The 57,671-nt window shown below is 71.8% G+C and carries 46 protein-coding genes and 1 riboswitch (2 of these 47 only partly in view); of the genes, 26 read left to right on the plus strand and 20 right to left on the minus strand.

The features are described from left to right. The 5 genes from FHS23_RS09285 to FHS23_RS09305 form a co-directional block, all read left to right on the plus strand. Positions 1–1,044: the 3' portion of a formate--tetrahydrofolate ligase gene (locus FHS23_RS09285; protein WP_183653694.1), read on the plus strand. Its footprint begins 648 nt before the window's first position; the window shows 1,044 of its 1,692 coding nt (coding positions 649–1,692); its start codon lies off the left edge, out of view; it ends in the stop codon at positions 1,042–1,044. Positions 1,045–1,058: 14 nt separating this feature from the next. Further along, the gene (locus FHS23_RS09290) at positions 1,059–3,575 is read left to right on the plus strand and encodes a GcvT family protein (protein WP_183651728.1); all 2,517 of its coding nucleotides are present in this window, start codon (positions 1,059–1,061) and stop codon (positions 3,573–3,575) included. A gap of 46 nt (positions 3,576–3,621) precedes the next feature. Further along, complete coding sequence (locus tag FHS23_RS09295) at positions 3,622–4,377, plus strand: electron transfer flavoprotein subunit beta/FixA family protein (protein WP_183651731.1); 756 nt, start codon at positions 3,622–3,624, stop codon at positions 4,375–4,377. Between the two features lie 5 nt (positions 4,378–4,382). Further along, a complete protein-coding gene (locus FHS23_RS09300; RefSeq protein WP_183651734.1) occupies positions 4,383–5,399 on the plus strand; it encodes an electron transfer flavoprotein subunit alpha/FixB family protein in 1,017 nt (338 codons plus the stop codon). Positions 5,400–5,896: 497 nt separating this feature from the next. Next, positions 5,897–8,242, plus strand: a complete 2,346-nt coding sequence (locus FHS23_RS09305) for an MMPL family transporter (RefSeq protein WP_183651737.1) — start codon at positions 5,897–5,899, stop codon at positions 8,240–8,242. A gap of 81 nt (positions 8,243–8,323) precedes the next feature. On the opposite strand, the gene FHS23_RS09310 is transcribed toward FHS23_RS09305, so the two are convergent. The 3 genes from FHS23_RS09310 to FHS23_RS09320 all read right to left on the minus strand — a co-directional run bounded on the left by FHS23_RS09310 (position 8,324) and on the right by FHS23_RS09320 (position 11,874). Continuing rightward, positions 8,324–8,914, minus strand: coding sequence for a TetR/AcrR family transcriptional regulator (locus tag FHS23_RS09310; protein WP_183651740.1), 591 nt, complete (start codon positions 8,912–8,914; stop codon positions 8,324–8,326). A gap of 104 nt (positions 8,915–9,018) precedes the next feature. Then, positions 9,019–9,513 (minus strand): (2Fe-2S)-binding protein, encoded by a 495-nt coding sequence (locus tag FHS23_RS09315; RefSeq protein ID WP_183651743.1) that lies wholly within the window; start codon positions 9,511–9,513, stop codon positions 9,019–9,021. A 57-nt stretch (positions 9,514–9,570) separates the two neighbouring features. Further along, positions 9,571–11,874: a molybdopterin cofactor-binding domain-containing protein gene (locus FHS23_RS09320; protein ID WP_343053782.1), complete on the minus strand. Its 2,304-nt coding sequence runs from the start codon at positions 11,872–11,874 to the stop codon at positions 9,571–9,573. 215 nt (positions 11,875–12,089) lie between these two features. Here FHS23_RS09320 and FHS23_RS09325 point away from each other — a divergent pair, with 215 nt between their 5' ends. The 3 genes from FHS23_RS09325 (at position 12,090) to metE (ending at position 16,585) form a co-directional block, all read left to right on the plus strand. Further along, positions 12,090–12,731 carry a TetR/AcrR family transcriptional regulator gene (locus FHS23_RS09325; protein WP_343053783.1) on the plus strand — a complete coding sequence of 214 codons (642 nt, stop codon included), beginning with the start codon at positions 12,090–12,092 and terminating at the stop codon, positions 12,729–12,731. A 98-nt stretch (positions 12,732–12,829) separates the two neighbouring features. Then, complete coding sequence (locus FHS23_RS09330; RefSeq protein WP_183651749.1) at positions 12,830–14,002, plus strand: acyl-CoA dehydrogenase family protein; 1,173 nt, start codon at positions 12,830–12,832, stop codon at positions 14,000–14,002. Positions 14,003–14,127: 125 nt separating this feature from the next. Further along, positions 14,128–14,353: riboswitch (cobalamin riboswitch) on the plus strand. A 129-nt stretch (positions 14,354–14,482) separates the two neighbouring features. Then, positions 14,483–16,585 carry a 5-methyltetrahydropteroyltriglutamate--homocysteine S-methyltransferase gene (metE, locus tag FHS23_RS09335; protein ID WP_183651752.1) on the plus strand — a complete coding sequence of 701 codons (2,103 nt, stop codon included), beginning with the start codon at positions 14,483–14,485 and terminating at the stop codon, positions 16,583–16,585. Between the two features lie 273 nt (positions 16,586–16,858). Here metE and FHS23_RS23715 read toward each other — a convergent pair whose 3' ends face one another. Beyond that, complete coding sequence (locus FHS23_RS23715; protein WP_183651755.1) at positions 16,859–18,265, minus strand: GH25 family lysozyme; 1,407 nt, start codon at positions 18,263–18,265, stop codon at positions 16,859–16,861. Between the two features lie 363 nt (positions 18,266–18,628). Here FHS23_RS23715 and FHS23_RS09345 point away from each other — a divergent pair, with 363 nt between their 5' ends. Further along, the gene (locus FHS23_RS09345) at positions 18,629–19,687 is read left to right on the plus strand and encodes an NAD-dependent epimerase/dehydratase family protein (RefSeq protein WP_183651758.1); all 1,059 of its coding nucleotides are present in this window, start codon (positions 18,629–18,631) and stop codon (positions 19,685–19,687) included. Positions 19,688–19,716: 29 nt separating this feature from the next. Here FHS23_RS09345 and FHS23_RS09350 read toward each other — a convergent pair whose 3' ends face one another. From FHS23_RS09350 to FHS23_RS09360, 3 genes are read right to left on the minus strand one after another with little or no spacing between them, the layout of a single operon-like run. Next, positions 19,717–20,763: a sensor histidine kinase gene (locus tag FHS23_RS09350; protein WP_183651761.1), complete on the minus strand. Its 1,047-nt coding sequence runs from the start codon at positions 20,761–20,763 to the stop codon at positions 19,717–19,719. After that, positions 20,760–21,515, minus strand: coding sequence for a response regulator transcription factor (locus FHS23_RS09355; protein WP_183651764.1), 756 nt, complete (start codon positions 21,513–21,515; stop codon positions 20,760–20,762). The genes FHS23_RS09350 and FHS23_RS09355 overlap by 4 nt, the downstream gene beginning before the upstream one ends. 34 nt (positions 21,516–21,549) lie before the next feature. Continuing rightward, positions 21,550–22,920: a 6TM ABC transporter family protein gene (locus tag FHS23_RS09360; RefSeq protein ID WP_183651767.1), complete on the minus strand. Its 1,371-nt coding sequence runs from the start codon at positions 22,918–22,920 to the stop codon at positions 21,550–21,552. 249 nt (positions 22,921–23,169) lie between these two features. On the opposite strand from FHS23_RS09360, the gene FHS23_RS09365 reads away from it, so the two are divergent. From FHS23_RS09365 to FHS23_RS09390, 6 genes are all read left to right on the plus strand, one after another. Beyond that, positions 23,170–23,805, plus strand: a complete 636-nt coding sequence (locus FHS23_RS09365; RefSeq protein ID WP_183653701.1) for a glycosyltransferase — start codon at positions 23,170–23,172, stop codon at positions 23,803–23,805. Further along, complete coding sequence (locus FHS23_RS09370) at positions 23,802–24,488, plus strand: DUF2064 domain-containing protein (RefSeq protein WP_183651770.1); 687 nt, start codon at positions 23,802–23,804, stop codon at positions 24,486–24,488. Before FHS23_RS09365 ends, FHS23_RS09370 begins: the two co-directional genes overlap by 4 nt. Positions 24,489–24,935: 447 nt before the next feature. Then, entirely contained in the window at positions 24,936–25,898 is a 963-nt protein-coding gene (locus tag FHS23_RS09375) for an MBL fold metallo-hydrolase (protein ID WP_183651773.1), read from the plus strand. 20 nt (positions 25,899–25,918) lie between these two features. Next, entirely contained in the window at positions 25,919–27,556 is a 1,638-nt protein-coding gene (locus FHS23_RS09380) for an FAD-dependent monooxygenase (RefSeq protein ID WP_183651776.1), read from the plus strand. 190 nt (positions 27,557–27,746) lie between these two features. Continuing rightward, the gene (locus tag FHS23_RS09385; protein ID WP_183651779.1) at positions 27,747–29,132 is read left to right on the plus strand and encodes an MFS transporter; all 1,386 of its coding nucleotides are present in this window, start codon (positions 27,747–27,749) and stop codon (positions 29,130–29,132) included. Positions 29,133–29,349: 217 nt separating this feature from the next. Then, positions 29,350–31,146 carry a lactate permease LctP family transporter gene (locus FHS23_RS09390; RefSeq protein ID WP_183651782.1) on the plus strand — a complete coding sequence of 599 codons (1,797 nt, stop codon included), beginning with the start codon at positions 29,350–29,352 and terminating at the stop codon, positions 31,144–31,146. A 239-nt stretch (positions 31,147–31,385) separates the two neighbouring features. On the opposite strand, the gene FHS23_RS09395 is transcribed toward FHS23_RS09390, so the two are convergent. After that, positions 31,386–32,462, minus strand: a complete 1,077-nt coding sequence (locus FHS23_RS09395; RefSeq protein ID WP_221219312.1) for an MBL fold metallo-hydrolase — start codon at positions 32,460–32,462, stop codon at positions 31,386–31,388. 244 nt (positions 32,463–32,706) lie between these two features. Between FHS23_RS09395 and FHS23_RS09400 the strand changes: the two genes are divergently transcribed. After that, positions 32,707–33,447 carry a helix-turn-helix domain-containing protein gene (locus FHS23_RS09400; RefSeq protein WP_183651788.1) on the plus strand — a complete coding sequence of 247 codons (741 nt, stop codon included), beginning with the start codon at positions 32,707–32,709 and terminating at the stop codon, positions 33,445–33,447. An 89-nt stretch (positions 33,448–33,536) separates the two neighbouring features. Here FHS23_RS09400 and FHS23_RS09405 read toward each other — a convergent pair whose 3' ends face one another. Both FHS23_RS09405 and FHS23_RS09410 read right to left on the minus strand, forming a co-directional pair. Continuing rightward, on the minus strand, positions 33,537–34,808 hold the full coding sequence (locus FHS23_RS09405; protein WP_183651793.1) for a YeeE/YedE thiosulfate transporter family protein: 1,272 nt from the start codon (positions 34,806–34,808) through the stop codon (positions 33,537–33,539). A gap of 264 nt (positions 34,809–35,072) precedes the next feature. Next, on the minus strand, positions 35,073–37,421 hold the full coding sequence (locus tag FHS23_RS09410) for a molybdopterin-dependent oxidoreductase (RefSeq protein ID WP_343053785.1): 2,349 nt from the start codon (positions 37,419–37,421) through the stop codon (positions 35,073–35,075). 194 nt (positions 37,422–37,615) lie between these two features. Here FHS23_RS09410 and FHS23_RS09415 point away from each other — a divergent pair, with 194 nt between their 5' ends. Genes FHS23_RS09415 through FHS23_RS09425 form a run of 3 tightly spaced genes read left to right on the plus strand, consistent with a single transcriptional unit; the run spans position 37,616 to position 40,429 of the window. Beyond that, on the plus strand, positions 37,616–38,506 hold the full coding sequence (locus tag FHS23_RS09415; protein WP_183651798.1) for a universal stress protein: 891 nt from the start codon (positions 37,616–37,618) through the stop codon (positions 38,504–38,506). Positions 38,507–38,510: 4 nt separating this feature from the next. Further along, a complete protein-coding gene (locus tag FHS23_RS09420) occupies positions 38,511–39,494 on the plus strand; it encodes an Acg family FMN-binding oxidoreductase (protein WP_183651801.1) in 984 nt (327 codons plus the stop codon). A gap of 38 nt (positions 39,495–39,532) precedes the next feature. Continuing rightward, complete coding sequence (locus FHS23_RS09425) at positions 39,533–40,429, plus strand: universal stress protein (protein ID WP_183651804.1); 897 nt, start codon at positions 39,533–39,535, stop codon at positions 40,427–40,429. A 63-nt stretch (positions 40,430–40,492) separates the two neighbouring features. On the opposite strand, the gene FHS23_RS09430 is transcribed toward FHS23_RS09425, so the two are convergent. Further along, positions 40,493–40,750 carry a hypothetical protein gene (locus FHS23_RS09430; RefSeq protein WP_183651807.1) on the minus strand — a complete coding sequence of 86 codons (258 nt, stop codon included), beginning with the start codon at positions 40,748–40,750 and terminating at the stop codon, positions 40,493–40,495. A gap of 379 nt (positions 40,751–41,129) precedes the next feature. Between FHS23_RS09430 and FHS23_RS09435 the strand changes: the two genes are divergently transcribed. From FHS23_RS09435 to FHS23_RS09445, 3 genes are all read left to right on the plus strand, one after another. Beyond that, positions 41,130–42,059 carry an AEC family transporter gene (locus FHS23_RS09435; RefSeq protein ID WP_183651810.1) on the plus strand — a complete coding sequence of 310 codons (930 nt, stop codon included), beginning with the start codon at positions 41,130–41,132 and terminating at the stop codon, positions 42,057–42,059. 110 nt (positions 42,060–42,169) lie between these two features. Further along, complete coding sequence (locus FHS23_RS09440) at positions 42,170–42,493, plus strand: STAS domain-containing protein (protein WP_183651813.1); 324 nt, start codon at positions 42,170–42,172, stop codon at positions 42,491–42,493. A gap of 26 nt (positions 42,494–42,519) precedes the next feature. After that, complete coding sequence (locus FHS23_RS09445; RefSeq protein ID WP_183651816.1) at positions 42,520–43,140, plus strand: L-threonylcarbamoyladenylate synthase; 621 nt, start codon at positions 42,520–42,522, stop codon at positions 43,138–43,140. A 27-nt stretch (positions 43,141–43,167) separates the two neighbouring features. On the opposite strand, the gene FHS23_RS09450 is transcribed toward FHS23_RS09445, so the two are convergent. Both FHS23_RS09450 and FHS23_RS09455 read right to left on the minus strand, forming a co-directional pair. Next, positions 43,168–44,343, minus strand: coding sequence for an oxidoreductase (locus tag FHS23_RS09450; RefSeq protein ID WP_183651818.1), 1,176 nt, complete (start codon positions 44,341–44,343; stop codon positions 43,168–43,170). A 20-nt stretch (positions 44,344–44,363) separates the two neighbouring features. Next, positions 44,364–44,996, minus strand: coding sequence for a TetR/AcrR family transcriptional regulator (locus FHS23_RS09455; RefSeq protein WP_183651823.1), 633 nt, complete (start codon positions 44,994–44,996; stop codon positions 44,364–44,366). A gap of 151 nt (positions 44,997–45,147) precedes the next feature. Here FHS23_RS09455 and FHS23_RS09460 point away from each other — a divergent pair, with 151 nt between their 5' ends. Continuing rightward, a complete protein-coding gene (locus FHS23_RS09460; RefSeq protein ID WP_183651826.1) occupies positions 45,148–45,420 on the plus strand; it encodes a DUF2277 domain-containing protein in 273 nt (90 codons plus the stop codon). 29 nt (positions 45,421–45,449) lie between these two features. On the opposite strand, the gene FHS23_RS09465 is transcribed toward FHS23_RS09460, so the two are convergent. From FHS23_RS09465 to FHS23_RS09475, 3 genes are all read right to left on the minus strand, one after another. After that, positions 45,450–46,811 (minus strand): MFS transporter, encoded by a 1,362-nt coding sequence (locus FHS23_RS09465; protein WP_183651831.1) that lies wholly within the window; start codon positions 46,809–46,811, stop codon positions 45,450–45,452. A gap of 50 nt (positions 46,812–46,861) precedes the next feature. Further along, on the minus strand, positions 46,862–49,180 hold the full coding sequence (locus FHS23_RS09470; RefSeq protein ID WP_183651844.1) for a cytochrome P450/oxidoreductase: 2,319 nt from the start codon (positions 49,178–49,180) through the stop codon (positions 46,862–46,864). Between the two features lie 160 nt (positions 49,181–49,340). Beyond that, positions 49,341–50,024 (minus strand): IclR family transcriptional regulator, encoded by a 684-nt coding sequence (locus FHS23_RS09475; protein ID WP_183651846.1) that lies wholly within the window; start codon positions 50,022–50,024, stop codon positions 49,341–49,343. 286 nt (positions 50,025–50,310) lie between these two features. On the opposite strand from FHS23_RS09475, the gene FHS23_RS09480 reads away from it, so the two are divergent. Beyond that, positions 50,311–51,051, plus strand: coding sequence for a pentapeptide repeat-containing protein (locus FHS23_RS09480; protein ID WP_343053788.1), 741 nt, complete (start codon positions 50,311–50,313; stop codon positions 51,049–51,051). 30 nt (positions 51,052–51,081) lie between these two features. On the opposite strand, the gene FHS23_RS09485 is transcribed toward FHS23_RS09480, so the two are convergent. Both FHS23_RS09485 and FHS23_RS09490 read right to left on the minus strand, forming a co-directional pair. Continuing rightward, positions 51,082–51,543: a DUF6292 family protein gene (locus FHS23_RS09485; protein WP_183651853.1), complete on the minus strand. Its 462-nt coding sequence runs from the start codon at positions 51,541–51,543 to the stop codon at positions 51,082–51,084. 148 nt (positions 51,544–51,691) lie between these two features. Beyond that, complete coding sequence (locus FHS23_RS09490; RefSeq protein WP_183651856.1) at positions 51,692–52,024, minus strand: MerR family transcriptional regulator; 333 nt, start codon at positions 52,022–52,024, stop codon at positions 51,692–51,694. A gap of 255 nt (positions 52,025–52,279) precedes the next feature. Here FHS23_RS09490 and FHS23_RS09495 point away from each other — a divergent pair, with 255 nt between their 5' ends. Beyond that, the gene (locus FHS23_RS09495; RefSeq protein WP_183651858.1) at positions 52,280–53,830 is read left to right on the plus strand and encodes a flavin-containing monooxygenase; all 1,551 of its coding nucleotides are present in this window, start codon (positions 52,280–52,282) and stop codon (positions 53,828–53,830) included. Here the strand turns inward: FHS23_RS09495 and FHS23_RS09500 are convergent. Continuing rightward, the gene (locus FHS23_RS09500) at positions 53,743–54,906 is read right to left on the minus strand and encodes a CaiB/BaiF CoA transferase family protein (RefSeq protein WP_183651861.1); all 1,164 of its coding nucleotides are present in this window, start codon (positions 54,904–54,906) and stop codon (positions 53,743–53,745) included. The genes FHS23_RS09495 and FHS23_RS09500 overlap by 88 nt on opposite strands. Before the next feature lie 89 nt (positions 54,907–54,995). Beyond that, complete coding sequence (locus FHS23_RS09505) at positions 54,996–55,973, minus strand: bile acid:sodium symporter family protein (RefSeq protein ID WP_183651864.1); 978 nt, start codon at positions 55,971–55,973, stop codon at positions 54,996–54,998. A 186-nt stretch (positions 55,974–56,159) separates the two neighbouring features. On the opposite strand from FHS23_RS09505, the gene FHS23_RS09510 reads away from it, so the two are divergent. Next, positions 56,160–57,671 carry the 5' portion of an FAD-dependent oxidoreductase gene (locus tag FHS23_RS09510; RefSeq protein ID WP_183653704.1) on the plus strand. 75 nt of this gene lie beyond the right edge of the window, so the window shows 1,512 of its 1,587 coding nt (coding positions 1–1,512); its start codon is at positions 56,160–56,162; the stop codon falls past the right edge of the window.

The following is a 57,671-nucleotide window of genomic DNA, read 5'->3' on the forward strand; positions in this document are numbered from 1 at the left end:
GCACGGCTCGGCCGCATGGTCGTGGCCTACGACCGGCGGGGCGAGCCGGTGACCGCCGAGGACCTGCGCGCCGCGGGCGCGATGTGCGTGCAGTTGCGCGAGGCGCTGAAACCCAACCTGCTGCAGACGACGGAACAGACGCCCGCCCTCGTCCACTGCGGACCGTTCGGCAACATCGCCCACGGCAACTCGTCGGTCGTGGCCGATCTGATCGGCATCCGCTGCGGCGACTACCTCGTCACCGAGGCCGGATTCGGCGCCGACATGGGCGCGGAGCGGTTCTTCAACATCAAGTGCCGTACGTCCGGACTGACCCCGGACGCGGCGGTGGTGGTGGCGACGGTCCGCGGGCTGAAGGCGCACACCGGGCGTTACCGCGTGATCGCGGGCAGGCCGCTGCCGGAGGAGATGCTCGCCGAGAACCCCGACGACGTGCGGGACGGTGCGGCGAACCTGCGCAAGCAGATCGCGAACGTGCGTGCGCACGGCGTGACCCCCGTCGTGGCCGTCAACGCGTTTCCCGGCGACTACGACAGTGAGAAACAGGCCATTGTGGACGTCGCAGCGGAGGAGGGGGCGCGCGCCGCCGTCACCACGCACGCCTCCCAGGGAGGCAAAGGTGCGGCCGAGCTGGCCGAAGCGGTCGTGGAGGCGTGCGCCGAACCGGCCGCGTTCGCGCATCTGTACCCGGACGGTGCCTCGTTGACCGAGAAGATCGAGACGATCGCGCGGCGGATGTACGGCGCCGACGGTGTCGAGCTCAGCGCCACCGCGCGCAGGCAGCTCGACGACTACGAGCGCCACGGGTTCGGTGAGCTCCCGGTGTGCGTGGCCAAGACGCACCTGTCGCTGTCGGCGGACCCGTCCCGCAAGGGTGCGCCGGCCGGCTGGACGCTGCCGGTGCGCGAGGTACGCCTTTCCGCCGGTGCGGGGTTCATCTACCCGATCTGCGGCGACATGCGCACCATGCCCGGTCTGTCGTCGCAACCAGCGGCGGAGCACATCGACATCGACGAAGCGGGCCAGGTCGTGGGGCTGTCGTAGAGGAAGTGATCGAGATGACCGAGATTCCCGAACGCGCCGACGTCGTCGTCATCGGAGCCGGCATCGTGGGCAATTCGGTGTGCCACCACCTCGCCGAACTGGGGTGGCGCGACATCGTGCTGGTCGAGAAGGGACCGCTGCCGGACCCCGGCGGGTCGACGGGTCACGCGTCGAACTTCATCTTCCCCGTCGACCACTCCCGCGAGATCACCGCGCTGACGACGGACTCCATGCGCCAGTACGAGAAACTGGGAACTCTCGTCACCTCCGGCGGTGTCGAGGTGGCGAGGGAGCCGCAACGGGTCGAGGAGCTGAAACGGCGCATGGCCTCGGCGCGCGCGTGGGGCGTGGAAGCGGAGCTGATCGCACCGCGTCGCGTGGCCGAGCTCGTCCCGTTCGTCGACCCGGACATTCTGCTCGCGGGGTTCTGGACCCCGTCGGTGGCCGTCGTCGACCCGCTGCGGGCGGGGGCGCTGATGCGGGAACAGGCCATCGCCGACGGCGCGCTGACCGTGTCGGCGAACACGGAGGTGACCGGCATTCGCACCGACCGGGGACGGGTACGGGCCGTGTGCACCGACGCCGGGGACGTCGAGACGCCGGTCGTGGTCGTCGCCTGCGGTGTCTGGAGCCCCCGGATCGCGAGCCTGGCGGGTGCGGAGATCCCGCTGACGCCCGCGGTGCACCAGATGATGGACGTCGGGCCGATTCCCGAGTTCGAGGCGACCGGCACGGCCATCGCCTACCCGATCGTGCGGGACATGGACGCGCTCATGTACGAGCGCCAGAGCGGTGCCGATCTCGAGATCGGCTCCTACGCGCACCGGCCCATCCTGCACGAGCCCGACGACATCCCGTCGCTGGAGTCCGCGGCGCTGTCGCCGACCCAGCTGCCGTTCACCTCCGACGACTTCGACCCGCAACTGGAGCAGGCGCTCGAACTGTTCGGCAGTATCCTCGATCGGCCCGACGCCGGCGTGCGACACGCGATCAACGGCCTGCTGTCGTTCACCCCGGACGGCGCGCCGGTGCTGGGACCGTGCCCCGACGTGGACGGGCTGTGGTCCGCGGCCGCCGTGTGGATCAAGGAGGGGCCGGGTGTCGGGCGCATGCTGGCCGAGTGGCTCACGCACGGTGACTGCGAGTACGACATGCACGGCGCCGACATCGCCCGGTTCTACCCGCACCAGCGCACGCGCGAACACGTGCGGGCTCGCGCGAACGAGGGCTTCAACAAGACGTACGGCATCGTGCACCCGCGCGAGCAGTGGGAGTCCTCGCGCGGCCGGAAGCTCTCGCCGTTCCACACCCGTGAACGCGAGGCCGAGGCGGTGTTCTTCGAGGTCGGCGGCTGGGAACGGCCGCACTGGTACGCGTCGAACCGCGGTCTGCTCGACGAGTTCGGCGACCGGGTCACCCACCGCCCGCACGAGTGGGACGCCCGGTGGTGGTCACCGATCGTCGAGGCCGAGCACCTGGCACTGCGCAGCCGCGCCGCGATGATCGACCTCACGGCGTTCGCCCAGTTCGACGTCCGGGGCCCGGGCGCACTCGACTACCTGCAGCGGATGACCGTGGCTCAGCTCGACAGGCCCGTCGGCAGGCTCTGTTACACCCCGGTGCTGACACCGGGCGGCGGATTCCGCAGCGACCTCACCGTCGTGCGGCTCGCCGAGGACCACTTCCGCGTCATCACCGGCGGCGCGGACGGCGCCCGCGACCGGTTCTGGTTCGAGAGCCATCTGCCCGCCGACGGTTCGGCATCCCTGGTGGACGTGACGTCGGCGGTGTGCACGCTCGGGCTGTGGGGGCCGCGTGCCAGGGACGTCCTGGCCGCGACGACCGAGGACGACGTGTCCGGCGACGCGTTGCCCTTCGGCACCGCCCGGTGGATCGATGTCGACGGGATCCCGGTGCTCGCACTGCGGGTGTCCTATGTGGGCGATCTCGGCTGGGAGCTGCACGCGCCGTTCGAACACGGGCAGGCGCTGTGGGATGCGATCGCCGGGGCCGGCGAACCGCACGGGATCGTCCCCGCGGGCATCGGCGTCTACGGCACGACCGGCAGGCTCGAGAAGGGCTACCGGCTCATGGGCGCCGAGCTCGACGGCGAGTACGACCCCGTGGAGGCCGGTCTCGCGCTTCCCAAGGTCAAGGCGGCCGACTTCATCGGCAAGGACGCCTACCTCGCCGCGCGTGAGGGCACGCCCGCGGCGACCCTGTGCACCCTCACGGTCGACGACCACATCGGTGCGGACGGCATCGCGCGGTACCCGCAGAGCGGCGAGCCGATCGTGACGACGGCCGGGGAGCGCATCGTGGACCGCGAGGGCCGCGGGTCGGTCGTCACCAGCGCCGGACCCGCACCGTCGCTGGGCGACTACCTGCTCATGGCGTACCTGCCGCCCGAGTTCGCCGTCGAAGGAACATCGCTGCAGGTGGAGTACATGGCCGAGCGGTATCCGGTCACGGTGGCACGGGCGGGCAGGACGCCGCTGTTCGACCCGGAGGACACGCGCATGAAGGCGTGAACCGGCCGGACGACCGGAGCCGAACCGCCGGAGGGAGGCGGACGTCGTGGACATCGTGGTCTGCATCAAACGGGTGCCCGCGTTCGGAGCGCAGGTACCGCTGACCGACGACGGGAGTGCCGTCGACACGCGGCACCTCGGCTTCACCATCGGTCCGCACGAGGAGTGCGCGGTCGAGGAGGCCGTGCGGCTCGCGTCGGCCCACGGTGGACGCGTCACCGTGCTGTCGGTCGGCCCCGAGGAGGCCGGCGAACAGCTCCGCTACGCGCTCGCGATGGGAGCGCATCAGGGAGTGCTCGTCGACACCGGCACGACCGACCTCGACCCGGAGGCCACCGCGACGGCGGTGCTCGCGGGACTGGCCGACGAGCCGGAACCGGACCTGGTGCTCTTCGGCGACGCCTCGGCCGACGCGGGCCACGGGCAGGTCGGGATCCGGGTGGCGCTGGCACGCGATCTGCCCGTCGTCGGCGGGATCACGGGACTGGAGATCGACACCGGGGGATCGTTGCGTGCGACCCGCGAGAGCCCGAGCGGCACCGAGCTGTTCCGGGTGCCGATGCCCGCGGCCGTGGCGGTCAAGGAGGGCCTGAACCTGCCCCGGTATCCGACCCTGCCGGGACGGTTGAAGGCGAAGAAGGCGGAGCTGCGCACGGTCACGTGCGACCCGGAGCCGGGAGGCCTGCACACCGTCGGGCTGCGCCGGCCCGCCGACGATCGTGCCGGAGCGGTTCCGCTGGGACGCGGTGCGGGCGCGGCGCCCGCGGTCGTCGACGTCCTGGCCGAGCTGGGGAAGGTGTGACGACGATGGAACTGATCGTGGTGACCGACGCGACGGTGTCCGCCGAGCTGCCCGCGGTGGCGCGCTCGTTGGCGGGCAGAGACGAATCGGTGGAGGCGGTGACGTTCGCGGGCGCCGGGGCCGAGGCCGGCGACCTCGCCCGCGACCTTGCTCGCGAACTCGGCGGCCATGGTGTCGGCAGGCTCCACGTCGCGCAGCACGCACTGCTCGACGACTACGCCCCCGAAGCGTGGGGGAGTGCGCTGGCGGCGGTGATCGAACGCCTCGCCCCGTCAGGGGTGTTCGCCCCGGCGGGTCACCGCGGTGCCGAGGTCCTCGCGCACGCGGCCGCGCGCGGAGGCCTGCCGCTGGCCACCGACTGTGTGCGCCTCGCAGGCGGCGACGACGGCACGTGGCACGTGACCCGGACCCGCAGTGGTGGCGTCCTGCTGGAGGACGCCGAGTTGACGGCGCCGGTGAAACTGGCGACGGTCGCCGCGGCCGTCGAGGTCCCGCAGGTACCGCTCCAACCCGCGGGCGAATGCGAGATCGTCGAGTCCGCAGTGGACGTTCCGCCGGAACTCGCGCGTACTCGGGTGGTCGAGCACACCGCGAGCGAGACGGGCCTGTCGCTGGCGACGTCTCCGGTGGTCGTCTCCGGTGGCCGCGGTGTCGGCGGTGCGGACGGGTTCGCCGTACTGGAGGAACTGGCGGAGCGGCTCGGCGGCGTCGTCGGCTGTTCGCGGGTGGCGACGAACAACGGGTGGCGCCCGCACCGTGACCAGGTGGGCCTCACCGGCACGAAGATCGCGGCCGACCTCTACATCGCCTGCGGGATCAGCGGCGCCACCCAGCACTGGGTGGGCTGCATGGACTCGGCCGTGATCCTGGCGATCAACACCGACCCCGAGGCGCCGATGATGCAACGTGCGACGTATGCGGTCGAAGGCGACGTCCACGAGGTTCTGCCCGCGGTCCTCGCCGAGATCCGCAGGCGCGCCGAGGAACCGGCCGCAGCCGAGCCGGCCGAGCAGCAGGTGTGATCCACCGCACCTGCAGCCGCCGGTTCTCGGGCGCCGGCGTGGGGCCGTCGCCCTGGTCTGGCCCGGTCGAGTGGTATTTCGACACGCCGCGTAACCGTCTGTTCGGCAATCGCACCGTCGTGGCTCGCACCTTCGGGTCATGTACGATAGGCCGCACGCCGTAAGATACGAGCCGTATCTTACGGCGGGGTGGTGACCGAGGCGCCCGCCGAGGTCGCCGGCCGGGGGATCGCCGTGGCGCACGCGTGGCCCGAACCGTGGAGTCGTGTTCGGAACCGCGCTGTGGCCGCGGCCCGTTCTGCGGGCGTGCCTTGCCACGCCGCGTGTCCACCCTCCGCGGCCGGTGTCCTCGCCGGTGCGGGTGTGCCGGAACGCCCGCCCCGAACCGACCGCATGCGGCAGCAGCGGGCGGATTCGTGCCGACCGTCCGGCAACGGAGCCGGTGACCGTGCGACACGAGCCCCAGTCCGTCACGTATCCAGGAGCCGAAACCGCGCATGGCCAAACTTCTTTTCCGCCTCGGCAGGACCGCGTACCGCCGGTGGCCGCTCTTCCTGATCGCCTGGCTCGTCGCGCTCGCGGGCGTGGGCACGTTCTCCGTCACACAGTCCCAGCCGATGTCGGATCAGTTCACGATCCCCGGCATCGAGTCGGTCGAGGCCGCGGAGACGCTGCCGGAGATCATGGACGGCCAGTCCTCGCCGATGGACGAGGCGAACGTGCAGATCGTCGTGCAGGCGCCCGAGGGTGAGCAGCTGGCGGCGCCGCAGCACATGCAAGCCGTCGACGAGCTGATCGCCGACCTGCGCGGCGTCGACACGGTGCCGCAGGGCGAGCAGGCGATCGCCGGCCCGGTCCAGGCGGACGCGGGCCTCGAACAGCAGGCGCTCCAGCAGGCCCGGCAGCAGGCCGAGGCGCAGGGGCAGCCGTTCGACCGCGAGGCTGCGCTCCAGCAGGTCGAACCGCAGCTCGCCGCATCCTCGCCGCTGTCCGAGGACGGCCGCACGGGACTGGTCGACTTCGCCCTCGACGTCGAGAAGGTCACCGACGTCGAGCCGGAGACGCAGCAGCAGATCCTCGACGTCGTCGAGGAGCACGCCGACTCCTCGGATCTCGCCATGGAGGTCCGCGGTTCGGGCATGCAGGTGATGGAGATCGGCGGCGCCACGGCCGAGCTCATCGGCATCGTGATGGCGCTGATCATCCTCGCGCTGACGTTCGGTTCGCTCGTGTCGGCGGGCATGCCGGTCGTGACCGCAGGCATCGGCGTCGCGATGGGCTCGATGGGCATCACGGCCATGACCGTGTTCACCGACATCTCGTCGACGACGCCGATCCTCGCCACGATGATCGGACTGGCCGTCGGTATCGACTACGCGCTGTTCATCCTGGCGCGCTACCGCAGCGAGCTCGAACACACCGACGACCGCTCGAGGGCACTCGGCATCGCCGTGGGCACCGCGGGCTCGGCGGTCGTGTTCGCCGGCCTCACGGTGATCATCGCGCTCGCTGCGCTCAGCGTCGTCGGCATTCCGTTCCTCACCACGATGGGACTTGCGGCCGCGGCCACGGTCGCCATCGCTGTGCTCGTCGCGCTCACGCTGCTGCCCGCCGTGGTCGGCATGCTCAAGGGCAGGACATTCGGACTGAAGTTCCGCAAGTACAGCCCGAAGCGCGAGGACTCGGGACTCGTGCTGAACAACGGGGTCCGCTGGTCGCGGTTCATCGGCAAGAAGCCGCTCGTCTGGACCCTGCTGGTCGTCGTCGCGCTCGGCGCGCTGGCGATCCCCTTCAAGGACCTGCGCCTCGGCATGCCGAGCGACTCGACGGCCCCCGGCGACTCGTCGCGCAGGCAAGCCGCCGAGATGATCGGCGACGCCTTCGGGCCCGGCAAGCTCGACCCGCTCATGCTGGTCGTCGACGCGCGGGAGATCTCCGACGACCCGCAGGCCCAGCAGGCCGCCTACCAGGAGGCCCAGCGGTGGGCCGCCGAACAGGACGGCGTGCGCCACATCGTGCCGGCACCGGGCAACGACAAGGGCACGATGGTCATGCTGCAGCCCGAGTTCGGGCCGGACGACCCCCGTACCGCGCAACTGCTGGAGAGCCTTCGCGCCGGTGAGGCCGGGTTCGAGAACCGCACCGGTGTGGACCTCGGCATCACCGGCACCGTTGCGATCATGGAGGACATCTCTCAGCAGCTCAACGACGCGCTCGTGCCGTACCTGGCCACCGTCGTCGGCCTGGCGTTCGTCCTGCTGGTGCTGGTGTTCCGCTCGCTTCTCGTGCCGTTGACCGCGACCCTCGGCTTCCTGCTGTCGGTGCTGGCCACGCTCGGCGTGACCGTGGCGCTGTTCCAGGAGGGCTGGTTCGGCATCTTCGAGGGCGGGCCGATCATCAGCTTCATGCCGATCATCCTGGTCGGCGTGGTGTTCGGGCTGGCGATGGACTACCAGGTGTTCCTGGTGACCCGGATCCGCGAGGCGCACGTGCACGGCGCGTCGTACAAGGACGCCATCGTCGACGGTTTCCGCAACTCGGCCCGCGTCGTGACCGCCGCGGCGCTGATCATGACCTCGGTGTTCGCCGGCTTCATGCTCATGGACGACGTGATCATCAAGTCGATGGGCTTCGCGCTCGCCGTGGCCGTCGTGTTCGACGCGTTCGTGATCCGGATGCTCCTCATTCCATCGCTGATGTACCTCATGAAGGAGAAGGCGTGGGCCATGCCCACGTGGTTCGACAGGATCATCCCGAACGTCGATGTCGAAGGGGAGAGCCTCGAGCGGCCCGGCACGGCCCGGGATCACGCCGAGTCGGGCCGCGAACCCGCGAACGTCTAGCACCGCACAGGGCGGACGGGAGCCCCTCGGGCACTTCGGTGGCCGAGGGGCTCCGCCGTGTCGGGGAGCGCTCGCGTCGGCTCAGACCCGGCGCGTCAGCAGGGGCAGGCAGATGCGGTCGACGATGTCGGCGACGGCGGCCTCGTCGACGTGCCCGATGAACAGCATCTCGTGGTGCCACAGCGCCAGCGGCAACATCGCGATCCGTTCCGGCAGGGGCTCCGGGCCGAGTTCGCCCCGCGCTCGCGCCGCGTCCAGCACCCGCTGCAGGGCTTGTTCAGCAGGGGCGGCGGCGAGCTCGGCGAGCTGCGGCAACAGGTCGTCGTCCACGTCGGCGATGAGCCGCCGCACGGTGGTGATGCCGATCTGCTCGAACCGTCTGCCGAGCGCGAGACCCAGCGCCATCAGATCGGAGCGGAGATCGCCCGCACTGTCCGAGGGCAGATCGGCGGGCGCGTGCCGGATGAGCGCGTCCAGGACCATCTGCGCCCGGGTCGCGTACCGGCGGTAGATCACCGGCTTGCTCGTGTGCGCGCGGTGCGCGACACCGTCGAAGGTGAGGCCGGCGTAGCCGCGGTCGAACAGCTCGCACAGCACGGCGTCGAGAATCGCCTCCCGCAGCTCCTCACCACTGCGGCGGGTCGCGCGCGCCGGATCGTTGTGCTCACTCATGCCGATCCTGCACTGTACCGGGCCGGGCCTTCCGTGCGCGCCCGGAAGGCCCGGCCGGGGCGTCGCAGCCTCCAGCCGGGCCTTCCGGGGCGGCCCGGTGACGCTCACATGCGCGTTTCGCCGTCCCGGATGGCCTCGCGAATGCGCGTGTAGGTGCCGCAGCGGCAGATGTTGCGGATGCCGTCGAGGTCGGCGTCGGTGATCGTCCTGCCCTCGTCGCGGACCTTGCGCACCAGCGCGACCGCGGCCATGATCTGGCCCGGCTGGCAATAGCCGCATTGGACGACGTCCCGTTCGAGCCACGCCTCCTGCATCGGGTGCAGACCGTGGTCCCCGCGCGCCTCCTCGGCGGCCTGCGCGGGCAGGCCCTCGATGGTGGTCACCTCGTCGTCGGCGGACAGGTCGCCGACCGGTACGGCGCACGGGTTGAACGCCTTGCCGTTGATGTGCGACGTGCACGCCTTGCAGACGTTGATGCCGCAGCCGTACTTCGGGCCGGTGACGCCGAGCAGGTCGCGCAGCACCCACAGCACACGCACGTTGTCCTCGACGTCGACCGTCACCCGCTCACCGTTGACGACGAAAGTCTGTTCAGGCATCTGGGGTCTCCGTGTTTCCCATCGGTGCTGGAAAGAAGGTGTGCTCAGTAGGTGTGCTCAGTAGGTGTGCTCGAGGCCGTCGGTCGGTGACTGCGGCACCGGCGGTGTGTACGGCTTCGGCTCGAACGACAGCGTCTGGTGGTTGATCGGGAACTCGGTCGGCATCGTGCCGGTGGCGCGGGCGTAGGCGCACGCCGCCGCCGCGGCCGATGCGGCGACACCCGCCTCGCCGACCCCGCCCGGCGGTTCGGTGGACTCGAGTACGACCACGTCGAGTTCCGGCGGGGTGTTCCACTGCCGGGTGTAGAAGTAGTTGTCCCAGCTGGCTTCCTGGAAGTGCCCGTCGCGCAGGTGGAGGCTGCTGGTGAGCGTCATCGCGATGCCGTCGTTGACGCAGCCCTGCATCTGCGCCTCGACCCCACGCGGGTTGATCGCCCTGCCGCAGTCGATCACCATCGTCGCCTTCGTGACGCGCGGTCCGGTCACGGCGTTGCGGACCTTGCGGTTGACCGTCTCGGGGCGGCAGTCGATCTCCATGATGCAGGCGGTGACGCCCTTGTACTCGACGTGCACCCCGATGCCCTGTGCCACGCCTTCGGGCAGGTCCTTGCCCCACTCGGCCTTCTCGGCCGCCGTCTCGAGCGCGGTCCGGAGCCTGCCGTTGCGCAGGTGCGAGAGCCGGAACTCGAGCGGATCCGTGCCCATGCGCTGCGCGAGCCGGTCGACGATCAGTTCGTTCGCCGTGCGGACGTCGGGGGAGTAGATGTTGCGCATCGAGCTGGTGTTGAACCGCGTGTCGGTCTCGACCAGCGATTGGCCGACGGCGCCGAAGTCGTACGGCAGGATCGTCGTCAGGTGGAAGATCACCTGGGCGAACGGGAGGTTGCCCAGGCCCGCGGGCAGGTCGGCGGCCTTGGCGGTGATGATGTCTCCGAGGCCGTGCCGGAAGTCGGTCTCGACGCTGGTGTGCGCCTGCTGGAACCCGAGCACGGTGTCACCGGAGTAGCTCGCGCGGATTCGGGACGTGGCGAGCGGATGGGTCCGGCCGACGCGGGCGTCGTCGGCGCGGTGCCACATGAGTTTGACCGGAACGCCCATCGTGTGGCTGATCCGCGCCGCTTCGATCGCGGGTTCGTCGAACAGCCGCCTGCCGAACGAGCCACCGCCTTGGACCACGTGGACCGTCACGTTGTTCAGTGGAACGCCGACGGCTTCGGCGATACGGCCCTGGGCGACGTTCGGGTTCTTCAGGCTCGCCCAGATCTCGGCACGTCCGTCACGCACGTCGGCGACCGCACTGTTGGTGTCCATCGCCGAGTTGCTGCGGAACCAGAACGTGAAGTCGCCCGAGACGGTCTCGCCCGCGGGCAGCTCGGGGACGGGCGCCTCGGCGGCGCGGACACCGGCGAGCGCGTCCTCGTCGGACATGCCGGCGACCGGACCGTCCTTCCAGGACACGTCGAGTGCGCGGACGGCGTCGATGCACTGGCCGAACGTCGCGGCCCGCACCGCGACGCCGGTCGGGATCGTCGCCACGTGCGTGACACCCGGCATGTTGCGGACCTCGTCCGCGTTGTTCACCGCGTTCGGCGTGCCGTTGAGCGTCGGGGCCCGGCACACCATCGTCGGCAGTGCGTCGGCGACGTCGAGGTCGGTGGCGAACCGTTTGGTACCGGTCACGGCGTCGAGCGCGTCGATGCGGTTGACGGGCGTGCCGACGACGCCGTGGGAACCCTCGTCCTTGAGCTGGACCTCGACCGCTTCGGGCTCCTCCTTCGCCGCGAGGGCGGAGAGCCTGCCGTAGTCCACGCGGCGGCCGTCGGGCGCCACGATGTGGCCGAGGTGCGAGGTCAGCTTGTTCGCGCTGTCGCCGAGTACCGTCGCGGCGGCCTGCAACAGCGCACCCTTCGCGACCGCGGCGGCCACGCGGATCGGCGTGTACATCGCGTGGATCGTGTTCGACCCGCCGGTGATCTGATTGAACAGCAGCTCGGGCCTGGCGGGAGCCAGCGTGACGTGGACCTTGTCGACCGGCAGGTCGAGCTCTTCGGCGATGAGCATCGCGGCCGCCGTCGTGATGCCCTGGCCGACCTCGGTGCGGGGCAGTTCGAACGAGGCCGTGCCGTCGTCGTTGATCGTCACGGTGATCAGTTGCGACGTCGGCGCGGCGGCGAGGGTGAGCAGGTCGCTGAGATCGGCGATCTCGGCCGGCTGGGGGAGGGTCGGCAGTTCGCCGGCGTCGGCCGTGGCGCCACGGCCGAACAGTCCTAGGTCGGCGGCGGCGACGACGGTCGCACCGCCGAGCAGATAACCGATGAACTTGCGCCGGTTGACCGTGTGCGGGCCGTCCGTGGTGGTCACGAGGCACGCTCCTTTGCGTGGTTTCGTGCGGCGGTGCGGCGGTTTCGGGAACGGACGCGCCGCGGATCGGGCGCCGTCCTTGATCCACCGTTCGTGGTACGCGTGTGTACCGGAGCGGGACGGTACACACGCGTACCATCGAGGGGCAAACGTCGTCATCCGTTAGGGGACATGAACTGTCGTCCAGCAGCGCGACCCCCGGCGACGCGGCCGCAGTGAATGCGCCCGCGCCGAGCTCGGCGGCCACCGGCGCGGTGCACGGAACCCGCGGCGACGGTGAGCCGCGCTCCGGTTCCGCGGCCTTCCGCAGACGGCTGCTCGACGGCCTGGCCGCCGAGCTCGCGGCAGGCAGTTACCGCAGCGCCACCGTGGGCGGGATCGTGCGCCGCGCCCGGACGTCGCGCCGCACCTTCTACCAGTACTTCGCCGACCGCGACGAGTGCTTCGTGGCGCTGATGGCCGAGACCACGGGCGAGATGGTCCGCTACGTCGCCGAGGCCGTCGACGAGACGGAGCCGTGGTCCAAGCAGGTGCGCAGCGCTGTCGAAGCGTGGTTCGCCTACGCCGAGGCCGAGCCGGCGATCGTCGTCAGCTGGATCAGGGACGTGCCTGCGCTCGGCGACAAGGCACGCCAGCTGCAGCGGATGCAGCTCGACGGCTTCGTGACGCTGGCGCAGCGCCTCGGGCAGCGCGCGCAACTCCGCGGCGCGGGCACCCCGGTGCCGCGTGAGAGTGTGATCATCCTGCTCGGCGGGCTGCGCGAACTCGTGGCGACGACCGTCGAGGACGGCGGGAGTCTCGACGTCGTGGTCGAATCGGCCGTCCACGCGGCCGTGTGCTTGCTGACTCCCCGGTGACGCATCGGCGCGCCGACGGCACGATGACGGCCGGGCGGGCGGCACCGTGACGCCCGCCCGGGACGCCCGCCGGAGACGCAGACGACGAGAGGATCGGCATGCCCCGCACACAGACACCGCTCGGCCTGTTCGGCACCGAGGACCTGATCGGCGAGGACGACAGGGCCATCCGCGACACGGTGCGGGCGTTCACCGCGGACCGGATCCGCCCGCACCTGGCGGACTGGTTCGACGAGGCGTCGATCCCGGCGCGCGAGCTGGCCCGGGAACTCGGCGATCTCGGAGTGCTGGGGATGCACCTGCAGGGCTACGGGTGCGCGGGCACCACCGCCACCGCCTACGGCCTGGCGTGCATGGAGCTCGAGGCGGCCGATTCGGGCCTGCGGAGCCTCGTGTCGGTGCAGGGGTCGCTGGCCATGTTCGCGATCTGGCGCTGGGGTTCGGAGGAACAGAAGCAGGAGTGGCTGCCGCGCATGGCCGCGGGCGAGGCGATCGGCTGCTTCGGTCTGACCGAGCCGGACTTCGGATCCAATCCGGGCGACATGCGCACGTACGCGCGGCGCGACGGGGAGGACTGGGTGCTCAACGGCACGAAGATGTGGATCACCAACGGTTCCGTGGCCGACGTCGCCGTCGTGTGGGCCCAGACCGACGACAAGATCCGCGGGTTCGTCGTCCCCACCGACACGCCGGGGTTCTCGGCTCCGGAGATCACGAAGAAGCTGTCACTGCGCGCTTCGGTGACCAGCGAGCTCGTGCTCGACGACGTCCGGCTGCCCGCGTCGGCGATGCTGCCCGAAGCACGGGGGCTGTCCGGCCCGCTGTCGTGCCTGAACGAGGCCCGCTACGGGATCGTGTTCGGCGCGCTCGGCGCGGCCCGCGACTGCCTCGAGACGGCGATCGCCTACACGCAGGAACGCGACATCTTCGGCAAGCCCCTGGCCTCGTACCAGGCCACGCAGCTCAAACTCGCCGACATGAGCCTCGAACTCGGCAAGGGCATGCTGCTGGCGCTGCACCTCGGCAGCCTCAAGGACGCGGGCACGCTCACGTCCGAGCAGGTCAGTACCGGCAAGCTGAACAACGTGCGCGAGGCGATCGCGATCGCGCGCGAATGCCGGACGCTCCTCGGCGCCAACGGCATCAGCCTCGAGTATCCCGTGCTCCGGCACGCCAACAACCTCGAATCGGTCCTGACCTACGAAGGCACGTCGGAGGTGCACCAGCTCGTCATCGGACAGACGCTGACGGGGCAGTCGGCCTTCCGGTGACGAGGCGGGCGCGGCTGTGAGCGAGGTCTCGACCAGTGGCGGCGTCGCAGGCAGGCGCCGGTCCACGGGGCGCGCCGCGGGCCGGGCCGTGCCGCCGGTCCGCGCGGCCGTGGCGCGCACGGGGATAGGGTGGCCGTGCTGGTGGTTCACCCGCGTACGGCCCGACCGGGCCTGCGGGTGAGGCAAGAGGGAACCCGGTGCGAATCCGGGACTGCCCCGCAGCGGTGAGCGGGAACGACCGCCGTCAACGGCACTGGACGCGACGAGTCCGGGAAGCGACGGCCAGTAGGCCCCCGGCCACGGCCGGGATCGCCCGCGAGTCCGAAGACCTGCCACCGGCGCGCGCACCACACCGGTGTGCGCGGGTTCCGAGGTCTCGCGGGTGGACCGGGCGGATGGGCCGGGCGTGTGCCCGGCCGGACTGCGCAGCTCCCTCGAGACCGTCGGCGCCCGTGTCGACGAGCTCGCGAGGAGAGAGCATTGACCGGCAGCATCGGTTCCACCGTCCTGGGATATCCCCGCATCGGCCCCGGCAGGCAGTTGCCGCGGGCACTCGAACGCTACTGGACCCACCGCACCGACGAGTCCGAACTCCGCGCCGTCGCCCGGGAACTGCGGGCCCGCACGTGGCGGGAGTTGTCCGCCGCGGGGCTCGACTCCGTGCCGGGCGGCACGTTCTCGTACTACGACCACGTGCTCGACACCGCCGTGATGGCGGGCGCAGTGCCGGACCGGTTCCGCGCACTGGGACTCGGCCCGCTGGACACCTACTTCGCCATGGCAAGGGGGACCGATGCGGCGGCGCCGTTGGGCACGGCGCCCTGGTTCGGCACGCAGTACCACCACGTCGTGCCGGAGATCGGCCCCGACACCCCGCTCACCGTCGCCGATCTCACGCCGGTGCGGGACTTTCTCGAAGCGCTGCGGCTGGGCGTGACCACCCGGCCGGTGCTGCTCGGGCCTGTGACGTTCCTGCTGTCGTGTGTCCCGGCGCCGGGTTCGCCCGCGGGCTTCCGGCCCCTGGATCGGCTCGGCGACCTGCTCGGCGTGTACGCCGTGCTGCTCCGCGACTTGGACGCCGCGGGAGCCGAGTGGGTGCAGCTCGACGAACCCGCGTTCGCCACCGACCGCACCGGGGCCGAGCGTGACGCGCTGCGCGACGCCTACGACGTTCTGGCCGCGCGGGCACGTAGACCGGCACTGCTGGCGGCCGTGCCGTACGGCGATCCCCGCGAGGCACTCGGCGCACTGGCCGCCACCCCGGTGGAGGGCATCGCGGTCGATCTCGTCTCGGAGACGTCCACGGCGAACACCGTCGTCGGCACGCCGGGACTGCTGGACAAGACCCTCGTGGCGGGCCTGGTCGACGGGCGCAACGTGTGGCGCACCGACCTCGACACGGCGTTGGTCACGGCGGCCACCCTGCTCGGGTCGGCACGGGAGGTGGCGGTGAGCACGTCCTGCTCGCTGCTGCACGTGCCCTACGACGTGGACCGGGAGCCGGCACTGGACCCGCAGATCGTGCCGTCGCTCGCGTTCGCCCGGCAGAAGGTGAGGGAGGTCGTGACCCTCGGTGCGGCCCTGCGCCGCGGTCCGGACGTCGTGGCACGCGAGCTGACCCGCGGGCGCGAGGTGCTCGCCGCGCGCCGGGCGTCACCGCCGACCGATCGCGGCGTGCGGGCCCGGTTGGCGACACTGCGGCCCGCGCATCTGCGGCGGCCCCCGTACGGCACCCGGCGGGCGGCACAGGATCGAACCAGCCGGTCGCCGGAGGAACCGATCGACCCGTTGCTCGGTGCGGTCGACGCGTGGGCGCGCACGGGCATGATCGGCGACGACGAACACTATCGCGAGCGGATGCGCGCGGGTGTGCAGGACGTCGTGCGCCTGCAGGAGGCGCTCGGTCCGCAGGCCGCGGAGCTCGCCGCGCCGTCGGTGGCCGAGCGGCGCCACGACGGACTCGTGCGCTTCGTCGCGGGCCTGCTGGAGGGCATGGCATCGACCCGCCACGGCTGGGTGCAGCACAGCGGCGCCCACTGCGTTCGGCCGCCGATCGTGGTGGGGGACGTGAGCAGGCCCGCCCCGATGACGGTCGAGTGGGTCACCGGCGCCCAGCGGCTCACCACGGCCGCTGTGAAGGCCGTACTGCCCGGGCCTGCGGCGATGCTCGCGTGCGCGTTTGTGCGCGACGACGTCTCGGTGGTCGACACGGCGGCGCAACTGGCGCTCGCCCTGCGCGACGAGGTGCGCGACCTGGAAGCGGCGGGCATCCGCGAGATCCAGGTGGACGAGCGCGCGTGGTGGCGACGACAGCCGCTGCGCGAACGCGCCCGGCGCGATCATCTGGCGTGGGCCGCCGAGGCGTTCCGGGTGGCGACGTCGGGCGTCGCGGTCTCGACGCGCATCCGCACCGACCTCGGCGACGCGGGTCTCGACGAGACGCTCGAGGCGACCGCCGCGCTCGACCCCGACGTGACGACCGGTGCCGGGAGGGCCGGCGTGACCCGCGCCCACGCCGACGTTCTGGCGATGTGGCGCAACGCCGTGTCGGACCCGGAGGCGGCCGACCGGCGGTCGTCGTAGCCCGGGTGGGAGCCTGGTCGCCGAATGCGGGCAGGCGGCCTGACGCCCGTGGCCGTGGCTGTGGCCGCGACGACGATGCCCTGCACGGCAAGGATGTCCACGTCGAACCCGAAGCGTAACCGCGGTGTCGACTCCGTCAGGCAGGGATGTTGCGGGCCTGCCGGCCCGGGGCCGCGTCCGTGGTCGGTGGTCGGAGGGCGAACGCGCCCCGGCATGAACCGGTGGCTCGATCCCGCGCCTGTCGAGCGCGGGACCGAGCCACCGGTGACGGGCTCAGCGCCGCGAACGGGCGGGCGCGCGGGTGAGCGTCAGCACGATCAGGCCCAGTACGATCATCGCCGCGGCGAACACGATCATGCGGGGCATGTCCTGCGCCGCGCCGGTCTCGGCGAGCTCGTCCGGGCCACCGTTCTGCGCGGTCACGTCGCCGCCGGACTTCTGCTGCTGCGGCTGCGGGGACTGCTGCGGAGCCTGCTCGGCGGCCCGCTCCGGCTCCTCGTGGACCGCGAGCCGGTCGGTGCCGTCCGATCCGGACGCGGCCTCGTTCCGGCCGCCGTTCTCGCCCGCGACGGCGTCCGGCTTCTGCGTGTCCGCGCCGTCGTCGCCGGCTCCGGCCTGCGGGTCGGCCGACTCCTCGCGGTCCGCCGCGTCGTCCTCGGCCGGGCCGTCCGGCGTGCCGGCCTGCTGCGATTCGGGCGTGGCCGGATCCGGTTCGGCGCCGGACTCCGGCTGCGGCGAGGGTTCCGGCTCCGGTGACGGCTCCGGCGACGGTTCGGGTTCCGGCTCCGGCGACGGTTCGGGTTCCGGCTTCGGGCTGGGTTTCGGTTCGGGCTCCGGTTTCGGTTCGGGCTCCGGTTTCGGCTCCGGTTCGGGCTCCGGCTTGGGTTTCGGTTCCGGCTTCGGCTCGGGTTCGGGCGTACGGTCCCCGTCCCCGTCACCAGCGGCGAGACGCTTGAGCTGGTCCATCGAGCCGTTGAACGTGTTCTGGTCGCCGGGCATCGGACCGTGGTCGTTGTACTGCCAGATCGTGTAGTGCCCCCACCCGCCGGGCAGCTCGCCGACGCGCTCGTTATAGCGGGCGATGAACAACGGATGATCGCTGCCGAAGCGGGCAGTGTTGCCCGTGCAGGTCTTCCACCAGCTCGTGGTCGTGTAGATCATCGGCCAGCGACCGGTCTTGTCGTGGATCCGCTCGGAGAAGTTCTCGATCCACCGGACCATGCTGTCGTGCGACCGGCCGTAGCAGGGGTCGCTGCCGTACGGGTTGTACTCCATGTCCAACAGCGGCGGCAGCGTCTTGCCGTCGGCCGACCAGCCGCCGCCGTTCGCGATGAAGTAGTCGGCCTGGGGTGCCGCGGGGCCGACGTCCGGGCGCGCGAAGTGATACGCGCCGCGGATCATGCCGACGTCGTAGGCGCCGTTGTACTGCTGACCGAAGTACGAGTTCGTGAACCCGGTTCCTTCGGTGGCCTTGATGTAGGCGAACCGCGCGCCGGTGTTCCACGCGTGCTGCCAGTTCACGTTCCGCTGGTGTCCCGAGACGTCGATCCCGGGCACGCCGTCGGGCGCGGCGGCGGCGCGCGAGCCGCCCAGCAGCGTCAGCGAACCGAGCAGCATCGCCGCCAGCGCGGCCAGGGTCAACGAGATCCGCGAGGCGGTGCGCAGGCCGTTCGCCGGCATCGTGTTCCTCCCACGCCGCGCGCGGGCGGAACCCGGCGCGGTATTCGGTTCGGACCGCACTCGGCATGCGCGCGGCCCTGGTCTGCACAAGCGCCCCCAGGATCGGTTCCCATGGTGCTGGTGTAAACATGTGGGTCGGGTGTGGTGGGTGTGACTTCTGAGGTTTACGCAGGTCAGGTGACCTCCAGAAATGGCGCAGTGCAGCCGAACTCACCTGGGCGGGTGACGCCTACGAGGGGACGGGATGTCGTCTCATCGGAGGTACGGGTCCGGGTCGTCCCGCGGGCCGGGCCGGTTCTGACGGATTCGTGACATCCGGACGGAGTGCGGGCATCGGCCCGCGGGCGCTCCTACGGTGGCGGCATGCGTGTTCTCATCACCGGTGGCGCCGGCTTCGTCGGATCGCACGTGGCGGACGTTCTGACCGAGCGTGGCCACGAGGTGCGGCTGCTCGACGCGCTCGTCGACACGGCCCACGGTGGTGACGAACCGCCCGTCTGGGTGCGGGGGTACGACACGGTGCTGGGCGACGTGCGCTCGGCCGAGGTGCTGGACTCCGTGCTGTCCGATGTGGATGTCGTGTGCCACCAGGCCGCCGTCGTCGGGCACGGACTCGACCCGTCCGACGCGCCCCGCTACACCGGACACAACGACCACGGCACCGCGGTGCTGCTGGCCGCGATGTATCGGGCCGGGGTGCGGAGGCTGGTGCTGGCGTCGTCGATGGTGGTCTACGGCGAGGGCCGGTACACCTGCCCGGAACACGGCCCGACACCGCCGGGGCCGCGGGACGCCGCTGCGGTCGCCGCGGGCCGGTTCGAACCTCCGTGCCCCCGATGCGGCGCCGACCTGGCGCCCGTGCTCGTGCCGGAGGACTCCGTGCTGGACCCGCGCAGCGTCTACGCGGCGTCGAAGGTCGCGCAGGAACACCTCGCGAGTGCGTGGGCACGGCAGACCGGCGGTGACGTGTGGGCGTTGCGGTACCACAACGTGTACGGCCCGAGGATGCCGCGCGACACCCCGTACGCGGGCGTGGCGTCGCTGTTCCGGTCGTGGCTGGAACGGGGCGAGGCTCCGGTGGTGCTGGAGGACGGCGCGCAGCGACGGGACTTCGTCCACGTGCGGGACGTGGCGCTGGCCAACGCACTCGCGGTGGAACGGCCGACCGCGGGCCTCACCCCGGTCAACGTGTGTTCCGGCGAGCCGCACACGGTGGGCGAGCTCGCGGCGGAGCTGACGCGCGTCATGGGCGGTCCGGCGCCGCGGATCGCGGGCGGGGCCCGGCCGGGCGACGTGCGGCACGTCGTCGCGGACCCGGTGCGGGCGAAGGAACTCCTCGGCTTCGCCGCGGCCGTGTCGTTCAGCTCCGGTGTGGCGGCGTTCGCCACCGACCCGCTCCGCTCGTCGGCGGGCCTCGGCTGAGCGGCTTCGCGGCGGTGAGGGAGTGCGGCTCAGGTCGCGAGCGGAAGCCGGATCTCGAACCGGCAGCCCGGCCCGTGGTTGCGCACGTCGATGTGGCCCGAGTGTGCCTCCACCAGCCCCTTCGCGATGGCCAGTCCGAGGCCGGCCCCTGCGGGCTGGTCCCCGGACTCCGGCGTGCGCGCGACCGTGCCGCGGTAGGCCACGTCGAACACCTTCGGCAGCTCGGCCTCGGTGATGCCGCCGCAGGCGTCGTCGACCGCGAGCACACCCTGATCGGCGTCGACACCGGCGTGCACCACGACGGTGCCGTCGTGCGGGGTGTGACGGATCGCGTTGGCCAGCAGGTTGCGCACGACGCGCCCCAGCTCGGGGTCGCTGCCGAGGACAACCGGCCAGACCGGCGCGTCGGTGTGGACCCGGATCCGTTTCCGCCGGGCGGCCGGCCCCTGCGCGGCCAACGCGTCCCCGACGACGTCGCGCAGCGGCACCGCTGCGAACGTGAGGCGGAGCGCGCCGGCCGTGATCCGCGACAGTTCGAACAGGTCGTCGACCATGCCGGACAGCCGCGCGCTCTCGGCGCCGATCCTGCCCGCGTAGTCGGCCACCTCCTCGGGTTTGCTGACGACGCCGTCGGACAGCGCCTCGGCCATCGCGCGAATGCCGGACAGCGGGCTCCGCAGGTCGTGGCTGATCCACGCCACGAGTTCGCGGCGCGACTCCTCCGCGGCGCGTTCCCGGCGGCGGGCCTCGCGTTCCCACACGCTGCGACGGGCGATGAGCCGTCCGAACAGGACGGCGAGGGGCACGGTCACCAGCGCCACCAGCAGGCAGACGAGCCACATCGTGGCGAGGGTGGCGTCGAACATGAAGCCGCTGACGCCGAGCACGCCCGCGAACATGGCCGCGACCGGGATCAGCACCAGCACGGTCATGGTCGTCGCCAGGGTGCGACGGCGTACGGCGCGGAGCACGAGCGCGCCCGCGAGGACCACCGGGACGACCAGTGCGAGCGCCACCGGCAGGATGTGCAGCGCGTGTTCCAGCATCGCCGCGAAGGACTCGTCCGCGGTGATCATGAGCCGAGTCCCGCGTCGTAGCGGTAGCCGACGCCCCAGACGGTGGCGATCCGAGCGGGTTCGGCGGGGACCCGCTCGATCTTCTCCCGCAGCCGTCGCACGTGGACGGTCACGGTGGACTGATCGCCGAAGTCCCAGCCCCACACCCGCTCCAGGAGCTGCTGCCTGCTGAACGCGGTGCCGGGATGGGTGAGGAAGAACCACAACAGGTCGAACTCGCGCGCCGTCAGAGCGAGGCCGGTGCCGCGCAGCGTCGCGGTGCGGGCGGCCGGGTCGAGTGTCAGCGGTCCGTCGGTCACCACGGCCGCGGACCCACCCGCGTCGGCGTGCGGCCCTGCCCGCCTCAGCACCGACGTCACGCGCAGCGCGAGCTCGCGCGGGCTGAACGGTTTCGTCACGTAGTCGTCCGCGCCGAGCTGCAGGCCCGCGATCCGGTTCTCCTCCTCGCCGAGGGCGGTGAGCATCACGACGGGCACGTCGGAGGCCTCGGTTCCCGTGCGGATGCGGCGGCACACCTCGAGCCCGTCGAGGTCCGGGAGCATCAGGTCGAGCACGACGAGGTCGGCGGGCCGCTCCCGGTGGGCCTGCAGCGCCTCGCGCCCGGTGCCGACCGGAGTGACGGTGTAGCCGGCGAGTTCGAGGTACCGGCGGACCACGTCGCGGACCGTTGTGTCGTCGTCGACGACGAGCACCGTGCCCGCGACTCCTGCCGGAGCATCGGCGCCTGAAGAGGAACTCCCGGTCGGGGTCATGGCACTCCTCGGTCGGGTGACGCGCGGCGGCGCGTCACCAGTTCGTCAGGAACAGATGGTTCACCGCGAGTGCGGTAACGGCCTGCAACGTCAACCACCAGCGCGCGCTGCGGGCCGGCAGGAAGGCCGCGGCGGCGAGCAGCCAGACGGCGAAGGGCAGCCAGATGCGTTCGACCTCGGCCTTGGACAGCCCCGACAGGTCGGCCGCGACCACGGTCACGACCGCACCGGCGACCACGGCGACGAGCCGGGGTGCGGTGCGCACGGCGCACCCGGCCCGGCGGAGTGCGGGCCCGATCGCCGGTCCGGTGGCGAGCGCGAGACAGCCCAGGTTGGCCCACACCCAGAACGAGTACGGTCGGTCGGCGGCGATGCCCTCGTAGTACCGGTCGACCACGGCGTGGTAACCGTCCAGCCACCAGAACCCGGTCAGCGCGAACACCCCGACGACGGCGAGCGCGGCGGCCACGGCGAGGCCGAGCGCCCGCCAGGCGCGGGTCGCGACCACGACGGCCAACGCGACGGCCCCCAGCGTGATCAGCCCGTACGAGAGGAAGATGCCGAACCCGAGGATCGCGCCCGCGGGCACGGCCCACGCCACGTGGCGCACCGTGGCGAGCGCCAGCAGTGCGATCCCGGTGGCGGTCGCCCCGGCGAACAGTGCGTCGGCGGAGACGCCGAGCCACACCGCGCCCGGGAACAGCACCAGCAGCGGCAACGCGACGCGGGCACGGTCGGGATGACCGAGCAGCGACACCGTCGCCGGGACGGCCACCGCCACGAGCGCACCCGCCAGCACGCACACGGTCGACGCGGCGACGCCGCCGCCGAGACCGATGCGGTCGAGCCAGACGAACACCAGCGTGGCGCCGGGTGGATGGCCGGCCACGTGCACCGTCCACGAGTCGGGTCGGCCGTGCGCGATGCGGTCGGTGAACCCGGCGAGCATCGCGGGGATGTCGGTGATGCCGGGAACCTCGGCGAGGTACTCGGTGCCGGGGGTGAGCCGGTTCGCGAATCCCCGCTGCCAGCCGTCCACGAGCGCGAGCGAGGTGATCCAGCCAACCGACGCGACATAGCCGAGCAGCAGCGCCCGGCGCCACGGCAGCCGGGCGGCGAGCGAGGGTCCGTAGACGACGGCGAGGAGTGCCAGCACTGCGGCGGGGACCGTGCCCGGCCCGATGTGCCCGTACGGCGCGCCGATGATCGGCCACTCGCCGAAATCGTCCGGCGCCCCCTTGAACGAGTTCGGGCCGAGCTGCCGTGCCGGGTTCCACCAGAGGGTGCCGGCCACCGACACCCCGACCAGTGCGACGACGACCGCGGCGGCGACGAGATCGGCGGGTGGCACGGCCCGGCTCCGGGTGGGGGAGCCGGGCCCCTCGGCACGCGGGTCGGCGGTCATCGCCGTCGAATCTAACGGGGCGGTCACCGGCGGCGCAGCCGACGCGGCGCGACGTCAGGACTTTGTAAGACGTCGGGTCCGGCCGCGGCCACGTCAGCCTTTCGTAAGCCGCCGTGCGGTTTTCGCACCCCGCCCGCGCGGCCTAGCGTCGCAGAGGTGGACGACGACAGAGATGAGAACGGCGAGCGGGTCCCGACCGGCCCGGCGGACGCCGGCGGCGACGACCGACACGGCGGTGAGTCCGCGACCGTGGACGTGGTGCTGCCGTGCCTCAACGAGGCCGCGGCGTTGCCTCGGGTGCTGGCCCGCCTTCCCGCCGGGTACCGCGCGCTCGTGGTGGACAACGGCTCGACCGACGGCTCGGCGTCGGTGGCGCGCGACCACGGCGCGGCCGTCGTCACCGAGGTCCGGCCGGGCTACGGCGCGGCCGTCCACACCGGACTCCTCGCGGCGTCGGCCGACATCGTGTGCGTGATGGACGCCGACGGTTCGCTGGACGCCGCCCTGCTGCCCGACCTGGTCGCGGTCGTGACTCCGGACCGGCTCGTCGTGGGAGCACGGCGGCCCGTGACCGCCGCGGCCTGGCCGTGGCACGCACGCGCGGGAAACCGGATGATCGCGGCGGTGCTCCGGCGGCGCGGCGTGCCCGTGACCGACCTCGGCCCGGTCCGCGCGGCGCACCGGGCGTCCCTGCTGCAGCTGGACGTGCGGGACCGGGCGTTCGGCTACCCGCTCGAAGTGCTGTTGCGGGCGGCGGAAGCGGGCTGGTCGGTGGTGGAACGGCCGGTCGACTACCACGAACGGGCCGCGGGGACGCGCAGCAAGGTGACGGGTTCGGTGCGCGGCACCTGGCGGGCGGTCCGCGACATGGCGAGGGTCCTGTGAGCGACGGGATCGTGCTCGTCGTCGCGAAGGCCCCGGTCGCGGGAGCGGCGAAGACCCGGCTCGCGGCGTCCACCGGTGCCGTCGCCGCGGCACGCGTGGCCGCGGCGTCGTTGCTGGACACCCTCGACGCGGCGTTGCGCACCCCGGCCGCGGCGACCGCCGTCGCGTTCACCGGCGACGTCGACGCCGCGGAGGAGCGCGCCGAGCTGAAAGCGCTGCTGGGCCGGTGCGAGGTGTTCGGCCAGCGGGGCTCCGGGTTCGCCGAGCGGCTCGCCGCGGCCCACTCCGACGTGGCCGCGCGGCACGCTGGCGCACCGGTGGTGCAGATCGGGATGGACAGTCCGCAGGTCACCCCGGCATTGCTCGCGTCGGCGTTGTCCCGGTTGGGCACCGCCGGCGCAGCGCTCGGACCTGCGCCGGACGGTGGCTGGTGGGCGCTCGCGCTGCGGGACCCGCGGCACGCCACGGTCCTGGCCGACGTCCCGATGTCCACGGCGGACACGGCACGTGCGACCCGCACGGCACTGGTCGGCCGCGGCCTCGACGTGGCGTCCCTGCCCATGATGTCCGATGTGGATACCGCCGCCGACGCCCGCGCGGTCGCACGCACGGTGCCGGACGGCCGGTTCGCCCGCGCCGTGGCGGCGGAACTCGGTGTGTCCCCGGGGGAGGGGACACGGTGAACGGATTCGAGACCGGACTGCTGGGCGGACGGGCGTGGTTCGACGTCGCCGACGGCACCCGCATCCCGCTGCCCGCCGAACGCTGGCACGCGACCCCGGCCGCGGCGACGAGCATGGCTCGCGGCCGACGCCGCGACCGAGATCGCGGCGGAGGCGAGCCTGCGGCTGGACTGGGTGGTCGGTCACGCCGGCAGGTGGTTCGCGGAGCTGCGGAAACCCTGCCGGTCCGGCAAATGCCCGCCGGCCCCGGAACGGGCCGGGCTCCCGGTCGCGGCGGAGTAGCCGGTCGCGGGGAACCCGGTCCGCGAGGCGAGCCGCCCGCGCGGCACTGACGGCGGCGGACGTCCGTCCGGCGGAGGCTTGTCGCTCCGGCCGCGGCGGCGCTACCGTCGCCGCGAACCGAGTGTGCCCGCTTCCGTGGGCACCGGCGCGACCTGGAGGGGCAGCGTGGCCCAGAAGGCATTCGCCTCGTCGGCGGACCTCGACGAGAAGGAACGGACGCTCGAGGTGCTGGCCGAGGGCGTGTACGCACTCACCGCGGAGGGCGATCCGAACGTCGGCGCGATCGAGGGCGAGGACTTCGTCGTCTGCTTCGAGGCGCTGGCGACGCCCGTGGTCGCCGGCGAATGGCTGGCGATGTTGCGGGAGCACACCGACAAGCCGGTGCGGTACCTGGTGCTGTCGCACTACCACGCGGTGCGCGTGCTCGGTGCGTCCGCGTTCGACGCCGACGTGGTCGTGGCCCACGACAACACCCGCGCCCTCGTGGCGGAACGCGGCGCCGAGGACTGGGAGAGCGAGTTCGGCCGCATGCCGCGGCTGGCCAAGGGCGCCGACTCGGTGCCGGGGCTGACGTGGCCGACGCTGACCTTCTCCGACCGGCTGACCATCGACCTCGGCGGCGACCGCGGCGACCTGGTGCTCGAGTACTGCGGCCGCGGGCACACCGAGGGCGATCTCGTGGCGTGGCTGCCGCGGCAGCGGATCCTCTTCGCGGGCGACCTCGTCGAGGCCGAGGCCGCGCTCTACACCGGCGACGCGTTCCACCGCGAATGGGCGTCGTCCACCCTGGACCGGGTGGCCGCCTACGGCGCGGAGCAGTTGGTCGGCGGCCGCGGCGGGGTGACCAGGGGCCGCCGTGCCGTCGACGCCGCCATCGCCCAGACCCGCGAGTTCCTCACCGTCATGATCCGCGAGGTGAGCGCGGTGCACGGGGCCGGAGGGACGCTCAAGGAGGCCTTCGACCGAACCCACGCCGCCCTGGCACCGGGCTACGGGCACTGGCCGATCTTCGAACACTGCCTGCCGTTCGACGTCTCCCGGCTCTGGGACGAACTGTCCGGGGTGGACCGCCCGGTGATCTGGACGGCCGAGCGCGACCGCGAGGTGTGGGACCGCCTGCAGGACTGAGCGCGACGGAGGGAGGAGCCGTGGCGGACCTCGACGATGCGGTCGCCACCGGCGGTGTCGCGGTGATCGGCGGAGGCCCGGTCGGACAGACGACGAGCCTCCTGCTGGCCCGCCGGGGCGTGCGCGTCGTGCTGCTCGACGGCAGGCCGGAGCGGGACGCGGTCGGCTCGAAGGCGATCTGCCAACAGCGCGACGTGCTCGACGTGTGGGAGTTCGCCGGCGGCGGACGGCGCATCGCGGCCGAGGGGCTGACGTGGCGCACCGCCAGGACGTTCCACCGTGACCGGGAACTGTTCGCCGACCGGCTGCCCGACGCCGGGGTGTCCGAGTTCCCGCCGTTCGTCAACATCTCGCAGGCGCGGGTCGAGGAGATCCTCGACGAGGAGATCGCGCGGCAACCGCTGATCGAGGTCCGGTGGGACCACGAGGTCACCGGGCTCGACCAGGACGGGTCCGGGGTGACGGTCCGCTGCGCGGGCGGGCGGGACGTGCGCGCCGCGTACGCGGTGGCCTGCGCCGGGGCCCGTGCGGAGGCCGTCCGCCGGGCGCTCGGCGTCACCTTCGGCGGCCGGTCGTTCGACGACCGGTTCCTCATCTGTGACATCCGCGCCGACCTGCCCGGCTGGGCCGACGAGCGCAGGTTCTACTTCGACCCGGCGTGGAACCCGGGCAGGCAGGTGCTGATCCACCCGTGTCCCGGCGGTACGTTCCGCATCGACTGGCAGGTGCCCGAGGACTACGACCCCGACGCGGAGCGGGAGTCGGGCGCGCTGGACGAACGCATCCGGGCGATCGTCGGCGACGTCGACTACGAGGTCGTGTGGACGTCGGTGTACCGGTTCCACTCCCGCGTGGTGGACCGGATGCGGGTCGGCCGGGTGCTGCTGGCCGGCGACTGCGCCCACCTGTACGCTCCGTTCGGCGCGCGGGGCTTGAACTCGGGTGTCGGGGACGCCGACAACGCCGCGTGGAAGCTCGCGTGGGTGTTGCGGGGCTGGGCCGGGGACGAGCTGCTGGAGAGTTATCACGCCGAGCGCCACGCCGCGGCGACCGAGAACCTCGCGGTGACGACGGCGACGATGGATTTCCTCGTGCCGCACGACGACGAGGGACGTCGCAGGCGCGAGGCCGTGCTGATCGGCGCGGCGTCCGATCCCGGGCTGCGGGCGCAGGTCGACTCCGGCAGGCTGGCGGAGCCGTTCTGGTACGTCGCCTCGCCGTTGACCACCGCCGACGGCACGCGTCCGTTCGTGGGCAGGCCGCCGCGCGCGACCGTACCGACGCCCGCGCCCGGCATCCTGGCGCCCGACGTGCCGGTGTCGCTCGCGGGGTGCACCCGCCTGCGGGAACTGGCCCGCACCGGTTTCCTCGTCCTGGCGGCACCGGAGTCCGATGTGGCGGGTGCGCGGACGGTGCTGACCGACGGGGACACGAACGGTGGCGACCCGGACGAGGCGGTCGGGCCGGGCCCGGTACGTGTGCTCGCGGCCGACGAGGTCGACCCGACGGGCTCGGTGGCGGCCGAGCTCGGCATGCGCCGCGGGGACCTGTGGGTGCTGCGTCCGGACGCCTACGTCGCCGCGGTGGTCACCGACCCACGGGAGCTCGGACCGGTGCTGCGCCGGGCCTGCGGCCGCGCCGGTACCGCCGTCCGGTGACGACGAGGGCCGCACGCGGTGATCCGGAGCGGGCGAGATCGTTGTGCCGCGCAGAGGTGGCCGCGGAGGGGTGGCGTAATGCCGTCCGATGTCGCATTCTCGATCGTCGCCGCGCCTCGCCCGCCGGGCGAGGCGCGGCGAAGCCGGCAGGCGACCGCCTCCCCGGCACGGTTCGAACAACGGAGTTCACATGGAACCGCAGTCCCCACTGCAGGGGGCCGCAGCGGCCGACGACCGCCGGCAGGCCCCCCGGAAGTTGACCACCGGCGAACGGAAGGTGCTGGCCAGCACCCTCGCCGGCACATCCATCGAATGGTTCGACTTCTTCATCTACGCCCAGGCCGCCAGCCTGGTGCTCGCGCCGCTGTTCTTCGGCCCGCTCAGCGAGGACTCGCCGGGGCTCGCGGCGGTCGTGTCGCTGGCGACGATCGGGATCAGCTTCCTGTTCCGCCCGCTCGGGGCGATCATCGCCGGGCGCTACGGCGACCGGCTGGGCAGGAAGAAGATGCTGGTGCTCACGCTCGTCACCATGGGCGGCGCGACGTCGCTGATCGGCCTGCTGCCGACGTACTCCGAGATCGGTGTCGCGGCGCCCATCCTGCTGATGCTGCTGCGGATCCTGCAGGGTTTCTCCGCGGGCGGGGAGTGGGGCGGTGCCGCCCTGATGTCGGTCGAGCACGCACCGGTCCACCGGCGCGGGACGTTCGGCGCCTACCCGCAGATCGGTGTGCCCATCGGCCTGATCCTCGCCACCGGAATGCTGTGGGCCATCACCGCCGTGACGACCCCGGAGCAGTTCCAGGCCTGGGGCTGGCGGATTCCGTTCCTGTTCTCGGTGGTGCTGGTCGTCGTCGGCTACGTGATCCGGCGGGCCGTCGAGGAGAGTCCCGTCTTCCAGGAGATGCTGGAACGGCGGAAGGAGTCGTCCGCACCGCTGCGCGATCTGATGCGCCGCAACAAACGCGAGGTGCTGCTCACCGCGCTCATCTTCGTGGGCAACAACGCGGCGGGCTATCTCGTCATCGCGTACTTCCTCAGCTACGGCACGAGCGTGCTCGGGCTGGAACGGTCGGCGATTCTGACGGTGATCGTGATCGCCTCCGTCGCATGGTTGGCGTCCACGCTGTGGGGCGGCATGCTGTCCGACCGCATCGGCCGGGTGCGGACGTTCCAGTTCGGGTACGCGTTCATGTTCCTGTGGATGCTGCCGATGTTCCTGCTGGTCGACACCGGTGAGCTCCTGCTGTTCGGTGCGGGGATCGTGATCCTGGCCCTGGGCCTGGGCTTCTCGTACGGGCCGATGTCCGCGCTGTACGCCGAGATGTTCCCGGTCAGCGTGCGCTACTCGGGCGTGTCGATCGGGTACGCGCTCGGCGCGATCCTCGGCGGAGCGTTCGCACCCACGATCGCCGAGTTGCTCGTGCAGGGGACCGGTTGGGGAGGTTCGGTCGGCCTGTACATCATGCTGCTCGCCGTCATCTCCGGTGGCGCGGTGTCGCTGGTGGCCGAGCCGAAGGGCGTCGACCTCGGCGTGACGGTGAGCGGACCGGAACCCGCCGACCGGGCGGGCACGTGACGGCGGAGCCGGCCACCGGGCGTTCATGCCCAGGGGGATGCAGCAAGACTCACTTGACGCGCACGGGACACCACGGAACGTTCGCAGCGGCTCACGGCAGAGCCGCGGACAGGGCTGGCCGGGTGACTGCGGTGGCTGATCCGTGCCGCGTCCTTCACGGTGGTCCGATACACCGTGGCAGTGGACATGGTGGAACGCTTTCAGAGAGGAAAGGCCCGTGGACAACCTCGTCGTGCTCAGTCTCCTCGCCCTTGCCCCGATCCTCGTCATCGGCGTTCTACTGGTCGGGTTTCGGTGGCCGGCGAAGTACGCCATGCCGTGTGGGTATGTCGTCGTCGTGCTTGTCGCCTTGCTGGTGTGGGACATGGACATTGCCGGGGTGGCGGCCGCCTCTCTCGAGGGGTTGATCACGGCGGCGACCTTGCTCTACATCGTCTTCGGCGCCCTGTTGCTGTTGTCGACGCTGACCGTCGGCGGCGCCATGGCGACCATCCGGGCGGGGTTCATGAAGATCTCGCCGGATCGACGGGTGCAGGCGGTCATCATCGGGTGGCTGTTCGGTAGCTTCATCGAGGGTGCCTCCGGCTTCGGCACGCCGGCGGCGGTGGTGGCTCCGCTGTTGCTGGCGCTGGGCTTTCCGGCCATGGCCGCGGTGATGGTGGGACTGATCATCCAGAGCACGCCGGTCACCTTCGGCGCCGTCGGCACCCCGATCCTGGTCGGGGTCAACGACGGGCTGCGTGGCGGCTCCGGGGTGGCGGAGCGCTCCACCGAAATGGGGTTGACCCACTCCGAGTACGTCGCGGAGATCGGATTCCAGACCGCGGCCATCCACGGTGTCGTCGGCCTGCTGATCCCGCTGATCCTGGCGGTCATGCTCACCGGGTTCTTCGGCCCCGAGCGCAGGTTCGGCGATGGGCTGGCGATCTGGCCGTTCGCGCTGTACGCCTCGTTGGCGATGACCGTCCCCTCGGTGCTGGTGGCCCGGTTCCTCGGCCCGGAGTTCCCGTCGCTGCTGGGCGGGATGATCGGGCTCGCGCTCGTCATGTTCACCTCGAGCCGGGGCTTTTTGATGCCGAAGGACACCTTCGACTTCGGTGCGCGCTCGAGTTGGTCGGAGCGGTGGATGGGCAACATCGAGCCGGGGGCGTTGTCCGAGCCGGCGGCGCGGATGAGCCTGGTTCGGGCGTGGACCCCGTACGTTGTCCTCGTCGGCCTGCTGGTCCTCACCCGCATCGTCGACCCGCTGAACGAGTTCCTCACCGAAGCCCTGTCCATCCCGTTCGACGAGCTACTGGGCACGGAGATCTCGACGTCCGTGGAACCGTTCTACTCACCGGCATTCATGCTCATCCTCGCCTGCGTGGTCGCTTATGGGCTGCAGCGGATGAACGGTCGCCAGATCGGCCAGACATGGAAGATCGCCGGTCGCCAGTTGGCCGGGACGGCTGTGGCGTTGTTGTTCGCCGTGCCGTTGGTGCGGGTTCTGATCCAGTCCGGTCCGGAGCTGAACGACTCGGGCCTCGCGAGCATGCCGGTGACCATGGCCGAGGGGGCAGCCGCGATCTCGGGCGGTGCATGGCCGGCTGTCGCTCCCTGGATCGGCGCGCTCGGTGCGTTCGTAGCCGGATCCAACACCGTGTCGAACCTGACGTTCTCGCAGTTCCAGTTCTCCACCGGCGAGCAGATCGGCGTGCCGCCGGAGAACGTCGTCGCCGCGCAGGCCGCCGGTGGCGCGGGTGGCAACCCGATCGCCGTGCACAACATCGTGGCCGCATCGGCGACCGTGGGGCTGCTGGGCCGTGAAGGCGACCTGATCCGTAAGACCATCCTGGTCACGATCTACTACTGCGTGACAGCCGGTTCGTTGGTCTACATGGCCATCTACGGCATCGGGTTCAATCTGGGCACTCTCATGATGGTCGTGCTCGTCGCCGCGTTGGTCGGGCTGGTCGTGTGGATGCGTCGGCAGGCACCCGGACCGAGTGGGGCCGGTCGAGGTTCGCGCGGTTGAGGTCCGCGCGTGGTAACGCCACGCGCCCGGCAGGTCGCGGTCCGCTGCTCAGGCTCGGGGTTTGAGCAGCGGCCGCGGCCTCGGCACTGTCCCGGCCGCGGACGTCGGCCCGGTACTGCGCAGCGCGTCCCGGAGGGGATTACCGCTGTCGCCGATGTTGGCTCGTCGAGCTGCGAAGAACATTCCACTTCGTGTCCTGAGCCGGTTCAGTGCGGGTCGGTTTCCGGTGCAGCAGGCCCTCAGGCGATGACCAGGCGTTGCAGGTCGGTGCCGACGGTGACGGGGCGGTCGTATCCCTTGGCGGCCATGTGTTCCCACCGTGCTGTGTCGACCGGAGATCCGAGATTCGAGATGTGGGAGAGCACGAGCGCCGCGGCGTCCGCCTTCTGGGCCACGCTTCCCACTTCCTGCACCTCGACGTGGGACTGGAGCATGTGCTCGAGATCGGCCGGGCTCAGGTCGACGTCCCGGACGTTGATCGCCTCGTGGACGAGCATGTCGGTGCCTCGGGCAAGGGTCGTGAGGTTGTCGGTCGTCCGGGTGTCGCCGGAGAACGTGACGGACCCGTGGTCGGTGTCGAATCGAAACGCGAACGAGGGGAAGACCGGCCCGTGCGGCACCAGGGTCGCCGTGACCTTCACCCGGTCGTCCTCCATGACAGGGAACGGCGGAGTGGCAGGTGCGGTGTTCCGAGGTCCCGCGCCGACGGAGGGAAGGGCGATCTCGTGGACATCGGCGAGGGTGCGAATGTCGCGGATGCTCATGTCTCGCAGGAAGATGTTGTCGCTGTAGGCGTACGCCTGGTGTAGTCGCGTGGTCATCTCCGCGGTGCCCGGCGTCGGCGATTTCGGTGCGACGGTGGGCGCGGTGCCGCCGCCGAACTTCGGCGGCAGATCGTCGGCGGGCCCGGGGCCGTACACCGGTACCGGGCCGGCGAGAGTGTCACCCAGGATGTTCTTGATGTGCCCACCGAGCAGGAAGAAGTTGTAGTAGTCGGCGACGTGGTCGGCGTGCAGGTGCGTGAGAAAGATCCCGCGCAACGAGTCCAGCCGGAGTCCGGCCTCGACGTACCGGGTCGTGGCGGCCCTGCCACAGTCGACGACGTAGGTCGCACCGTCGACGACGAGCGCGGTGGCGATACCCGCGCGGCCGGGGTCCACCGGCGGTCCGGCTTGGGTCCCGAGCAGCACGACGGCCAGCTTGTCCTGCTGTCCCGAAGACGCGGGCGTCGATGCGGCGGTCCTGGTCGCGACGGAGCCACCCGAGCAGCCGGCGATACCACCGAGCGCGGCCAGGCCGCCCACCGCGCCCAGCACCGAGCGTCGAGGGAGTCCTTCCCGGACTCCGGGGGACAGATCGTTCGATGCACCACACAGCGTGCACATACGGAAACTCCTCTCACGAGGTCGACGGTGCGGACGGTAAGCCGGTGGTCGGGTGCCGGTCAGGTCCTGTTCGCCATCGCGCAACGGTGATGCCTGGGAGGCGTAACTGTGCTATCGCTGTGGAGGTCCAATGCCGGGCGGACGCGTCGCCCGGCCGGATCTACAGGAGGCTGGTGTGACGACCTCGACACGCGGGTCCGGCGGAGACGTAGCGTCGGTCACCCGCGCCGTGGCCGTTCTCGAGTGTTTCGAGGACGCCGAGCACCTGGGTGTGACGGAGGTGGCGGACCGAATCGGGACGGCCAAGAGCACCGCGGCCCGGCTGCTGGCCACGTTGCGACGTGCCGGACTGGTCGAGCAGGACCCGGAGACCGGCCGCTACATGCTCGGGCTGCGGCTGTACGAATGGGGGCAGCTCACGGCGGCCCGGCATGCGCTGCGCGCAGCGGCCCGTCCGATCCTTCACGGCCTGTCCGCGGAGGTCGGGCTCACGGTCGCGCTCGTGTTCCCCACCGAGCGTGGCGTGGTGCACGTCGATCGCGTCGAGCCGCGTGGCGCCGTCGACTTCTGGAAGCATCGCGGCACGACCTTCTCCAATCGCGGTGCGGGCGGCGTCGTGATCGCCGCGAGCCGCGACGAGCCGGAGCACCGCCGGCCGGGAGCCGGCAGCGACGATCTCGCCACCCGCATCGCCAGGGCGCGGGACGACGGTTACGCCCTCGAGTTCGGCCACGTGATCGACGGAACCGCGTCCCTCGCCGCCCCGGTCCGCAGGCTCGCGGCGACCGAGGCCGCCATCGCCGTGATCGGACCCGAGCGGTCGTTCCGCTCCCGTGCCACGGTCGGTCGGCTCGCCGGGCTCGGCCGTTACGCCGCTCGCACGCTCGAAACCTGCGGACCACCCGAGCTCGGGTAAGGGCATCCGAGGCGGCATCGGGGCGCTACGCGGTTACCGGGCGGTCGAAACCCGGTGAGAGGCAACGCGGACGGGTTGACCGCCGCCGATCAGCAGACGCCGTCGGTGCGCTGCGGAACGCCGAGGCCGAACAGCGGCCGGAGCTTGATGCCGACCCAGGTGCCGAACAGGGCGAAGGCGCCCCACAGCCAGCCGTGGAGGCTTCCGGTCGAGATGCCGCCGAGGTAGGCGCCGATGTTGCAGCCCCCGGCGAGGCGGGCGCCGAGCCCCATCAGGATGCCCCCGAGGACCGCGGCGACGGCGGTGCGCCACGGGATCTCGGAGCGGATCTTCCACGCGCCCGCCGCGGCGGAGGCCACGGCCGCGCCGAGGATGATGCCCACGTTGGTGAGCGTGGTCTTCTCCGTCCACACGGAACCGTCGAGCATCTCGGCGAACCGCGGCTGCTGCCAGAAGTCCCAGGTCTCAGGGTGTAGCCCGATCAACTGCAGCAGCTTGGCTCCCCACAACGCGAACGCCGTCGTCACGCCCCAGATACCGCCGGAGACGAGCATCACCGCGGCGGCGAGGACACCGAGTACGACCGCGCCGACCAACATCGGCCAGGAGCCGCGGAACACCCGGGCGATACCGGTCGCGGTGGGCGGCGCCCCGACCGGCGGCGGGGTGCGTCGGGCCTGGACGATCCGGGTCGCCACGACGATGAGCAGCAGCACGGCGATCGTGATCGCCCAGGAACCGAACCAGCCGACGTGGTCGGCCAGCAGCACACCGGGCACCGCGGGCCAGCCGTCGAGCAGCGGGAAGGCGAACGTGTACAGCACCGAGCCGACGACGAAACCGCCGAGCGTGAGCACGATCGTCGACTGGCCGGAGCCGACGGCGAACAGCGTGCCCGAGGCGCACGCCCCACCCAGTTGCATGCCGATCGCGAACAGGGTGGCGCCCACGAACAGTGCGATACCGATCGGCCCCGCGCTGGCTTCCGGGGTGTTGCCGAACAGGCCGGTGCCGGTACCGATCACGAGCGCGATCAGCGTGGCCGCCGTGCCGAGCAGCAACGTGTGGGCACGCAGCCCCTCGCCGTTGCCGACACCGATCAGCTGCCGCCATGCGGACGTGAAGCCGAATCGGGAGTGGAAGAGCGCGACGCCGAGGAAGAGGCCGATGACGAGCAGCGCGCCGAACTGCGCCCCGTGCACCGCCCAGACGTACCAGGCGAGGGCGACAGCCCCGATCCCGGCTGCGGTGAGCGGCGCCGTGCGCACGGGCTCCTCCGGCTGCCGACGGGGCGCCGTCCCGGAGGTCGGTGACGTGGTGAGGAAGTTGCGCACGCTGGTCGGGTCGGTGTCGGTGGACACGGTCGCTCCTGCTTCGCTGATGTGGCGCGGCCCGCGGCGATCCGCAGTGGATCCCGGGCGGCCGTGGGTGGGTCCGAGCCCGCGACGATGCGGCGGTCGAGCCCGTGGTGGACGATCACGCGGCTTTCCGGCGGACCGACGGTGGGATGCCGCCGCGGCGGGTGCCTGCACGGGCCAGCCTACGTCGGCGCGCCGCCCCGACGAACCGTGTCCACGATCCGGGACGCCCCGGACACGACCGCGGCAGGTGGGCCGCGATCGGCGTCACACCGGCCGGTCGACCTCACCCGGCGGCGGGGTCGCCTCGACGACCTCGGGCGGCTCGAACGCGCGGACGGCGGGTACGTCGGCGCCCGTGGGTTCGATCTCGACGAGGGTCGTGCCGGACGTCGGTCCCTGTGCCAGCCGGGACGTACCGGTGTCGCGCGTGAGCACGTTGGGGTTGCCGTGTCGACAGACACCGTCGTCGTCGGGGTCGTACCAGGCACCCGTCGCCAGCACCGCCACGCCGGGCCGCACCGCGTCGGTGAGCCGTGCGCCGGCGAGGCAGGCCCCGCGGTCGTTGTGGATCCGCACGGTGTCGCCGTCCGCGATCCCACGGGCACGGGCGTCGTCGGGGTGCAGGTCGACGGGTTCGCGGCCGCCGACCTTCGAATCCCGGCTGATGCGGCCGCCGTCGTACTGCGAGTGCAGTCGCGTCTTCGGCTGGTTCGACACCAGGTGCAGGCCGTGGCGCTCGGCGGCCTCGGTGCCGAGCCGCTCGTAGGGTTCGAGCCACACGGGCATGCCGGGGCAGTCCGGATAGCCGAACGCGGCGACCGTGTCGCTGACCAGTTCGATCCTGCCGGACGGGGTCGCGAGGGGAGCGCCCGCGGGATCGGTGCGCAGTGTGGCGAAAGAACCGCCGTCGGGTGTCATGTCCTTCTCGGGCAGAGCCGCCGACCCCGCGCGCCAGAACGCGTCGAAGCCGGGCAGATCGACGCCCTCGGCACGGAGCCGCTCGCGCGTGCGGTCGTACAGCTCGCGCACCCACTGCCGTTCGGAGCGGCCTTCGGTGAAGCGGTCACCGAAGCCGAGCCGCGCGGCGAGTGCGGCGAAGACCGCGTGATCGGTCCGCACGTCCGCGGGTGGCGGCACCGCCCGGTGCATGGCGGTGATGGTGGAGTCGGCGGCGCCCAGCGCGAAATCGTCCCGTTCGAGCGTGGTGGCCACCGGGAAGACGATGTCGGCACGCCTGGCCGTCGCGTTCCACCACGATTCGTGGACGATCACCGTGTCCGGGCGTTGCCACGCCCGCTCCAACCTGCCGAGATCCTGGTGGTGGTGGAACGGGTTGCCGCCCGCCCAGTACACGAGGCGGGTGTCCGGGAAGGTGATGCGCTCGCCGTCGTAGTCGACCGTCCCGCCCGGTTCGAGGAGCATGTCGGCGATACGCGCCACCGGGATGCGGGCCACGGCACCGCCGGCGGGCTGGGGCAATGCGGCGATCCGTCGATGGCCCCGGGTGCCGTGCTCGGCGATCCCCAGGCCGCCCGCGGGGCCGCCGCCGGGCAGGCCGCACGATCCGGACAGTGCCGCCAGCGCGATGCCCGCCCAGTACGGCTGTTCGCCGTGGTCGTGCCGCTGGATCGACCACGCGAGGTTGATCACCGTGCGATGTGCGGCGATCGTGCGCGCCAGCTCACGGATGCCGTCCTCCGGTACTCCGGTGATGCCGGAGGCCCATGCCGGATCCTTCGCCGTGCCGTCGCTCCGGCCGAGCACGTAGTCACGGAACCGGTCGAAGCCGACGCAGCAGCGGGTCGCGAAGTCGGTGTCGGCGAGTCCCTCGGCGAGCAGGACGTGGGTGAGCGCGAGCATCAGCGCCGTGTCCGTCCCCGGCCGCAGCGGCAGCCACCGCGCGCCGAGTTCGGCCGCGGCGTCGTCCCGGACGGGGGAGACGTTGACGAACCGCACCCCGGCCCCGGCCGCGGCGCGTTGCCACGACGTCTGCGTGTGCCTGCTCGGGCCGCCCGGCACCATCTGCGTGTTCTTCGCGGCCAGTCCGCCGAACGAGACGACGAGGCCCGCGTGCTCCGTGATCTCCCGCCATGTCGGGCCCCGCTCGTGCAGGCTCGTCGGCCCGCCTCCGATCACGTGCGGAAGCACGACCTCCATGGCGGCGAAGCTGTAGGTGTTGACCGAGGCGGTGTACCCGCCGGCCATCGCGAGGAACCGGTGGATCTGGCTCTGGGGATGGTGGAACCGCCCGGCACTGCCCCAGCCGTAGGAGCCGCCGTAGATCGCCGCCGGCCCGTGTTCGCCGCGGACCCGGGTGAGCTCACCTGCCGCCAGGTCGAATGCGCGGTCCCAGGTCACGGTGACGAACCGGTCCCGGCCGCGTACCGAGTCGCGGTCGCCGAGGAGCCAGCCTTCGCGCACCATCGGGCGGGTGATCCGGTACGGCGCGTGGTTCACCTCTGGCACGCCCGCCCCGACCGGCGACGGATCCGGATCGCCCGGATGCGGTTCCACCGCGACGACCCGGTCACCGGAGGACACGACGTCGTAGCGGCCCCAGTGGAAGGTCGTCGGGGTGCGGGTGGTCTCACCTGCCGAACTGTCACCACTCACACCGGCGACCGTACTCGCGCGCGGTGCAGGCGGCCGCCACGGTCGCCTGCACCGCGCGGACATCGGCGAGCGCCGGGCGCCGGCGACTGCACTGCCGGGCAGGGTTGTCGCGAGTAATCTCCGATGCTGTGACCTGACGTGACCGTGGTCACGCCGGCCGGGTCGACGGCACACATCGGAGGGGAGTGCAGTTCATGGCAACGATCGTGGCAGGGATCGACGGGTCCGCATCGGCTATGCACGCGGCGGTGTGGGCCGCCCGGGAAGCCGAACGGCGCGGTGACGCGGTACGGCTGGTCTTCGCCTATTTTGTCCCGAGCGGCGCCTACCCGGCGTTCGTGTACTCGGTGGAAAAGGTGCGCGAGGGTGTCGAACAACAGGCCCAGGCCGCGCTGGACGCCGCCCGGACCGAGATCGCGCAGGCGGTGCCGGGGATCGAGGTCGAGGCGCTGCGTGTCGAGGGCCAGCCGGCCCATGTGCTGGCGAACGAGTCGCGCGGTGCGCGGTGTGTGGTGGTCGGATCGCGTGGTCTCGGCGGGTTCACCGGTATGCTCGTCGGCTCTGTGGCCGTGTCGCTGGCCGCACATGCCCACAGCGATGTCGTCGTGGTGCGGGGCGCACGCTACGACGACCCGCCCCCGATGGCCGGACCCGTGGTCGTCGGCGTGGACGGATCGGAGCACGCCGGGCAGGCCGTGTCAGTTGCCTTCGACGCCGCACAGCTACGCGGTGTGCCACTTGTCGCAGCGCATACCTGGAACGATGTGATCGCGACCGAAGGACCTTACGCATATCCGTTCCCGACGGACCTGACCGAGGTGGAGGCCGCAGGGCGCACGCTCCTCGACGAGGCGCTCGCGCCCTGGCGGGAACGCTACCCGGATGTCGAGGTGCGCGAGGTACTCGAAGCAGGGCGACCTGTCCGCGCGCTGTTGCGGCACGCCGAGGGCGCGCAGCTCGTGGTGGTCGGGACGAGGGGCCGCGGCGGGTTCGCCGGCATGCTGCTCGGGTCGACGAGCCAGGCGCTGGTGATCCACGCGCCGTGCCCGGTCGTCGTGACCCGGCCGGAGGGGTCGGGAGCCTGAGCCGATGGGAGCCCGCGACGCGACGACCGGCCCCGCGGACATCGCCGTGCGCGCGGGCATCCGCGCCCCGTCGCAGCACAACACCCAGCCGTGGCGGTTCCGGGTGCTCGGCGACGGCGTCGAGGTGCTGCGGGACGCCGGCCGGGTGCTCGAACACGGTGACGACGGCGGCCGCGGCGCCGACCTGGCGTGCGGCGCGGTGCTGTGCAACATGCGGGTCGCGCTCACCGCGGCCGGGTACGGCTGCGCCGTCGATGTGCTGCCGGACGGCGGGCGCCCCGAACTGGCGGGCGTCGTGCGGTTCACCGGACCGGCGAGACCCGGGCCCGAGGACATCGCGCTCGGCGCCGCCGTCGCGCGCCGGGCCACCAACCGCAGGCCGTTCGCCGACCGGCCCGTCCCGCCGTCGCTGCGGCACCGGCTCGCCGCCGCGGCCGACGGCGAGGGCGCCCGGCTCGTGGTGCTGTCCCCGGCCGAGCTCGACACGTTCGCCGCGTTGTTGCGCCGCGCCGACCACGAGCTCGCCCGCGATGCGGACTACCGCGCCGAGCTGGCCGCGTGGACGCACGACGGGGAGCGGCCGGACGGCGTGCCCGCGTCGGCGGGCGGGCCACGACCCGAGCCCGGGACGCTGCTGGCCATGCGCGACTTCGGTGCGGCTCGCCGCGTCGCCGACGAGCCGCCGACAGCGGCACGGGCGTTCGAACGTGACCCGTGCGTCGCGGTGCTCACCAGTACCGGCGACACCCGCAGACATCGGATCACCGCGGGCATCGCGCTGGAACACGTGCTGCTCGTGGCCACCTCACGCGGGCTGGGCGCATCGTTCCTGCCGCAGCCCCTGGAGGTCGAGTCCACCCGGCTCGAACTCACGACGGCACTGGGGCGCCGGGGGTACCCGCAGACCGCGTTGCGCCTCGGCTACGGATATCCCGGCGCGACGACCCCGCGTCGACCGGTGGAGGACGTGACCAGCTACGCCGGATGACGAGTGCCGTCCGGTGACGTCGGAAGGAGCCTCGAGGTATGGACACCGAAACCCCAGCGCTGCGGGACGGCCCGGTGGTGGTCGGGACCGACGGGTCCGACGGAGCGACGCGCGCACTGGACTGGGCGGCCGACCTGGCCGCGGCGAGCAACCGGCCGCTGCGGATCGTGCACGCGTTCACCTACGTGCAGGGCTTCTACGGCGGGGATCTTCCCGCCAGCCCCGAGGTGTACCGGGCGATGGAGGACGAGGGACGGAAATTCCTCGAGGACGCACGGTCGCGGGTGACCGCGAGGGCGCCCGAGGTCGACGTCGAGACCGACATGCCGTTGCAGGGGTCGGTGCCGATGCTCGTGGACGAGTCCGAGCGGGCGAGTGTGCTGGTGGTCGGCACCTCGGGCCGCGGCGGCTTCACGGGCATGCTGGTCGGGTCGACATCGGTGTCGCTGACCGCGCACGCACAGTGCCCCGTGGTGGTCGTGCGGGGCGCCGGCACCGGGATGGCGCGGGAGGGCCCGGTGGTCGTCGGAGTCGACGGCAGCGGGGTGAGCACGGCCGCCGTGAACGCCGCGTTCTCCGTAACGTCGCTGCTCGGTGCCCCGCTGGTCGCCGTGCACGCCTGGGCGGACGTGGAGTACGAGTGGCGCCTGGCCGAGATGGCCGAGGGGGCGTCGCAGGAGCAGTCCGAGCAGGTCGTGCTGTCCGAGGCACTGGCGGGCATGCCGGAGCGCTATCCGGACGTGCGAGTGGAGCGGGTCGTGGTGCCGGGCAAGCCCCGGCAGCAGCTGCTCGAACGCGCCCAGGGTGCTCGCCTGCTGGTCGCGGGCAGCCGCGGGCGCGGAGGATTCCGCGGAATGCTCCTCGGGTCGACGAGTCAGACGTTGATCCACCACGCCGCCTGCCCGGTCATGATCGTCCGGCCACGCCGGGGCTGACGCCGGGGCCACGCCGGGGCCGAGGGCGGGACCGACCGGGCGAGCGGCGGCGCGGCGCCGGTGTCACACCGGGCGAGGCCGGGGTTCGAGGGACTGCGGCGGGTGCGTGAACTCGACGACGCGGTCGTGGCGCACCCACGTCGGTTCGATGTCGTCGGCGGCGCCGTCCGGGCGAGTGGGCAGCCACACGACGGCGGTGTACGGATCGGGCACGGGCGGTGCGACGACGTGCCCGTGGACGCACTGCCGTGGCGCTGTGGCGGTGCCCGGCAGGTAGGTGACGCGGTCTCCGATGCCGATGTCGTCCGCACGTTCGATCATGGCGACTCCCTTCGCGCGCTTCTCGCGTCCGAGCCGCGGCGCCCGTGGACGGCGCGACCGGACGTGCCGGTCGACACCACCGGCCACCCGGTGCCCCTGCTGCATCCGGGTGCTGATGTCCGTCGTCTGCTCGCCCCGCGCGGGCGGATGCGGCCCTCGGTGTGCACGTTTCCCCGCACGGCAAGCTACACCCGGAAGTCGGCTGTGGCACCGCTCGCGAGCGGCCGGGGTCCGGGGTCGACCCGGCGGCCGGCGGCGGAGTTGCAGGCCACCGAACGGATCGTCGCCGGTGTCCGGTAGTCCACAGTGGACACCGTGACGCCTACCCGGCAGTCAGTGATATACGTCACACGAATAGGGTTTCGCGTGTGACGGCCGCATGAACGGGGTGCTCGAAGGATTCCTGGTCATCGGGTTCGTGGTCGCGGTCGGATACGTCCTCGGCCGCACCGGTGCGCTGGGCGGATCGGCCATGCAGGTGCTCTCGCGCACCGCCTTCTTCGTCGGCAGTCCGGCGCTGCTGTTCGGCACGCTCGCCCGCACCGACGTCGGTTCCGTCTTCTCCACGGCGCTGCTGGTCACCGGCGTCACCAGCACGCTGGCGTGTGCGCTATACCTGCCGTTCGGCCTGATGCGGCGCAGAGAGGCCGGTGAGCTCACCGTTGGCTCGATGGCCAGCGGCTACGTCAACGCGGGCAATCTGGGCATTCCGATCGCGACGTACGTGCTGCACGGCGTGGCCGACGTGGCGCCGGTGCTGCTGTTCCAGCTCGCGGTGCTCACCCCGGTGTTCACCTCGGTGCTCGACGTGTTGTCCGAGCGTGCCGGCGGGGGCAGTCCGAACTGGCTGCGGGCTTTCAGTGCGCCACTGCGCAACCCGCTCGCGCTCGCGAGTGCGGCCGGTATCGCCTGCTCGGCGACGGGCTTCCTGCCGCCGGAAGCGGTGATGGACCCGATCGACCTGCTGGGCGACCTGGCGGTGCCGGCGATGCTGCTGGCGTTCGGCATCTCGCTGCACGCCTCGACCCTGCCCGGCCGGGACCGGGACCTGCGCCCCTCGCTGATCACCGTCGTGGCGCTGAAGAACCTGGCACACCCGCTGCTCGCGTGGGGGCTCGCCACGGCGGTCGGCGCGGACGAGCACGCGTTGCTCGCGGCCGTGGTGTGCGCCGCGCTGCCCACGGCGCAGAACGTCTTCGGCTACGCCGTGCGGTTCGATCAGGGCGTGCAGCTGGCGCGTGACGCAGCGCTGACGACGACGATCGTCTCCCTGCCGATGCTGTTCGGCGTCGTCGCACTCGTCGGTTGACCGGCGCGCCCGTGCGGTGGCCCCCTGCCGGGCGGTACGAAGCGCCGGGACGACGCAGCCGTGGTACAAGTAAGTCTCCGATAGGCACAGGGTTCGGCGACGGAGGGCACATGGAACTGGTGATCACGGTCGACCGAAGCGACGATGGCTTGTTCGTGCGCGCAAAGGGCGAGGTGGACCTGGGGACGGTGGCCCAACTCGACTCGGCGCTCGACGCCGCGTGCCACGAGGTCTCGCCCCCGATGGCCGTGGTGGCCGACCTCAGTGGGGTCACGTTCCTGGCGTCGTCCGGCCTGAGCGCCCTCGTCCGGGCTCACGAACGCTGCACGGCGGCGGGGACCCCGTTGCGCGTGCTCGTCGGAAACCGCGCCGTGCTGCGCGGATTTGAGGTCACCGGTCTGGACAAGGTCCTCGACCTGCGCGAGAGCGAATAGCGTGCGCGACGCATAGGGTGTCGGCCATGGCGATCTACTACGACGTACATCAGGACAATCCCCAGCCGCGGTCGATCGGTAAGGTCGTCGACCTGCTCCGCTCCGGCGGGCTGATCGCCTACCCCACCGATTCGTGCTTCGCGCTCGGCACCTCGCTGGACAACCGCGAGGGGCTCGATCGGATCCGCAGCATCCGCAAGCTCGACGACAAGCACCACTTCACGCTGGTGTGCCAGGATTTCTCCCAGCTGGGGCAGTTCGTCCACGTCGACAACAGCGTCTTCCGTGCGATCAAGTCCGCGACGCCCGGCCAGTACACGTTCATCCTCCCCGCGACGAAGGAAGTGCCGCGGCGACTGCTGCACCCGAAGAAGAAGACCGTCGGTGTGCGCATTCCGGACCACGTGACGACGCAGGCCCTGCTGGAGGGGCTCGGCGAGCCGCTCGTATCCAGCACGCTGTTGCTGCCGGGCGAGGAGGAGCCCATGACCCAGGGCTGGGAGATCAAGGAGGCGCTCGACCACGTGCTGGACGCGGTGATCGACTCCGGTGACTGCGGCGTCGAACCCACGACGGTCGTCGACTTCTCGGGAGACGAGCCGGAGATCGTCCGGGTCGGCGCGGGCGACCCCTCACGGTTCGAGTAGTCCGCACCTGCCGGGGGTGCGGGGCACTCACACGGGAGCGTCGAGCACACACCGGGTGCGGCTGTAGATGCTCGGCATGCACTTGTTGCAGTGGACGCACAGCGGACGGTGCCGTGGTTCGGCCCGCAGCCGGTTCGGCAGGTCCGGTTCGCGGAGCAGTGCCCTCGCCATGGCGACGAACGCGAAGCCGTGGCGCATCGCCAGGTCCATCGTGTCGCGACCGGTGATCCCGCCGAGCAGCACGAGTGGCAGCTCGAGGGCGTCCCGGAACCGGAGCGCGCGGTCGAGCAGGTAGGCGTCCCGGTAGGGGTAGCGGCGCAGGAACGCCGGGCCCGCCAGGCGCAGCCCGGTCCGCAACGGTTGGCCGAAGGCCCCGGCGAACTCCTTGACGGGCGCGTCGCCGGTGAACAGGTACATCGGATTCAGCAGCGAGCTTCCCGCGGTGAGTGTGAGGGCGTCGAGGGTGCCGTCGGCTTCGAGCCGGCGCGCGACGTGCAGGCTGTCGTCCGGCCGGAGTCCGCCGGGTACGCCGTCGTCCATGTTGAGCTTGGCGGTGACGGCGATGCCCCCGCCGACGGCCTCACGTACCGCGGCGGCGGTCTCCCGTGCCAGGCGAGCGCGCCGTTCCGGTGATCCGCCGTAGCCGTCGGAGCGGTGGTTCAACGCCGGGCTGAGGAACGAGCTGATCAGGTAGTTGTGCCCGAAGTGCAGTTCCACGGCATCGAACCCGGCGGCGACGGCCACGCGTGCGGCGTCGGCGTGCGCGGCGACGATGCGCGCCAGGTCGGTCTCGGTCGCCCTGCGCATCATGCGCATGCTGAGCGGGCTCGGCAACGCGTGGGGGGCGAGGGCGGGACGACGGTTGGATGCGCCGTTGGCCACCGGCCCCGCATGTCCGAGTTGGGCGGCGACGGCGGCACCTTCGGCGTGCACCGCGTCGGTGAGCCGTCGCAGCTCCGCCACCGCCTCAGGGCGCATGAGGATCTGGTGACGGTCGGTGCGCCCCTCCGGCGCGACCGCGCAGTAGGCGACGGTGGTCATGCCCACGCCGCCGCGGGCCACCTCGACGTGGAAGTCGACGAGATCGTCGGTGACCGCGCCTTCCGGGGTGCGGCCTTCGAACGTCGCGGCCTTGACGATGCGGTTCCGCAGGGTGGCGGGTCCCAGTCGGGCGGGGTCGAAGACGTCGGGAACGGTGGGCACGGATCCTCCCGGTGGTGCGGTCACGGCGGCGGTGCCGAGAGCCCCGCGACGGCGAACGTCCGCAGGGAGCGGAAGGCGCTGCGGCCGGGAGGCTCGGCCGGTCCGGTTGCGGACAGGGTGTGCAGGATGAGGTCGAACGCGAGCAGCAACCGGCGTGCGGCCTCGGCGCCGCCGAGTCCGGGTACCGCGCCGCGCAGGAGCGCGATCCACGGCCGGAGTCCGAACCAGCCGGAGGCGAAGCCGACCTCGCGGCGTGCCAGCACCACGCGCGCCAGCAGCCGCAGCTGGAGTCGGCCGGTTTCGGTGCGGGTGAGCTCGCCGAGCGGTGTCAGCACGACGTCGACGAGTTCGGCCACGCCGGGGGCGTCGCCCGCGCGGCGGCGTGCGGTGAGCCGGGTGAGGCCGTCGTGCCAGTGGGGCGCGAGGCGGCGTTCGAGGAGCGCGCCGATCAGGGCGTCCTTCGAACCGAAGTGGTAGTGGACCGCGGCCGGGTTCATACCCGCGGCGGCGTTGATGGCCCGGATGGAGACCTCGTCGATGTCGCGGGCGAGTAACAGGGACTCGGCCGCGTCGAGCAGGCGGTCACGGGTGCCCTGCCGCCCTGTGTTCGTGGTCGGCGGGGGAGAGGCCGCGGAGGTCGCCGTCGTTGGCATGCGGCCAGTAGAACGCACCGGAGCCGAGGTCTCAAGAGCCGTTTCAATCAGTGACGGCATCGGCGGTGACACCGGATCGGGACGGCGCGGCGGCGCGGTGCCCGGCGGCGAACGCTCGCCGGGGAGCCGGACGAGGACTACCGTCACGGGCATGTGCCGGAACATCACGACCCTGCGGGGACTCGAACCGTCGGCGACGGCCGAGGAGATCGAGGCGGCGGCGCGGCAGTACGTGCGGAAGGTCAGCGGTGTCCAGAGCGTGTCCGACGCGACTCGCGAACCGTTCGAACAGGCCGTCGCCGAGGTCACCGCCACGACCACGCGGCTGTTGGCGCAGCTGCCCGAACGGCGGCAGCCGCCGCGGACCGTGCCACCCCTTCGTCGTCCCGAGGTCCAGGCCAGGGACGCGGCGAAACGGGCCTGACGGGTGCCGCGGCCGGCACCCGTCGGCCGTCATTCGACCCGGTCGAGGTCGCTTCCGCGGGTCTCCCTGCTCGTCGCGACGGCGATCACGGTGATCAGCATCGTGACGACGAGATAACCGACGACCATGCCGACGCCGAACGAGTCGATGAGCCAGACGGCGATGAACGGCGCCGGTGCGCCCGCGATGATCGACGACCCCTGGAACACCAACGACGATCCGGCATAGCGGCGGCGCGTCGGGAACAGTTCGGTGATCCACGCGGCCTCCGGGCCCGCGAGCATGCCGTGCAGTCCGGCGCCGATGCAGGTGCCGAGCCACAGCAACGGCAGGCTCTCCTGCTGGACGAGCACGAAGAACAGCGGCGCCCACACCACGAGCAGCACGGACGGGACGAGCATCGCGGTCTTCCTGCCCACCTTGTCCGACCAGGCGCCTCCGCCGATCATGCCCGCGAACTGGGCCGCCGACGCGAACGTGACCGCCAGGACGACGTCGCTGCGTTCGTAGCCGAAGTACGTCGTGGCGTAGGCGATGACGAAGACCGTGTAGATGTAGAACGCGATGTTCTCGCCGAGGCGCATGCCGAGGCCGTGCAGCACCGGCCGCGGGTTGCGGAGCGCCTCGAGGACGCTCGACGACCGGTGTGGTCCCACCGTGGTCGGATCCGCCTGCGCCGTCTCGGGCGCCTCGGCGGCACGCAGTTGCGCGGCCTGGAACACGGGTGACTCCTCGACGCTGCGGCGCACCCAGAACCCGATGACCAGCAGGGGCAGCGCGACGAGGAACGCGATCCGCCAACCCCACTGGTCGAACGCGTCGCCCGGGAACACCAGGGCGACGGCGCTGACGACGACCGTGGCGAGCACCGTGCCGAGCGGCGCGCCCGCCTGCGGCCACGACGCCCAGAACCCGCGGCGCTTCGGCTTGCCGTACTCGCTGACCATCAGCACCGCCGCGCCGAACTCGCCGCCGAGCGCGAACCCCTGGGTCAGTCGCAGCAGCACGAGCAACAGGGTCGCCCACACGCCGAGCTGTTCGTAGGTCGGCAGCAGGCCGATCGCGGCCGTGGAGATGCCGAGCAGCAGGAAGGTCGTGACGAGCATGGGCTTGCGGCCGAACTTGTCGCCGAGGTGGCCGAACACGATCCCGCCGAGCGGCCGGGCGACGAACCCGATGCCCTGGGTCGCGAGCGCGAGCAGCAGCTTGATGATGTCGCTGTCGCCGGGGAAGAACAGCGGGCCGAGCACGGTCGCGGCGAGCACGCCGTAGACGGCGAAGTCGTACCACTCGAGCACGGCGCCCGCCATCGATCCGGTGAGCACGCGGCGGAAGCTCGTGCCGCGCCTGCCTGGCAGGCCTTCGACACGCGCGGATGCCGATGACGTCATTGTCGAACGGTCCTTTCGCGGAGGTCGGGAGGGGGGAGGGGAGCGTGAGGTCAGAGGCCGAGCGTCAGTGCGTCGCCGCACGCCCGGGAGCAGCAGGTCATCATCCGGGTTCCTGCGGAACGCTCGGCCCGGGTGAGCACGACGTCGCGGTGGTCGACCTCGCCGTCGAGCACCGCCGCCTCGCATGTGCCGCAGAGACCTTCCTCGCAGTCGCTCGGCACGTCGATGTTGGCGGCGCGGAGGGCGGCGAGCACGGTCTGGTCGGGGGCGACCCGGACAGTGAGCCCGGAGTCGGCGAGGGTGACGTCGAAGGCGTGCTCGGCGGCCGGGTCGAGTTCGTGGCCCGCCGTGGTGAAGTGCTCGACGCGGAGTGCGTCTTCCGGCCAGTGCGCGCTCGCCGTGTCGAGTGCCGACAGCAGCCGCTGCGGGCCGCACGCGTAGATCCGCGTGCCGTCGACGGGCTCGGCGAGGAGTGCGGCGACGTCGAGCCTGGTGCCTGCGTCGGAGGAGTGTTCGTGCAGTCGGGGCCCGTGGTCGCGGCGCACGCGGTCGAGCAGCGCCATCGTGTCGGCGGAGCGGCCGCAGTAGTGCAGCTCGTAGCTGCCGCCCGCGGCTCTGACGGCGTCGGCCATCGCGAGGATCGGCGTGATGCCTATGCCGCCGGCGACGAAGACGTGGTGGCGTGTGTCGGTGTCGAGCCGGAAGTGATTGCGCGGCCCGCGGACGGCCACCGTCGTTCCCGGACACAGCCGGTCGTGGACGTACCGGGAGCCGCCGCGGCTGTCCGGGTCGCGGAGTACGGCGATGCGGTACCGGCCCCGGTCGCCCGGGTCGCCGCACAGGGAGTACTGCCGGGACACCTCCCCGAGTTCCAGTTCGATGTGGGCTCCGGGCGACCACGAGGGCAACGGGGCGCCGTCGGGCGCGGCGAGGGTGATCTCGGCGACGTCGCGCGCCGCCGGGTCGACCCGCTCCACGGTGAGTGTGCGGCTGAGCGAGCGGGTGGTGGGCTCGCCGATGCGTACCGGCTGCCGGGTCTCCAACACGGCCGGGTCGCTGCGCTCGGGGTTGGCGGCCGGATCCCACTGCACCCACAGGTGCTCCGGGCCTCGGAACGACGTGTTCGGGACGTACGTGAACCGCTGCCCGGGTACCAGGCCGAGGTGCGGCAGCCTGCGGGTCAGCTCCTCGAGGAACACCTGCAGTTCCATCCGGGCGAGGTTCTTGCCCATGCACTGGTGGCTGCCGTAGCCGAACGTCAGGTGCTCGGTCGCGTTGTCCCTGCGGACGTCGACGGTGTCGGGGTCCTCGAAGTGCCGTTCGTCGCGGTTGGCCGAGGAGTTCACGATCAGCAGTTTCGACCCCGCGGGGACGGGCACACCGCCGACCGTGGTGTCGGCGGTGACGAGCCTGCGCCACGCGGCCACCGATCCGGAATGCCGCAGGCACTCCTCGGCGGCGTTCGGAATGAGGCCGGGGTCGGCACAGAGCTCCTCCCAGACCGTGCGGTTCTCCAGCAGGAGTTTGATCGCGTTGGCCGCGGCGTTGGCGGTCGTCTCGTGCGCCGCGACGATGCCGGCCATCATCATCGAGTGGAGGTAGGAGTCGGTGATGATGTCGGGGTACTCCTGCTGTTTGCGGATGCTGTAGGGCATCCAGCCGTCGCCGGAGGGATCACGCCGGAGTTTCTCCACCACGGTGCCCGCGAACTGCCAGAACCTGCCGACGTTTTCGGCGACCGTGAGCTGCTCCTCGGGCGAGGGCCTGCCCCAGGTGTTGACGGTGTGGGCGATCGAGTACTTGCGCAGGGTCGCCATGTCCTCCTCGGGCACGCCGAGGAAGTGCAGTGCGACCGTGAGCGGGACCTCCCACAGCATCTCGTCGACGAGGTCGGCCTTGCCCGCATCGACGAACCGGTCGACGTACTCGCGAGTGAGCCTGCGGACCATGGGTTCGTGGTGGGCGAGCCGGTCCGGGGTGAACGGGTCCATGAGTACCCGCCGGCGTGGCATGTGCTCGGGCTCGTCCTCGTTCACGAGGGTGCGGTTCATCGCGTAGTCGTAGCGTTCGAGCGTCGCGATCGCCTCGTCGGAGACGGGCGTGATCTTCTCGAGTGCGATGGAGGGGGAGAACGTGATGTTGTCGCGGAAGATCGCCTTCACGTCGTCGTAGCGCGTCACGACCCAGTAGCCGAGCGAGGGGCTGTAGAACACCGGCTCCCCGTCACGGGACCAGCGCACGGCCTCCGGCGGATCGGCCTGGTACACGTCGCCGAACGGGTCGAACGCCGCCGCGTTCGCGCTGACGGGACAGCCGGTGACGGGGTCGGCCGGGCGGGTGTGGTCGACGGGACACGACTCCGTGTTCATCGGCGCCCTCCACGGCGGCTACGGCCCGATGTGTGGCGATACCGGAACGGGGGTCTGCGCGTGAGCTGCAGTGTTACCAATAACGCACACCGCGGATCGAATAGTGAACATCTGGAAGGTAAGCGGGACCACAGTGGGCGTCAAGTGCGGACCGTCCGGTTCAGGCGGTGAGAAGTTCTTCGAGTCGCCGTGCCGTGCGGACCACGGCTCGGGTGGCGCGGTCGGTGTCGAGGCCTTCGATCGCCACCACGCCGACCGAGCGTTCGGCGTGCCCGACCGCGTGCCTGCCCTCGGGCACGCCGATGCCCGCAGCGACACCGACGGCGCTGCGTTCGAGTTCGCCCCGGGTGAGGCTGTAACCGTCCCGGCGGGCGCGCACCACTGCGTCACCGTCGTCGGGCCGTTCGGGGCGCCGAGCGAGGATCGCGATGCCCGCGGCACCCTTCGACAGCGGGTGCCTGCTGCCGATCCGGTAGCCGACGGTGAGGAGTTGCGCGTCCGGCTCGGCGACCTGGAGTGCGACACAGTCGCCGCCCTCGGCCGCGGACAGGAACGCCGTCGCACGGGTCTCGTTGGCCAGCTCCTGCAGTAGTGGCCGGACGTCGTGGTGCAGCTGCGGTTCGAAGCGGGCGGCCAGCACCGACACTCCGACGGCCAGCCGGAGCTTGCCGTCGTCGGTGCGCGCGATGAGCTGGTGCTCCTCGAGGGTGGACACGATGCGATAGCAGATGGCGCGGTGCACATCGAGCCTGCGCGCGAGTTCGGCGACCGACATCCCGCTCGGTGCCTGGGAGATCACGTCGAGCGCGCGCAGGCCCCGGTCGAGAGTCTGCAGCGTGCTCATCGCGTGTCCCTTCGTGGATGCCGTTGCGGTGTGGTGGTGCCCGAGAGTAACGGTGCCGGGCCTAGGGTGGAGGACACAGCCGGGTGTACCGGATGCCGGTCCTCGGCGTCGTGGCCCCGCCGAGGACCGGCGGCGGGGCCTCGGGGGAGGGGGAATCGGAACCCGGGACATCGGAAGCCGGAGACGTTCGAAGTCGGGGAGCAGTATGACGGTACCGTCCACACCGGACGGCGCATTCCGGGAACGACTGCGGGCGGACTGCGGGCAGTGTTACGGGATCTGTTGCGTGGCACCGGGTTTCGTCGCCTCTGCCGATTTCGCGATCACCAAGCCCGCGGAGACGCCGTGCCCGCACCTGCGGGACGACTCGTGGTGCGGTGTGCACGACACACTGCGCGAGCGCGGGTTCCCCGGCTGCACCGTCTACGACTGCTTCGGGGCGGGTCAGGCCGTCGCACGGAGAGCAGGCGGCGACTGGCGCGGTGACCCCGCAAGGGCGCGGCGGATGTTCGACGCCTATCCCGTGCTGCGCGACCTGTACGAGCTGCTCTACTACCTGCACGAGGCACGGGGCTTCTCCGCGGCGGCGGAGGTCCACGGTGAGCTGGACGTCGCGATCACCGCGACCGAACGTCTTGCCGCGCGTGATCTCGACGAGCTGGCCGGGACGTCCCTCGCCGACCACTGGGCCACGGCGAACGTCGCGCTGACGCGGGCGAGCGAGCTGGTCAGGGCGGGCGAGGCCGGTCGTGGGCTGCGAGGGGCCGATCTGGCGGGGGCGAAGCTCGCGCGGGCGAATCTGCGCGGAGCCAACCTGCGGGGCGCGGCGCTGCTGGGTGCCGATCTGCGGGGCGCGGACCTCACGTTGGCCGATGTGACCGGCGCCGACCTGCGCGGCGCCGAGCTTTCCGGCGCCGACCTGGTCGACACCGTGTTCCTGACGCAGGCACAGTTGGACGCCGCGCGCGGGGACGCCGCCACCCGGGTGCCCGGCTGGGCGAGCACCCCTGCGCACTGGCAGCGCTGAACTCCCGGCGCGGAGTGAGCGTTCGGACGGTCAGAACACGTGCGCGGCCGACGCGGCCTCCTGGGCGGGGACGTCCGCGTCCGCGGCGGCCGCCGCCAGCCTCCGTGGCAGGTCGGGCACCGCGGCGAACTCCGGCGGGGCCGGCTGCCCCGGCATCGCGCCGTCGAGGATGCGGCGGGCGAACCGGGCGACCCGTTCCGGCTCGGGAACCGGGTCGCTGCCACCGAGGTAGGACACCATGAGCAGGTCCTCGCCGGAGTGGGTTTCGATCGCCATGCCCCAGCCGTGGTGTTCGTCCCAGATGAGGGCGACGTCGCGGTCCGGGAAGGTGGGCAGGTGTCCGTCGACCGCGATGTAGGCACCCACGGGCGTGGCCGAGGCGTCGCACGTGTACTGCGCCGGGGAGCCGTCGTCGGGGGAGAGTGCGGCGGCGACCGCGGAGACGTACGCGTGCAGCGCGGGTTCCGTCGAGTACCAACCGTAGATGTCCACTGATGATCACCTCGATTCCTCGTGCCGGCGCGAGGGCGTCGGCGGTTCACACTCCGGGTTCGGTCGTGCGTGGCCGCCCGGTGTGGCGCAGGCGCTGCGCAGCGTGCGGTGCGGGCGAGCCGTGAAGTCGGGCGGCAGGAGGCGGAGTTCACGTATCGGAGGAGGCGCCGTCAGGCGAGTCTTCGACCCGCCTGCGCAGCGCCGCGATCTCCCTGCGGGCCTCGTCGAGTTCGTATTCGAGCGCGAGGATGCGCTGGGCGGCGTTGAGGTTCATGCCCTCGTCGAACAGCGCCCGCATGCGGCTCGCCTGACCGAGCTGGTGCCGGGAGTAGCGCCGGTGTCCGCCGCCGGACCGTTCGGGGGACACGACGCCCGCGGTGTCGAGACTCCGCAGGAACGGCTGCTCGACGCCGAGAATGTCGGCCGCCTGCCCGGTGGTGAACGTGGGCCGGTGTTCGTCGTCCAGCTCGTTCAGGGTCATGCGTACACGCTCCGGAAGCCTGCCTCACCGTGGTCCGGCCGCGCCTGCTCACGGTTCGGCGCGGTGCCGGTCATCCGACTGCTACAAAAAATATCTAGTCGACGGCTGAGATTTCGTCAAGTGGTCGGTACGAGGCAGGCGCGCGTGGCGCGCGCGGTGTCGGCCGGAGCTGCGCCGATGGCGTCGTGATCACGCGGTCGGTAGCGTCGGGCCCGGTCGGGTGACAACGGTGTCGCCCCGATGCCGAGGAGGGCCATGCCCGCCGAACACGTCGACGTCCTCATCGTGGGAGCAGGCCTGACCGGTGTCGGTGCGGCCTGCCGGCTGCGGCAGCGGCACCCGAACCGCACGGTGGCGGTCCTCGAGGCGCGCGGCGCGATCGGCGGCACGTGGGACCTGTTCCGCTATCCCGGGGTGCGCTCCGATTCGGACATGTTCACGCTCGGCTACGGCTTCCGCCCGTGGCGCCGCGCCGAGGCGATCGCCGACGGTCCGTCGATTCGCGAATACATCCGTGACACCGCCGGCGAGTTCGGGGTCGACGAGCTCATCCGGTTCCACCACCGGGTCGACTCCGCGTCCTGGTCGAGCGATCGGGCACTGTGGACAGTTACCGCCCACCGGTCCGACACCGGTGAACAGGTCACGCTGACGTGTGCGTTCCTGCACGTCTGCTCCGGCTACTACCGCTACGACGAGGGGTTCACACCCCACCTGCCGGGAATCGACCGGTTCGAGGGAACGCTCGTCCACCCGCAGCACTGGCCCGAGGACCTGGACCACCGCGGCCGCCGGGTCGTGGTGATCGGCAGCGGCGCCACCGCCGTGACACTCGTTCCCGCCATGGCACGAGACGCCGCTCACGTGACGATGCTGCAGCGCTCGCCCAGCTACGTCATGGCGCTGCCCTCGGTCGATCCGCTCGCCCGGCTGTTGAAGCGCGTGCTGCCCGACCGTGTGACGTTCCCCGTGGTGCGGTGGAAGAACGCGCTGAGCATGGGCCTGTTCTTCCGCCTCAGCCGCCGCGCGCCCGGGCTCGTGCGCACGCTGATCGAACGCGGCGTGCGGTCGGCCCTGCCGGAGGGATTCGATGTCGACCGGCACTTCTCACCCGACTACCGGCCGTGGGACCAGCGGTTGTGTTTCGTCCCGGACGGCGACCTGTTCCGTACGCTGCGCCGCGGCGACGCCTCGGTCGTCACCGACACCATCGACACGTTCACGCCCGACGGCATCCGGCTCACCTCGGGCGGGGAGCTGGCCGCGGACATCGCCGTCACGGCGACAGGTCTGAACCTGCTCGCGATCGGCGGCCTCGCACTGGACGTCGACGGCGATCCGGTCGATGTCGGCAAGGCCGTGACGTACAAGGGCATGATGCTCGACGGCGTGCCGAACTTCGCGATGACGATCGGCTACACGAACGCCTCCTGGACCCTGAAGGCCGATCTCGTCGCCGAGTACGTGTGCAGGCTGCTCACCCACCTCGACGCGCGCGATCTCGACAGCGCCACGCCGGTGCTGCCACCCGGTGACCGGCCCGCGGAACCGCTGATCGACCTGCGCGCAGGCTACGTACTGCGCAGCATCGACCGGATGCCGAAGCAGGGACACGCGACTCCTTGGCGGCTCCACCAGAACTACCTCCGCGACGTGCTGCACCTGCGCCACGGCAGCGTGACCGAGGACATGGACTTCGGTGTCGCGGCGGACCGGCGTCAGTCGTCGTCCAGCCGTGGCTCCGAGAAGGGCAGTGACTCCGAGAAGGGCAGTGACTCCGAGAGAGGCGGAGGCGCGGAGCGGTAGGTCGGCGGCGTCTCCGAGAGGCCGATCGGGTTGCGGGCGAGCCGTACCTCGGTGCCGTCGCCGCGCGGGATCCCGACGACCGGGTCGAGTCCGAGTTCGGCGGCGAGGCGGAATGCACCCGCCACGTCGTTGACCACGCCCGCGGGCACGCGCGCCTCCGTGAGCAGATCCGCCCACGAGCGGGCGTCGCGCGCCTTCAGCAGCTGGACGAGGTGCTCGCGCAGCTCCTCCCTGTGGTCGACGCGCGCGCTGTTCGTGGCGAACCGCATGTCGGTGCCCAGGTCGGGATCGCCCAGCCGGTCGCACAGTGCCCGGAACTGGCGGTCGTTGCCGACGGCCAGGACGAGTTCCCCTTCGCCGCAGGGAAGCACCTCGTACGGTGCGACGCTGGGGTGCGCGTTGCCCATCCGCTGGGGCACGACTCCACCCGAGGTGTAGGCCGAGCTCTGGTTCACCAGCGCCGCGAGCAGTGACGAGAGCAGGTTCACCTCCACGAGCTGTCCCTCACCGGTCGTGTCACGGTGCCGCAGCGCGGCGAGTACGCCGACCGTGGCGAACTGTCCGGACAGGACGTCGACGAGTGCGACGCCGACCTTCTGCGGTTCGCCCTCGGGCTGCCCCGTGACGCTCATCAGCCCGCCGAGAGCCTGGATCAGCAGGTCGTAACCCGGAAGCTGCGCCCCTGCGCCGGATCCGAATCCGGTGATGGAGCAGTAGATCAGGCCCGGGTTCCGGGCCCGGAGGTCGTCGTAGCCGAGACCGAGCTCGGACATCAAACCCGGACGGAAGTTCTCGACCACGACGTCCGCGCCCGCGGCGAGCTCCCGGGCGCGGGTGATGCCCTCCTCGGTGCGCAGATCCAGCGTCACCGAATCCTTGTTCCGGTTCACCGATTGGTAGTAGGTCGCTTCGCCGCGGTCGTCGTACGGCGGGCCCCACGACCGGGTGTCGTCGCCGCTTCCGGGACGTTCGACCTTCACGACGGTGGCGCCGAGGTCGGCCAGCAGCATCGTGGCGAACGGCCCGGCGAGGACCCGGGAGAAGTCGACGATGCGCAGGTCGCCGAGGGAGGACATCGGTGGAGCAACTCCTTCGCGGGGACGGGCCGGTTGGGCGCGTGCGGAGCCGACGGTGACGCGCCGCGGCGAGACCCGGCGGGTGCCGGTCAGGCGCCGGTGCGCTCGTCGGCTGCCGATTCCGGCGTCGACGTGGGCCGCCGCGCCCAGAACGTCGCCAGCACGGCGCCCGAGAGGTTGTGCCACACCGAGAACAGCGCGCCGGGCAGGGCCGCCGCCGCGGTGAAGTGGGTCGTCGCGAGGCTAGAGGCCAGGCCCGAATTCTGCATGCCGACCTCGACGCTGACCGCGCGCCGCGCCGATTCGTCCAGCCCGGCCAGCCGCGCCGCACCGTAGCCGAGCGCCAGTCCCGCGGAGTTGTGGGCGACGACGGCGAGCATGAGCAGCGCTCCGCTCTCGGCGATCGTGCCGGAGTTCGCCCCGACGACCGCCGTCACGACCAACGCGACGCCGAGAACCGACACCAGCGGCAGGTAGGGCAGGACCCGCTGGACGTACCGGTCGGCGAGTGCCCTGACGACCAGACCCGCCACCACGGGCAGCAGTACGACCTGCGCGATGGACACGAACAGATCGCCGAACCCGACGGGCAGATCGGACCGGGCCAGCAGCAGCACGAGCAACGGGGTGAGCAGCGGTGCCAGCAGCGTGGACACCGACGTCAGCGTCACGGAGAGCGCCACGTCGCCCTTGGCGAGGTAGACGACGACGTTCGAGGCGGTGCCGCCGGGCGCGGAGCCGACCAGCACCATGCCGACGAGCAGTGCACCGGACAGGCCGAACAGTTGGCCGATACCCCACGCCGTGAGCGGCATGATCAGGAACTGTGCGATCAGTCCGAACAGGACGGCGAGTGGCCGGCGCGCCACGAGGGCGAAGTCGGCCCCGCGCAGCGTGAGGCCCATGCCGAACATGATCACGCCGAGCAGCAGCGGCACATGGTCGACGAGCGCCGACGCCTGGTCCGGCGCGAGCAGCCCGATCGCGACTCCGAGTACGACGAGAAGCGCGAACCACCGGCTCGCCGCCTCCGCCAGCCTGCGCACTGCACCGTGTCGCTGCGCCATGGTCGCCCTCCCGCTCGTGGTCCGCAGGCACTGTAGGCGACCGTGCCGCGACAGGGGAGGAGGGCGGCGGTGGTGGTGTCGCGCGACACGCGTCACCTGCCGGCGCTCGTGTCCCCGGCAGACGGGCCGGGTGGCGACGACGGCAGGCGGACCCGGCCGAAGGTGCGGTATGCAGAGCATGTGCACATTCCCACCGACACGGTCGACGCCGTCGTCGTCGGAGCAGGCCCGAACGGACTGGTCGCCGCCAATCTGCTGGCCGACGCGGGTTGGGAGGTCCTCGTCCTCGAGGCCACGCCGACTCTCGGCGGCGCCGTGCGCAGCGCCGAGGCGATCGAACCGGGCTTCGTGACCGACCTGTTCAGTGCGTTCTACCCGATGGCGGCGGCCTCACCCGTGCTCGCCGGACTGGGTCTCGAGCGTCACGGACTGCGCTGGAGGCACGCGCCCGCCGCGTTGGCGCACGTGCTGCCGGACGACCGGGTCGCCCTCGTGTCCCGTGATCCTGCGGAGACGGCGGCGTCGTTCGAGGCCTTCGCGCCGGGGGACGGTGAGACCTGGACCGAGGAGGCCGCGTTGTGGCGGCGGATCCGCGACCCGTTGCTGAACGCGCTGTTGTCGCCGTTCCCGCCGGTGCGCGCGGCCGGGCGGCTGGCGCGCGCCGCGGGTACCGCGGACGGGATGCGACTCGCGCGGATGGTGGCGATGCCGGTGACGGCGTGGACGGGGGAGCGGTTCCGCGGTGCGGGCGCCCCCGCGGTGCACGCCGGGAACGCGCTGCACACCGACCTGGGCCCGGCGCAGGCAGGCAGTGCGGTGTTCGGCTGGCTGCTGTCGATGCTCGCCCAGGACGTGGGGTTCCCGGTGCCGGACGGGGGCGCGGGCGCATTGACGGCGGCGCTGGCGCGGCGGTTCACGGCGCGTGGCGGGCGCATCGAATGCGGCAGGCCCGTGAGCAGGGTGCTCACGGGCAGTGGCCGTGCGATGGGGGTGCTGGCCGACACGCCCGTACGTGCGCGGCGGGCGGTGCTGGCGGCCGTGCCCGCACCGCTGCTGTACGGCCGCATGCTCGACGAGCGGATCCTGCCCCCTCGCGTTCGCGGTGACCTCCGTCGGTTCGACTGGGACGCCGCCACGGTCAAGGTGAACTGGACGCTGTCCGGGCCGATCCCGTGGACCGCGCCCGAGGCTGCTCGGGCGGGCACGGTGCACCTCGGCGGGGACGTCGCAGGCCTGGCCCGGTACGGACTCGACGTCGAGCTCGGCACCGTGTCCGACGAACCGATGCTCGTGATCGGCCAGATGGCCGTGGCCGACCCGTCGCGGGCACCGGACGGCTGTGAATCGGCGTGGGCCTACACGCACGTGCCGCGCGGCCTGGACTGGGATGGCGACCGGCTGCGGCGGGTCACCGACCGGATGGAGGCTCTGCTGGAACGGCACGCACCCGGGTTCGGGGCGCGCGTCCGCGGCAGGCTGGTGCAGGGCCCGCGTGAGCTGGAGCGGGCGAACCCGGCGCTGGTCGAGGGTGCCGTGGGCGGCGGCAGCGCGGCGATGCACCAGCAGCTGGTGCTCCGGCCCGTGCCCGGTCTCGGCCGGGCCGACACCCCGGTGGATCGGTTGTTCCTGGCGGGGGCGTCGGCGCATCCCGGTGGAGCCGTGCACGGCGGCCCGGGAGCCAACGCGGCCCGGGCTGCG

The sequence above is a fragment of the Prauserella isguenensis genome (genome assembly GCF_014191605.1).
Taxonomy (GTDB): domain Bacteria; phylum Actinomycetota; class Actinomycetes; order Mycobacteriales; family Pseudonocardiaceae; genus Prauserella; species Prauserella isguenensis.

What these genes read in the sequence shown, in the direction of transcription:
- FHS23_RS09290 (WP_183651728.1), top strand. Translation starts at nt 1,059, where the DNA reads ATGACCGAGATTCCCGAACGCGCCGACGTCGTCGTCATCGGAGCCGGC.
- FHS23_RS09385 (WP_183651779.1), top strand. Translation starts at nt 27,747, where the DNA reads ATGGAACCGCAGTCCCCACTGCAGGGGGCCGCAGCGGCCGACGACCGC.
- FHS23_RS09415 (WP_183651798.1), top strand. Translation starts at nt 37,616, where the DNA reads ATGGCAACGATCGTGGCAGGGATCGACGGGTCCGCATCGGCTATGCAC.
- FHS23_RS09315 (WP_183651743.1), bottom strand. Translation starts at nt 9,513, where the DNA reads ATGCCTGAACAGACTTTCGTCGTCAACGGTGAGCGGGTGACGGTCGAC.
- FHS23_RS09470 (WP_183651844.1), bottom strand. Translation starts at nt 49,180, where the DNA reads ATGAACACGGAGTCGTGTCCCGTCGACCACACCCGCCCGGCCGACCCC.
- FHS23_RS09465 (WP_183651831.1), bottom strand. Translation starts at nt 46,811, where the DNA reads ATGACGTCATCGGCATCCGCGCGTGTCGAAGGCCTGCCAGGCAGGCGC.
- FHS23_RS09350 (WP_183651761.1), bottom strand. Translation starts at nt 20,763, where the DNA reads ATGATCACCGCGGACGAGTCCTTCGCGGCGATGCTGGAACACGCGCTG.
- FHS23_RS09495 (WP_183651858.1), top strand. Translation starts at nt 52,280, where the DNA reads ATGCCCGCCGAACACGTCGACGTCCTCATCGTGGGAGCAGGCCTGACC.
- FHS23_RS09445 (WP_183651816.1), top strand. Translation starts at nt 42,520, where the DNA reads ATGGCGATCTACTACGACGTACATCAGGACAATCCCCAGCCGCGGTCG.
- FHS23_RS09330 (WP_183651749.1), top strand. Translation starts at nt 12,830, where the DNA reads ATGCCCCGCACACAGACACCGCTCGGCCTGTTCGGCACCGAGGACCTG.
- FHS23_RS09300 (WP_183651734.1), top strand. Translation starts at nt 4,383, where the DNA reads ATGGAACTGATCGTGGTGACCGACGCGACGGTGTCCGCCGAGCTGCCC.
- FHS23_RS09345 (WP_183651758.1), top strand. Translation starts at nt 18,629, where the DNA reads ATGCGTGTTCTCATCACCGGTGGCGCCGGCTTCGTCGGATCGCACGTG.
- FHS23_RS09425 (WP_183651804.1), top strand. Translation starts at nt 39,533, where the DNA reads ATGGACACCGAAACCCCAGCGCTGCGGGACGGCCCGGTGGTGGTCGGG.
- FHS23_RS09305 (WP_183651737.1), top strand. Translation starts at nt 5,897, where the DNA reads ATGGCCAAACTTCTTTTCCGCCTCGGCAGGACCGCGTACCGCCGGTGG.
- FHS23_RS09475 (WP_183651846.1), bottom strand. Translation starts at nt 50,024, where the DNA reads ATGAGCACGCTGCAGACTCTCGACCGGGGCCTGCGCGCGCTCGACGTG.
- FHS23_RS09310 (WP_183651740.1), bottom strand. Translation starts at nt 8,914, where the DNA reads ATGAGTGAGCACAACGATCCGGCGCGCGCGACCCGCCGCAGTGGTGAG.
- FHS23_RS09360 (WP_183651767.1), bottom strand. Translation starts at nt 22,920, where the DNA reads ATGACCGCCGACCCGCGTGCCGAGGGGCCCGGCTCCCCCACCCGGAGC.
- FHS23_RS09490 (WP_183651856.1), bottom strand. Translation starts at nt 52,024, where the DNA reads ATGACCCTGAACGAGCTGGACGACGAACACCGGCCCACGTTCACCACC.
- FHS23_RS09500 (WP_183651861.1), bottom strand. Translation starts at nt 54,906, where the DNA reads ATGTCCTCCCTCGGCGACCTGCGCATCGTCGACTTCTCCCGGGTCCTC.
- FHS23_RS09455 (WP_183651823.1), bottom strand. Translation starts at nt 44,996, where the DNA reads ATGCCAACGACGGCGACCTCCGCGGCCTCTCCCCCGCCGACCACGAAC.
- FHS23_RS23715 (WP_183651755.1), bottom strand. Translation starts at nt 18,265, where the DNA reads ATGCCGGCGAACGGCCTGCGCACCGCCTCGCGGATCTCGTTGACCCTG.
- FHS23_RS09460 (WP_183651826.1), top strand. Translation starts at nt 45,148, where the DNA reads ATGTGCCGGAACATCACGACCCTGCGGGGACTCGAACCGTCGGCGACG.
- FHS23_RS09420 (WP_183651801.1), top strand. Translation starts at nt 38,511, where the DNA reads ATGGGAGCCCGCGACGCGACGACCGGCCCCGCGGACATCGCCGTGCGC.
- FHS23_RS09355 (WP_183651764.1), bottom strand. Translation starts at nt 21,515, where the DNA reads ATGACCCCGACCGGGAGTTCCTCTTCAGGCGCCGATGCTCCGGCAGGA.
- FHS23_RS09440 (WP_183651813.1), top strand. Translation starts at nt 42,170, where the DNA reads ATGGAACTGGTGATCACGGTCGACCGAAGCGACGATGGCTTGTTCGTG.
- FHS23_RS09430 (WP_183651807.1), bottom strand. Translation starts at nt 40,750, where the DNA reads ATGATCGAACGTGCGGACGACATCGGCATCGGAGACCGCGTCACCTAC.
- FHS23_RS09505 (WP_183651864.1), bottom strand. Translation starts at nt 55,973, where the DNA reads ATGGCGCAGCGACACGGTGCAGTGCGCAGGCTGGCGGAGGCGGCGAGC.
- FHS23_RS09435 (WP_183651810.1), top strand. Translation starts at nt 41,130, where the DNA reads ATGAACGGGGTGCTCGAAGGATTCCTGGTCATCGGGTTCGTGGTCGCG.